We start from the raw sequence: 56,071 nt of genomic DNA on the forward strand, positions 1-56,071 counted from the left end.
GGGGTGCTGCGGGCGGGTTCCGGGATGACCGGGATGAACTGCACGGGGCCTCACTTCTGCTTGGCGTTGGCGTCCTTGACGGCCTGGTCGGCGCCCTTCTGCGGGCTGAGCGCGCCGAGGTAGACCTGGTTGAGGGTCTGGTTCAGGTCGGTCTCGGCGCTGGAGAAGCCGGGCACGATGGGCAGGTTGAAGGTCTTGCCCTTGCGTTCCTCGACGTAGGGCGCGACGTCGATGCCCTGGGCCTTCCAGTAGTCGACGTAGCCCTGGCTGAGGCTGTCGATCGCCGGGAAGACGTAGCCGGCGTCGCCCATGATCTTCTGGGCCGCGGGGCTCGCCAGGTAGCGGGCCAGCGTCTTGGCCTGCGCCAGGTGCCGGGACTTGGCGTAGACCTGTTCGGACAGGCCGTTGACGTTGACCGCGCGCCCTGCCGGTCCCGCCGGCATCGGGGCGACGCCGATCGGGAACTTGACGGCGGGTTTGACGTACGGCAGCAGCGCGTTGTTGGCCGGGAAGATCGCGACCTGGCCGCGTTCGAACATCTCGGTCGCCTGGCCGGTGGGCGGGTTGGTCTCGGTGGCGGGCGGTGAGACGTGGTACTTCCGCGACAGGTCCACGCCCCACTGCAGGGCCGCCACGTCCTGCGGGCTGTTGAAGGCGAACTTGCCGAAGGGCTTGTCGATGAGCTGCCCGCCGTTGGAGACCATCCAGTTCATCCACTGGGTCTGGTAGTGGTTCCAGGAGGCGAAGCCCCAGGTCTTGACCTTCTTGGCGTCGAAGCCCGGGTCGTCGGGGTGGCGTCCGCGGTCGTCGACGGTCAGTTTCCGCAGCAGCGGCAGGAAGGTGCCGGAGCCGTCCGGCGCCCAGGTCAGCTGGTCGGGCATGGTGACCCCGGCCTTGGCGAGCAGGTCCTTGTTGTAGAGCAGCGCCACGTCTCCCATGTCCTTGGGCACCCCGTACAGCTTGCCCTGGTAGGTGTAGGCGTCCACGACGGTCTTGTTGTAGACCGAGGTGTCCTTGATGTCGCCGGTGAGGTCGGCGAGGACGCCCTTGGTGACGTAGTCGGGGAATTCGGTGGTCTGCATCCAGAACACGTCGGGGGCGGTGCCGGCGACGACGTCGGCGGTGAGCTTGGTCCAGTACTGGTCGTAGGGGAGCAGCTCGACGGAGACGTCGATGGTGGGGTTCGCCGCCTCGAAGGCCTTCATGACCTTCTCCAGGCCGACCTTCTGCTGCTCGTCCCAGGTCCGGTAGACCAGGTGGGTCCTGCCGCCGGCGCCGGACGAGCCGCCGCCGCAGGCGGTGGCGGCCGCCAGCAGGGTGGCGGTGGCAGCGGCGGCCAGCAGCTTGCGGCCGGCTCTTCTTCTGACGGAATCGCGCATGAGACACCTCACTTGAGCCCCGTGAGCACCACGGAACGGACGATGAATCTCTGGAAGGAGAGGAAGATGACGACCATGGGGAGCAGCGTCACGAGGCTGCCGGCCATCATGAGGTTGTAGTCGCCGCCGATGCTCTGCCGGAGCGTGGCGATGGCGACGGTGGCCACCTTGTTGTCGTCGCTGCTGGAGATGATCAGCGGCCACAGGAAGTTGTTCCAGCTCTGCACCGTGGTGATGATCGCCAGGGTGCCCAGCGCCGGCCGGGACAGCGGCAGCAGCACCCGCCACAGGATCGTCAGCGGACCCGCGCCGTCGATGCGCGCCGCGTCCTCCAGGTCGGTGGGGATGGTGCGGAAGAACTGCCGCATCAGGAAGATCCCGTACGGCGTGCCGAGGATGTACGGGGCCAGCAGCCCGAACCAGGTGTTGACCATGTGCAGCTGACGCATGATCAGGAACAGCGGGATCATGGTGACGACGTTGGGCACCATCATCGTCGCCAGGTAGCACCAGAAGAGCAGGTCGCGCCCGCGGAACTCCATCCGGGCGAAGGCGTAGGCGGCGAAGGTGGTGAAGACCAGCTGCCCCACCGTGAGCACCGCGGTCATCAGGGCGGTGTGGCCGACGTAGGTGAGGAACCCCGAGTCGGCCAGCCGGTGGAAGCTGTCCGTCGAGGGCGGCACGGCAGGCAGCCACGGCCTGGTGGAGAACAGCTCGCCCCGGTCCTTGAAGGAGGTGAGCACCACCAGCAGGTAGGGGAAGAGGGTGAGAAAGGCGCCGACCGTCAGCGCCGCGTAGATCACGGGCTTCTTCATCGAGCCTCCTCAGCTGATGTCGTAGGTGGTGCGGCGGTTGAAGTAGCGGACCTGGAGCAGCGTGATGAGGAGGATCAGCGCGAACAGCAGCATCGCCATCGCGGAGGCGTAGCCGAAGTCGAACTGCTGGAAGGCGGTCTGGAAGATCCGGAAGTTCAGCACCTCGGTGCTGCCCGCGGGGCCGCCGCCGGTCATGACGTAGAGCGTGTCGAAGACCTGGAAGGAGCCGATGACGTTGGTCACCAGCACGAAGAACATCGTGGGGTTGAGCAGCGGCAGCGTGATGTGCACGAACTGCCGCAGCGGCGAGGCTCCGTCGGTGGCCGCCGCGTCGTACAGCTCAGCGGGGATGCCCTGCAGTCCGGCCAGGAAGAAGAGCATGTTGTAGCCGGTGTACTGCCATATCTGCACCGCTGCGACGGCGGGCAGCGCGAAGGAGGTGTCGTTGAGCCAGGCCGGCCCGTCGACGCCGAAGACCGCGAGGAAGCGGTTCAGTGCGCCGTTGGCGGGGTCGAAGATCCAGCTCCACACCAGGCCCATGGCGATCGGGGTGGCCATCCACGGCACCACGTACAGCGCCCGGAAGAACTTCACCCCGCGCATCCGCTGGTTGAGCAGCAGCGCCAGGACCACGGCGAGCACGGTCTGCACCGGGATGGTCAGCAGCACGTACAGCACGGTCACCCACAGCGAGTGCCGTACGTCGCCGTCGTGGACCAGGCGGCGGTAGTTGGCGAGTCCGGTGAAGTGCGGGGAGTCCAGCAGCTCCCAGTGGAAGAGGCTGACGCCCGCCACGATGGCGACCGGCAGCAGCAGGAAGGCGAAGACGCCGAGGAGGCTGGGCAGCAGGAAGGCGTACGCGGTCAGGCCGCGCCTGCTCTTCACCGGACCGGCTCCGCGGGTACGGTGCCGGCCGGCTGCAGCAGTTCCCTGGTGGCGGCCATGCCCCAGTCGTCGAGGCTGTCCAGCGGGTCGCTCGCGCCGCGCAGGCCGCCGGTGGTCGCCACGAACGCTGCCCAGTGCTCGCGCTCCTCGACCCCGGGCCGCACGATGATGCAGTCCGGGTCGTTGACCCACCAGCGCGCGTGCAGGAACTCCCGTACCTGGCTGGCCAGTCGGGCGCTGAGCTGACCCGGCTGGCTGATGTCGCCCGACTTCGGCTGTACGTAGGGCGCGACGTCGGGGCCGACTCGCATGATGTCCACATGGCCGATGCTCGGGATCAGCGGCGCACCGCAGCCGTGCAGTACGGCGTCCTCCCCCACCGCCTCCCGGATGATCCGCAGGCCCAGCCGGTAGGCGTCCTCGGGGTGGATGTCGGCGTGCCTGCGGCCGGCCAGCGCGCCCGCGTAGCTGTAGTCCAGCTTGAAGTGCGTGAAGCCCTGCCGGCGCAACTCGCGGAAGACGTGCGCCAGATGCTCGGCGGCGGCCGGGTGGGTGACATCCAGCACCCGCAGGTCCTGATTCCACATCCGGCCCGCGTCGGCGCCGCCGACCAGCCAGTCGGGGTGCTCGCGGTGCAGTGTGCTCGCGGTGCCGACCAGGAAGGGTGCGACCCATATGCCGGCCCGCTTGCCCGCTGCGGTGATCCGGTCGGCGGTGGCGGCGGTCGAGCCGTAGCCGGGCCGGTCCGCCAGCCAGTCGCCGATGCCGGCCTCGTAGCCGTCGTCCAGCAGGATCGTGCCGACGTCGAGCGCGTACCGCTCGATCAGGCCGATCTCGCGGGCGATGTCGGCCTCGGTGACCTTGTCCCAGTAGCCGTACCAGCTGCACCACAGCGGGGGCGCCGCCCGTATCGGCCGGGGTGCCCGCTCGGCGGCGACCGCGTCCGCCCAGCCGGTGACGGCTGCCGGGATGCCGCCCTCGCAGGTCGCCGCGGTCACCGGGCCGTTGGCCGTGACCACCAGCCGGCGGCCCTCGGCCCTGACCCGCACCGAGGGTGTACCGCCGGGGCCGGTGCCGGACCACAGCTGGACGGGGCCGCCGTCGCCGGGGTCGACGGCCAGCATGCCCTCGCCCTGGTAGGTCCCCTCGGGCACGGGGGTGTCGGGCCGGTAGCACAGGATCCGGTTCAGCGCGGTGGCCGGCCGCGGCGCGGGGGCGCCGACCCGGTAGGTACCGGTCGGCGTCCAGGACTGCCAGCCCTGCTCGAAGACCCGGGCATGCCGCGGGTCGCAGCTGATCTCACCCACCTCGTCGAACCGCATGGACGCCTCCCCTTTGCCGCCGCACTGGACGCTACTTATGAATGAGTGGACTATTAGTAGCCCCAAGCTGGCGCACCTGGCAATGAAACCTGCAGGATTTTACGAAGGAGCCCTCTGTAAAGATGTCGACACTCGCCTCGCTCGGCGGCGACCTGTCCCGGTTGCGCCACCTCAACTCCCTCGCGGTGATCAGGGCGTTGCGCGGCGCTGAGCCGCTGACACTGACCGCGGTCGCCGAACAGACCGGGCTGTCCAGGCCCTCCACGAAGGACGTCGTGGACCAGCTGGTGGCGCTCGGCTGGGTGGTGGAGGTGCCGCCGTCGGCGGGCGGCCTCGGCCGGCCCGCGCGCCGCTACCGCTTCCGTGCGGACGGCGGGCACGTCGCCGGGGTCGACATCGGGGTGCACACCGTCCGGGCGGCCGTCGCCGACCTCGACGGCAACGTCCTGGCCGAGACCCGCCAGACCGTCTCCCGCGACACCCCGGTCGACGACCGGCTGGCCGCCACCTTCCGTGCCGTCGCCGGCTGCCTGGCCGCGGCCGGGCTCGGCCAGGACGACCTGTGGAGCGTGTCGGCCGGCACCACGGGGGTGGTCGACCGGGAGGGCCGGGTGCAGATCTCCGCGGGGATCAGGGACTGGGCGGGCGTCGATCTCACCGCCCGGCTCGGGGAGCTGTTCTCCTGCACCGTCCACGTGGAGAACGACGCCCGGCTGGCCGCGCTCGCCGAACGGGAGCGCGGCGCCGCGCAGGGCGTCAACGACGCGGTCTTCCTGCACGCGGGCCGCCGCACCGGCGCCGCGCTGATCATCGGCGGCGCCGTCCACCGCGGTTTCGGCGGCGCCGCGGGCGAGGTCGGGCTGCTGCCGGTCACCCACTGGGCGACCGCCGCCGACTACCTGCACGACTGCCCCGTGGTGCCGGCCGACGTCCCCAAGGGCGACGCGGCCCGGCACACCTTCGACGCGGCCAGGGAGGGCCACCCGGTCGCGGTCGCCGCCGTCGAGCGCTACGCCGACGACCTGGCGCTGGGCACCTCGGCGATGGTGATGACCCTCGACCCCGAGCTGGTCGTCCTCGGCGGCGGCTTCTCCCGCGCCGCCGACGTCCTGCTGCCGCTGCTGCGCACCCGGCTGGAGGAGGTCTGCCTGCGGATGCCGGAACTGCGCGGCTCCGCCCTCGGCGAGGAGTGCGTGGCGCTGGGCGCGGTGGGCCGCGCGGTGGCACACCTCGACCAGGAGTTCTTCGGTACGGGCCCGGGCTCGATCGCCCCACCGCGGTGAGGCGGTGGCGCGGCTAGGCCGTGTTGTGGAAGTCCCGCCTGCCCCGCGACGCCTGGCACGCACGCTCGCTGCGTTGTCGGAGTCGTCCGAGTAGGCCCACTACGAGGACGACCCTCCGCCTTGCGATCGCACGCACCGGACGCCGCGGGACCCGCCCTGTGGGCGGACGGCGCTACTTCCAAACCACGGCCTAGGGGGCGCCGAGGAAGGCGCGCACCACGGCCAGGTACTCCGGCAGGCGCGTGTCGTGGACCATGTGGCCCGCTGCGATCGTGGTGAGGCGCGCGTCCGGGATACGCGCCGCCACCTGCGCCAGCTGGTCCTGGCGGAGGTGGCTCTCCGGTCCGCCCGCGATGACCAGGGTCGGCGCGGTGATCTCCGCGAGGCCCTCCCAGTGCCGGGCGGCCGGGGCGTTGCGCTGCCTGGCCACCGCGGCGACGACCCGCCAGTCGTAGCCGACGGGCTCGGGTCCCGGCCCCGCCGGGACCGGGCGGGGCGGGTCCGCGGGGAAGGGCAGCGGACCCTCCTCCAGCACCAGCCGGTCCACCAGGGCCGGGCGGTCCATCGCGACCAGTGACGCCACGACCGTGCCCAGCGAGTGCGCGACCACCGTGACCCGCCGGATGTCCAGGGCGTCCAGCAGGCCGAGGACGTCGTCCCGCATCGCCTCGAAGGCGTAGTCGCCCGGGCGGTCGCTGCCGCCGTGGCCGCGCAGGTCGGGCGCGATCGTGCGACGGCCGTCCGCGGCGAGCGCCGCGGCGACCTGCGACCACGAGCTGCGGTCCTCGCCGAGCGCGTGCAGGAGCAGCAGCGGCGGGCCGTCGGCGGGACCCGCCGTCCCGTAGACCAGCCGCACCCCGTTGACCTGGTGTTCGCCCACGTCGTTCATGACGGCGACACTAGTGCGGGCCCGGCTGCGCGGGCGCGGTTGTAGCGCTCGGCAGAACCGGGCGGTGTCACAGCCGCTGCGGGCCGTTCTGCTGCTGGGCGGCGACCCGGTCGTAGAGGATCTGCGCCTCGGCGCCGCGGCCGAGCTGCTCCAGGCACTGGGCCTCGTCGTTGCGGCTGGTGAGGGTGTCGGGATGGGAGGGTCCGAGGACCTGTTCGCGCGCGTCGGCCACCTCGTGGTAGACGGTCAGGGCACCCGACCAGCGGCCCAGCCAGCCGAGGCCGACGGCGATCTCCCGCTTGCTGACCAGCGTGTCGGGGTGCACGGGGCCGAGGACCCGCTCGCGCACCGCGGCCACGTCGCGGGCCTCGGCCAGTGCGCGCTCCCAGTGGCCGAGCCGCCCGAGGTTGACGCCCAGGGCGTGCCGGGCGCGCAGCGTCTCGGCGTCGGTGGAGCCCGCGGTCCTGGTCCGCGCCTCGACCAGGACCTCGTAGAGGGTCAGGGCCTCGGCGCTGCGGCCCAGTCGCCCCAGGCAGATGCCGATCTCGTAGTCCACCGCGAGCGTGTCGGGGTGGTCGGGGCCGAGGATGCGCGTCCTGGCCGCGGCCACCTCGCGGTAGACCTCCAGCGCCTCCGCCCAGCGGCGGGCGGTGCCGAGAAGGTGGCCGACCTCGAAGCGGGTGACCAGGGTCTGCGGGTGGTCCGCGCCGAGCACCCGGGTGCGGGCCTCCGCGACCTCCACGGCCATGGTGTGCGCCTGCGGGACGCGGCCCAGCCGGCCCAGATTGAAGGCCAGGTTGTGCTTGGACTGGAGGGTGTCCGGGTCGTCGGGGCCCGCGGCCCGCAGCCGGGCGGCGAGCACCTCGGCGTACTCCTGGTGCGCCTCCAGGTGCCGGCCGAGCAGGCCCAGCGCATAGGCGGCCTCGTGGCGGGCGGCCAGCGTGTCGGGGTGGTCGGGGCCGAGCACCCGGGCGCGGGTCTCGCCGACGTAGGAGTACAGCCGCAGCGCCTCCTCGGTGCGGCCCAGCCCGGTCAGGCAGTAGGCGGCCTCGTAGCGGCTGGCCAGGGTGTCGGGGTGCTCGGTGCCCTGCGCCTGGTCGCGGGCCGCGGCGACCGCGGTGTGCAGGTCGTAGGCCTGACGCCAGTTGCCGACGCGGGCCAGGTCGATGCCTTCCGCGTGCCGGTCGGCCAGCTCCGTGAGCACCCCGGGGCGCGGCTGCGCCTGCAGGGTGCGGGTGGACCAGGCGCCGGTCAACTCGTGGCGCGGGGCGTTCGCGGTGTGCCGGGGGCGGGTGGAGGCCGCGGGGGTGCCGGTGCTCAGCTGCCGCGCCCAGCCGGGCAGTTCCCCGGTGGCCGCTCCCTTGCCGCCTGCGCCGGGGTGCGCGCTCGCCGCGCCGGCGAGCATCGCCTTGAGCCGGCCGCCGACGTCCGCGGCGTTCTGCGGGCGGTCGTCCGGGGCCTTGGCCAGCAGGTCGAGGATGAGCCGCTCCAGGTCCTCGGGCAGCTCGGGGCGGGTCGCACGCGGCGGCTCCGGCACGTTGTCGCGGTGGCCGACCAGGATCGCCCAGGTGTCTCCGAGGTCGAACGGCGGTGCCCCGGTGGCGAGTTCGTAGAGCACGCAGCCCAGCGAGTACAGGTCGCTGCGGTGGTCGACCTCGCCGGACGCGCCGATCTGCTCGGGCGACATGTAGTGCGGGGTGCCCATCGCCACCCCGGTGCCGGTCAGCCGGGAGGTGAAGCCGATGTCGTGGCCCAGCCGGGCGATGCCGAAGTCGCAGATCTTCACGGCGCCGTCGCTGAGCCTGATGATGTTGGCCGGTTTCAGGTCACGGTGGACGATGCCCTGGGCGTGGGTGTACGCGAGGGCGGCGGCGACCTGCTCGGCGATGTCGAGGATGTCGGGCACCGGCAGCGGGTGCCGGCGGGCGTCGTCCAGCACCTGGAGCAGGTTGCGGCCGTCGAGCAGCTCCATGACCAGGTAGAGCACCCCGTCGTGCTCGCCGAAGTCGTGGACGACGGTGATGCCGCGGTGCTGGAGCGCGGCCGCGACCCGGGCCTCGCGGCGGAAGCGTTCCTGCAGGATGCGGGTGAATCCGGCGTCCCTGGCCTGCCCTGCGGGCTTGAGACACTTCACGGCGACCTTGCGGCCCAGCGACTCGTCCAGGGCGCGCCAGACCTCGCCCATCCCCCCGCGCCCGATCAGCTCGTGCAGCCGGTAGCGCCCCTGGATGAGGGTGCTGTGCTCCTCCGCTTCCGCGCCGCCCGGTCCGTGCCCTTCCCCGTGATGTCCCGCCGCCATCGCGTGCCGCCCCCGTGGTCATCGGTGCTTCCCCGCCCCCAGTATGGCCGCGCCGGGCGGCGCACGGCACCTCGCATCAGGGCATAACGCCTCCGCTGCTGTGCGCCTGCGGATGCGGCAGCCGGCGTACGGAAGGGCGGCTCTCCGGGCCGAGCCGGGCGACGGCGCCCAGGATGTGCCCGGGCGGCAGCTGCCAGCGCAGCCGGTCGGGTACGGCGCGCAGCAGCCGGCCCGCCGCCAGCAGCCGCCGGTCGGCGCGGGACCGTGCGGGCGCGGGCCATCCGTACAGCTCGTGCGCCCACGTCGGCAGCGCGGCCCTGGCGGTGCCCGCGACCGCGGACCACACCGCGAGGCGGACCGGCAGCAGCGGCCAGGGCACCGGCGGCGCCTTCAGGAAGTCGGTGACCTCGGCGGACTCGGGGGTCGCCGCCAGCTCGGGCCGTACGGCCTCGAAGTAGCGGACCAGCTGCTCCCTGCCGGCGGGGACGTCCGCCGGGTCGAGCCCGACCAGCCGGGCCGCCCGCCGCTGTTCGTCCACGTAGGCGTCGGCCTGCGCGTCGGTCAGCGGGTAGCCGGACCTGCGGGCGACCTGCAGGTACGAGTCGATCTCCGCGCAGTGCACCCACAGCAGCAGGTCGGGGTCGTCGACGCCGTAGCGCCGCCCGGTGCCGGGGTCGGTCGCGCCGAGCCTGCGGTGGATGCCGCGGATCCTGGCGCCGGCCTTCTCGGCCGCCGCCGTGGTGCCGTAGGTGGTCGCGCCGACGAAGGACGCGGTCCGCAGCAGCCGCCCCCAGGCGTCCCGCCGGAAGTCGGAGTTCTGCACGACGCCGCGCACCGCCCGCGGGTGCAGGGCCTGCAGGTACAGCGCCCTGATGCCGGCCACCCACATCACCGGGTCGGCGTGCAGCTGCCAGGTCACCGAGTCGGGTCCGAACAGTCCGGGGTCGGCGTCGCCCATCGCGGCCTCCTTCGTCGGCCCACGGTAACGGCGCGGGAGCGGCCGCGGTACGGCGAGCGGAACAGTGCGCGGGGCGGCGCTCGGGACCGGGCGTTTCCGGCGCCACGTGGTGCCCGCCGGGCGCCGGAAACGTAGGCTGGAGATCTCCAAGGGTCGTGCGGACGGAGTAGCTGATGAAGATGCTGATCAACGTCGCCGAGAACGTGGTCGCCGATGCGCTGCGCGGATTCGCCGCCGCCCATCCCGAGCTGACCGTCGATGTCGAGCGCCGGGTGATCGTGCGCCGCGGCGCCCCCTACGAGGGCAAGGTCGGACTCGTCTCCGGCGGCGGCTCGGGGCACGAGCCGCTGCACGGCGGATTCGTCGGCAAGGGCATGCTCGACGCGGCCTGCCCCGGCGAGGTCTTCACCTCGCCGGTGCCCGACCAGATGGTACGGGCCGCCGCCGCGGTCGACAGCGGCGCCGGGGTGCTCTTCATCGTGAAGAACTACACCGGTGACGTGCTGAACTTCCAGATGGCCGCGGAACTGGCCGAGGACGAGGGCGTGCAGGTCGTCAGCGTCCTGGTGGACGACGACGTCGCCGTGACCGACAGCCTCTACACCGCGGGACGGCGCGGCACCGGCGCGACGCTCTTCGTGGAGAAGATCGCCGGCGCCGCCGCGGAGGAGGGCGCGCCGCTGGACAAGGTCGCGGCGCTGGCCCGGCAGGTCAACTCCGCCTCCCGCACCTTCGGGGTGGCGCTCAGCGCGTGCAGCACCCCCGCCAAGGGCGGCCCCACCTTCGACCTGCCCGACGGCGAACTGGAGCTGGGCGTCGGCATCCACGGCGAGCCCGGCAGGGAGCGGCGGGCCATGATGACCTCGGGCGAGATCGCCGACGTCACCGTCGAGGCGGTGGTCTCCGACCTCAACCCGGACGGCCCGGTGCTGGTCCTGGTCAACGGCATGGGCGCGACCCCGCTGCTCGAACTGTACGGATTCAACGCCGAGGTGCAGCGGGCGCTCGCCGAGCGGCGCATCCCGGTCGCCCGCACCCTGGTCGGCAACTACGTGACGTCGCTGGACATGGCGGGCGCCTCGGTGACGATCTGCCAGGCCGACGAGGAGCTGCTGCGGCTGTACGACGCACCGGTCTCGACCCCCGGCCTGCGCTGGGGCTGCTGAAATCCGCCGCCGGCCGCCCAGCGGGCCTGCGGCGCACCGGAACCCTATGCGTACCACCGGCGAAAGGACCACACGAACCGCGATGAACGCAACCCCCGACCCCGAGGCGCCGGTCGACGCGGCCTTCCTGCGCCGCTGGCTGGAGAGCGCCACCGCCGCGGTGGAGCGCGAGGCGCCCCGGCTCACCGAGCTGGACTCCCCCATCGGCGACGCCGACCACGGTACGAACATGCGGCGCGGCTTCCTCGCCGCGCGCACCGCCGTCGAGCAGGAGCCGCCGCCGACCCCCGGCGGTGTGCTGGTGCTCATCGGCCGCACCCTGATCAGCACGGTGGGCGGCGCCTCGGGGCCGCTGTACGGCACGCTGCTGCGGCGCGCGGGCAAGGAACTCGGCGAGGAGCAGGCGGTGTCCGCGGCCCGGCTGCGCGACGCGCTGCGCGCCGGGGTCGACGGCGTGGCCACGCTGGGCGGCGCCGTGCCCGGCGACAAGACCATGCTGGACGCGCTGCTGCCCGCCGTGGACGCGCTGACCGGCGCGCTGGACGCGGGAGGCGGGGCGGCGGACGCCCTTGCCGCGGCGGCCGCGGCGGCCGACGAGGGTGCGGCGGCGACCGTCCCGATGCGGGCGCGCAAGGGCCGCGCGAGCTATCTGGGTGAGCGCAGCATCGGCCACCAGGACCCCGGAGCGACCTCGTCCGCGCTGCTGGTCACCGCACTGGCCGACACCGCCAGGGGGGACGGATGAGCGCCCCGCTGGTCGGTGTGGTGCTGGTCTCGCACAGCGCCGAGGTGGCCCGCGCGGTCGCCGACCTCGCGGCCGGGCTGACCGGGGGCGGCGGGGACGTGCCGGTCGCCCCGGCGGGCGGCGGCCCGGACGGCGGACTCGGCACCAGCTCCGACCTGATCGCGGCGGCGGCCCGGTCGGTGGACCGCGGAGCGGGGGTGGCGGTGCTGGCGGACCTGGGCAGCGCGGTGCTCACCGTCAAGGCGCTGCTCGCCGACGACGAACTGCCCTCAGGGGCGAAGCTGGTGGACGCGCCCTTCCTGGAGGGTGCCGTCGCCGCGGTGGTCACCGCCTCGACCGGCGCGGACCTGGACGCGGTGGCCGCCGCGGCGGCGGACGCGTACACCTACCGCAAGGCCTGACCCGCAGGTCCCCTCCCCTCGCCGGGGAGGGGACCTGCGGGCACGGCCGCTCAGCGCCCGTAGACCAGCAGGGTGCGCACCATGCGGCAGGTGGTGTCGGACGGCTCGTGGACGCCGATCCGCTCCGCCGTGTCGCGGATCCGCCGGTTGCCGGCCTGCGCCGGCTCGTACACGCCGGCGTCGAGCAGGGCTATGACCAGGCGCATGGTCTTCAGCCGCCGGTTGTGCGCGACATACCAGGCGCGCGGACGGCCGGCGGGCAGTGGCTTCCTGGGGAGTGGGGACTTCGGCGCGGACAGTACGGCAACGGCCATCGGCATCCTCCTGAGGCGTCGTCCGACCCTGACGAACACTGTCCATTTTACCGCCGGGCACTGACAAAGTCCGCTGGCCAGACGGCACTTGCCGAATACGTGTACGAGTACTTCCCTGGGTCTTTCCCGGTCCCTTCCCGGGGCCTCGCGCGCGGTCAGGGCGCCCGGTAGCCGCGGTCGGTGAGTCCGGGGGCCGGGGCGGGGGCGAACCAGGTCGGGTCGTCGCGCAGCGCCAGCTCGATACGGCCGCGCGCGATCGGGCCGAGCGGCGGCAGTTCGTCGAGTGCGAACCAGCCGACCTCAAGCGACTCGTCGTCGTTGACCCGCGCGTGGCCGCCGACCGCGCGGCAGCGCAGCACGATGTCGATGTACTGCGCCTTGTCGCCGTTGCCGTAGACCACGGGCTCGTTGGTGAAGACGCTCAGCACCCGTTCCACGACCGCCGCGACGCCGGTCTCCTCCTCGATCTCCCGCACCGCCGCCTCCGCGGGCTGCTCCCCGGGGTCGGGGATGCCGGCGATCAGCGCCCACCTGCCGGTGTCCGCCCGGCGGTTGAGCAGCACCCGGCCGCGGTCGTCGAACACCACCATCACCACGCCCGGCATGAACAGCAGCGTGTCGCCCGCCTTGGCGCGGATGTCCAGGATGAATTGCGGAGTCGCCATGCCCAGAGCCTACGAGATGCCGGGTGAACGCCACATCTGCACCAGGTTTCCCAAGGGCGACATCGTTGCCGCACAAGTGCCGCACAAGTGTCCACAGCGGCCCGATCAGCGGTTACGGTGGCCCGACAGACAGCGCCCACGCGGGGAACGCGGGTGCGGCGGAACCCCGCCGCTGCCGGGTGGCGTCAGGGGGTAACGGGGGCATGGACACGACGGCCGGCGGCACGCCGGGCGCCACACAGGCGGGCCGCAGCGACGGCCCGCCGCACGACCCTCCCGCCGCACGGCGGGACAGCGGCGGCACCGTCGACGCGGTCGGCGTCGTGGTGCTGGTCTGCTGCGCCGTCTGGGCACTGGTCGCCGCCGCCGGGCGCCCCGCCCGTCCCGAGGGCACACTGCTCGCCCTGCTCGCCGTCACCGCCGGATACGCGCTCGGCCGCATCCTCGGCGCCCTCCTGCCGGTGCTCGCACCGGCAGCAGCCGCAGCCGCCGTCCTGGCCCTCGTCCTCATCCCGCCCACCCGGCTGTCCGCCCACCCCGACGCCCCACCGCTCGGCTACCCCAACGCCGACGCCGCCCTGCTCGTCCTCGCCGTCGGCGCCGCCTGCTGCGCCGCCTGGTCCGCCAAGGGCAGAGCCAGACGGGCCGCACTGCGCTGCGTCGGCGCGGGCGCCGCCGTGGCCGCGCTCGCCCTCGGCTCCGCCGCCGGATTCGCCGCGGGCGTCGCGATCGTCCTGTGCTCACTGACCGCCGCACGCGTGCGGCGGCGCCTCCTGGGCCTCAGCGCCTTCGCGCTGGCCGCAGCGCTCGCCGTCGGCGGAAGCTGCGCCGTCGCCGTGGACGCACTGCCGTCCGGCCTGTCCGAATCCCTCACCGGCCAGCTCACCCAGCCCAGGGTCGAGCTGTGGCACCAGGCGGTCGACCTCGCCGAGCAGCACCCGCTGCGGGGCGTCGGCCCCGAGCGCTTCGCCGACGAGGCCGCGCCGGGCGGCGGCGGCCCCGACCTCGCGCCCAGCGCGTCGTCCCCGCAGTCCGCGCCGCTCCAGCTCGCCGCCGAGCAGGGCATCCCCGGGGTCGCCCTGCTGGCCGCCGCCTTCGCCTGGCTCCTCACCGCCCTGTGGCGCTCCCCCCGCCCCACCCCCGTCGTCCTCACCGCCGCCGCCACGCTCACGGGCCTGGCCATGCTCGCCACCGTCGACCACGTCCTGAGCTATGCCGTCGTGACCGCCGGTGCCGGTTTTCTGGCGGGCAGCTCCACGTCCCGCCCGCTGCCGTGACCCGCCCCCCGAGCGGCCCACCCCCTCCGGGGTAGCGCCTTCTCACCCCCCCGCACCCGGCGTGCGCCCGCTGCTCGCCCCATGCGGCGGGCTCGCACCATTCGGTGCCATGTGGTTGCGCGCGCAGTTCCCCGCGCCCCCAGGTGATTGCCACCTGCGGTGAGCCCGCACCTTCCGGTGCGTGGGTGATTGGGCGCGCAGTTCCCCGCGCCCCTAAAAACGCTCCCCCTCGCAGGCAGAGGCGCCGCCTGCCGGCGCCAGCCCTGCGCACAGAGGGCAACAACCAGGGGCGCGGGGAACTGCGCGACTAGCCACGACGCAGCCGCAGGCAAGCAACGCACCGCAAGGGGCAGTTGTTCAGGGGCGCGTGGGGGTACCCCCTCTGGGGGAGAACGGAGCGCCCCCACCCACCCACGGGCCGAAAGAAGGCAACGCCACAGCAAGTGGCAATCACCCAGGGGCGCGGGGAACTGCGCACGCAACCCACCGCCCAGGGAAAGGCGACCGCCCGCCGCAAGGGGCAGGGCCTCGGCGCGCACCCCCGGGAGGGGGTGGCTAGGAGCCGGCCAGGGTGCGGGCTCGGAGACGGAGCCATTCCCGAATGGCGACGACCGCCCCCTCGGGATCATCCACCGTCACTGTGAACCGATGCCCGGCCCCGAGGTCGATGACGATGCCTGGCCCGCGCCGCACGATGACCCCCGTGCCCTTCTCGGGCCGCCAGCGGTACCCCCAGCCGCCCCAGCTGCGCGGGCTGATGAGCGGCGCCAGCCTGGCACCGCTGACGTCGGCGAGCGGAATGCGCCGCCGCGGAAGCCCGATGTGCCCGCAGCGCACCTCGACGCACTCCCGGTCGACCTGGACCTTGACGTGCGTGAAGGCGAGCGTGCCGAAGATGATCAGCAGCCCGACCGCGAGGCACCCGACGACCGACATCACCAACGGTGCGATGTCGGCGGCGGCGGGCTGGTCGACGGCGAGCTCGATGCCCAGCGCGAGGCAGGCCGCACCCGCAGAGGCGAGGACCCACTGCATGCGGTTGCTGGCGCGGCCCGTCCACACCTGGGGCGCGACGGGCTCCGGTCGGGGAGCGTGCGTCATGCTCCGAAGCGTACTCACACCCCGCGCATCGGGCAGCCCTGCGGCGTCAGGCCGTGGCGGGTGTCACGGCGAGCGCCGCGCCCTCGGGGTAGGCGGTGGCGACGGCCGGCAGCCCGGCGCTGCGGCCGTTGAGCAGCACTTCGAGACCGCCGGCGGCGGCGTCACCGATCGCGGCGGCCGGTTCGGCCACCTGACCGATCCTGCGCAGCGCCTGCACGGCCACGGCGTCGGCGGAGCCGTACATGCGCGCTCCGGGCACGGCCGCCGCGATGCGGTCGGTGACCAGCTCGTAGTGCGTGCAGCCGAGCACGACCGCGCGCACCCCCGCCGGGGTCAGTGCCGCAGCGGCAGCGATCGCGGCGGCCACCGCGGCGCCGTCGCCCGCCTGGACCGCGTCGGCGAGCCCGGGGCACGGCACCTCGGTGACCTCCGCACCGTTGCCGAACTCGGCGATCAGCCCGCGCTGGTAGGCGCTGCCCGTGGTGGCGGGCGTCGCCCAGATGGCGACCGCGCCGCCGCCTGCCGCTGCGGGCTTGATGGCGGGGACGGTGCCGATGACCGGCAGCGCTGGCTCGAGCGTGGCGCGTACCGCCGCCAGGGCGTGCACGGATGCGGTGTTGCAGGCGACGATCAGCGCGTCGGGGCGGCGTTCGGCCGCCGCCAGTGCGCACTGCAGGGCGCGGTCGCTGACGTCCTGCGCGGTTCTGGGACCCCAGGGCATGCCCGCGGGGTCGCAGGAGAGCACGAGGTCGGCGTCCGGCCGCATCCGCCGTACGGCCGCGGCGGCGGCCAGCAGCCCGATACCGGAGTCCACGAGTGCGATCTTCACGCCCTCACCCTATGCGGCGCGGCGACCGCGCCGCCGCGCGGCACCCGGAGTGCGGCAGACTGCCGCGGGTGACGGTGATGACAGTGATCGCAGGGCTGTCCCTGCTGGTGTGGGTGTGGCTGCTGCTGGGGCAGGGCTTCTTCTGGCGCACGGACGTACGGCTGCCGCGGCACACCGCCGAGCCGTCCGTGTGGCCCGCGGTCGCCGTCGTGGTGCCCGCGCGCGACGAGGCCGAGGTGCTCGGGCTGAGCCTGCCCTCGCTGCTGGCGCAGCACTATCCCGGCCGGGCAGAGGTCTTCCTGGTCGACGACGGCAGCACCGACGGCACCGGGGACACCGCCCGCGCCCTGGCCGCGGAGCACGGCGGGCTGCCGCTGACCGTCTCCTCGCCCGGCGAGCCGCCGCCGGGGTGGACCGGCAAGCTGTGGGCCGTACGCCACGGGGTCGCGCTGGCGCGCGAGCGCACCGGGGCGCAGTACCTGCTGCTGACCGACGCGGACATCGCGCACCGTCCGGACAGCCTGCGCGCGCTGGTCACCGCGGCGGAGGGCGCGGACCTCGACATGGTGTCGCAGATGGCCAGGCTGCGGGTCGAGACCGGCTGGGAGCGGCTGATCGTCCCGGCGTTCGTGTACTTCTTCGCGCAGCTCTACCCCTTCCGCTGGATCAACCGCCCGCGACCGCGGACCGCGGCGGCGGCCGGCGGCTGCGTCCTGATCCGCGCGAGCGCCGTGGACGCGGCGGGGGTTCCCGACAGCATCAGGCAGTCGGTCATCGACGACGTGGCCCTCGCGGGGGCGGTACGACGTTCCGGCGGCCGGATCTGGCTCGGCCTCGCCGACCGGGTCGACAGCGTCCGCCCCTACCCGAACCTCGGCGAGCTCTGGCGGATGGTCTCCCGCAGCGCCTACGCCCAGCTCCGGCACAACCCGGCCCTGCTGGCCGGCACGGTCCTCGGCCTCGCGCTGATCTACCTCGTCCCGCCGGTCGCGGCGGTCGGCGGCGCCATTGCCGGGGCGTGGCCCCTGTGCGCCCTGGGGGCGGCCGCGTGGGCGGTCATGACCGCCACGTATCTCCCCATGCTGCGCTACTACGGCCAACGGCGGTGGCTCGCCCCCACGCTCCCGTACACCGCCGCGCTGTACCTCCTCATGACCCTCGACTCCGCCGTCCAGCACTACCGCGGCCGCGGCGCCGCCTGGAAGGGCCGCACCTACTCCCGCCCCAACCCAACTCCCTAACCCCCCTTGCGGTGAGCTTGTCGCGCAGTCCCCCGCGCCCTGAGGGCGCCCTCTCCCCGCAGGGTGAGCGTTTTCAGGGGCGCGGGGAACTGCGCGACAAGCCACGACGCGCCGGAGGCTGCGAGCCCACTGCACGTGGCACCCACCCAGGGGCGCGGGGAACTGCGCGCCCAGCCCGAACGGGCGGAAGGAAGCAACGCACCGCAAGGGGCAATCACCTGCGCACCCCCGCCCGGGGGAAGGCGACCGACCACCGCAAGGGGCAGGCACCCCGCCCCGCGGGGGTGGAGGAGCGCGGACCCCTGAGGGTCAGGACGTGGCTGGGGTCCAGGCCAGACCCCAGCCGTACGCGTAGTCGACGGTGCGCTGCGGACTGACCCCCTCCCGCACCGCGAGGTACCTGGCCTCGCGCCGCACGCGCAGTGCGTCGTCCCCTTCCCGGGTGAGCAGAAGCAGGGCGCAGGCGGTGGAGTCGCAACCGTCGGGCGGTTCGAGCCCGAAGTCCTGTGCGTGCCCGTGCTCGGGCCGCACGGTGACGGTGCCGCGGACGTCCGCGAAGGTGCGGCCCGGGCCGCGCAGGGCGAGGAAGACGAGGATGCGCCGGAAGCGTTCGGCGTGGTCGAGGTTGACGGCGAGCCGGTCGCCGTCGAGCCGGACGTACGGCGGCAGCCGCAGCGCACCGGCGGCGCCGCCGAGCGGCTGCACGACCCCGGTGCGGCCGTCGGCGAGTTCGAAGAGCGCGCACAGGTCGACGCCGGTGCCGCCGTGGTCCTCGGCGGCTTCGAAGGCGATCCGCAGCAGGCCGGGCCCGGCACAGGTGCCGGCGGCCGGCAGCACCACCCGCGGGGGCGGCGGCGCGTGGCGCGGCTTGGCGGGCAGGAGGGGCGCGGCGAGGGCGACGGCCCGCAGCCGCCACCTCTCGCCCGCGGCGTCGCGGTAGCACTCGCCGACGACGAGCATCCGCCCGCCGGTGACTCCGCCGCAGTCCAGGCGTACGGCTTCCTGGTGCGCCCCCGCGGGCAGCGCGTGCAGCCGCAGTCCGGGGATGCGGCCGAGCGGCCCGCCCTCGGCGCGTATGACCACGAGCACCGTGGTGATCGCTCTTTCGAGTGACGCGAGGCCGATGACGAGGGTGTCGACGACCGTGCCGTCCTCCGCGGTGCTGCGCGCGTGGGTGACGGCGCCGGACGCGTGTTCCGGCACGTCCGCGTCGACGAGGTCGCCTGCGCCGCGGGGCGCACCGCCTGCGAGCAGCAGTGCGCACATGTCGGCCCTGGGTATGCCGGGACCGGTGCCCCGCCCGAACTCCAACCGGACTTCGGCGGTCGGCAACCGGACACTCTCCCCTCTGCGCAGCAGCATGACACCCCCTCCGCCGGTGCGTTCCTGATCCCCGGTAACCCCCAGGACGCACGCCTTTTACCTGATCACACCATGACGTGCTGACCGGTTTCCGGGGATTCGCTCATATTGGGGACTTGGCGCCACTCCCCGCCCGTCAAACAACCCTCTAATCGGTCTCCCCAACGACCACATCGTGGGCTTAACTTATGGCTCATGACCACCCCCCGCGGTTCGTACGGTGGCGGCTACAGCAGCTACCACCCCACGTCCTCGTCCTTCCCGGACACCCCGATCTACGACAGCCTCGTGGCCGAGCGCGGCACACCGCAGATCGCCCCGATCCGCGTACCGTCGCCGTACTCCGGCTATGACACGGGACTGGCCAACGGCTACGGCGGCGGGAGCAACCTGCCCGCGCTGCCGGCCCTTCCCGCGCTGCCGTCCGGCCCGTCCTCGCCGTCGTACCAGCAGCCGCAGCCCGCTGCTCCCGGCGGCTACCCGGGCGGCGGCTACCAGCAGCCGCCCGCGCCGTACATCCCGCAGCAGGCGCCGCCGCGCGGCTATGCGGGCAACGGCTACCCGAACCCCGGCATGAACGGCTACCAGGGGATGCCGCAGCAGCCCTCGCCGAGCGGTTACGAGGCCGCCCGGCCGGTGCCGCCGCGGCCGGTTCCGCCGCGCCAGGCGCCCGGCGGGCACCCCGAGGAGCAGTACCCGAGGCGCAACCTCGGCCAGGGCGGCGGGGGCTACTACCAGGGCTGATCCGTCACGGCGGGCTGGCAGGATGGTGGGGTGACCACACCACGCCTCAGCGCGCTGCACATCTACCCGGTCAAGTCGCTGCGTGCTGTCCGCATGCAGGAGGCGGTCGTGGAGCCGTGGGGGCTCGCGGGGGACCGCCGCTGGATGCTGGTCGGGGCCGGCACCGACACCGCGCTGACACAGCGGGAACACCCGCGTCTGACGCTGCTCGCCGCACTGCCCGTGGGGGGTGGCGGCCTGCGGCTGACCGCGCCCGGGCAGCCGCCGCTGACCGTCGTGCCGCCCGCCGCGGGGCCGCTGCGTACGGTGCGGCTCTTCTCCCGCACCCTCGACGTGCTGCCGGCCGGGGCCGAGGCGGACGCCTGGTTCTCGGCCTTCCTGGGCGTGCCGGTGCGGCTGGTGCACCTGGACGACCCGGCGGTACGGCGGCCGATCGACCCGGACTACGCGCTGCCGGGCGAGACGGTGAGCCTCGCCGACGGCTTCCCGCTGCTGGTCACCACGACCGGCTCGCTCGAAGCGCTCAACGAGCTGATCGCGGCGGGCGACCGGGCCGGGGAGGGGCCGCTGCCGATGGACCGCTTCCGGCCGAACGCGGTGATCGACGGCACCGCCCCCTGGGCGGAGGACGGCTGGCGGCGGGTGCGAATCGGCCAAGTCGCCTTCCGGGTGCCCAAGCCCTGCGCGCGGTGCGTGGTCACCACCACCGACCAGGACACCGGCGCCCGCGGCAAGGAGCCGCTGCGCACCCTGGGGCGGCACCGCAGGGTCGGTTCCGGGTTGCTCTTCGGCCAGAATCTGATACCCGAGCATCCCGGAACCCTGCGGGTCGGCGATCCGTTGACCACACTGGAGTAACGCGTCGATGCGTCATGCCCGCGGCCCCAGCGGGATGCGAGACCACACGCATGAGTCGCGCCGTTTGCGGTAGTTGAACGGGTGAAGGGGGTGGTCGGCCATGGCTCGTCCCAAGAGGCTCACCAAGCGCGGGTGGCGGTGGCGGCGCAATCCGCTGCGGCGCCGGTCCGACATCGTCGAGGCGTGGCTCGGCGTGGTGACCGCGCTCGTGCTCTGCACCGTCCCGCTGATCGGCTTGTGGGCGGGCCAGTCGGTGGACCGCGCCCTGCAGAGGGTGGCGCGTACGCAGCGCACCGAGCGGACCCTGGTGCCGGCGACCGTCGTGGAGTCCCCCGCGTCCGCCGGCGCCGCCGAGGCGCCGGGTGCGTCGAAGGCGGCGGCGGCCCTGGCGGCTGCGGGCACCGACGCGGACCCGCGGCGCAGCGACACGCTGCACTGGATCGCACCGGACCGCTCGGCGCACACCGCGAAGGTGCCGATGGGCCTTGAGGTCTGGCACGGCGACCAGTTGCTGCTGTGGACCGACAAGAGCGGCGTGCTCGTACCGCCGCCGCTGGACCGGGCGACGGCGTCGACTCATGCGGTGCTGGCCGGTGTGGCCACCGGTTCCGCGGCGGCCGGAGTGGTGCTGATGTCCCGGCAGTTGCTGGTGTGGCGGCTGATGCGGCGCAGAATGGACTCCTGGGAGCGCGAGTGGGCCAGGGTCGGGCAGGACTGGGGGCGGGCCGGCGCGGGGGGCTGAGACCCGGCACGGCCCTGCGGGGCCGCCGGCGGTGTCCGCCTGACGGGTTGTCGTCAACGACGGGCCGCCGCTCGCGCTACGGTTGACCCCCCGGTCGGCCGACGCAAGGTGGGGAAGAGCAGCCCGATGGCACATGGCGTGGTGCAGGTCACGAACCCGAGCAGTTCGCGGTGGCGCCGCCGCACAGGTGAGTACGACACGCTCGCGGCCGCCCTCGATGCGGCCGGCGACGGCGACGTGCTGACGGTGTCCCCCGGCACCTACCGGGAGAACCTGGTGATCGACCACGCGGTCACCCTGCGCTGCGCGGACGGCGCCGGCACGGTCCGCATCGCCCCGCAGTCCGGGGTGGCGCTGACGGTACGGGCGGCGGCCGGTGTGCACGACGTGCTGGTCGAGGGCCAGGACAGCACGGCGGCGGCCCTGCTGGTGGAGGACTGCGCCCCCGAGCTGACCGGGCTGCGGATCAGCACCCGTTCGGCGGTCGGCCTCGAAGTGCGCGACGGCGCCCGCCCCACGGTGCGGCGCTGCACGGTCGACAACCCCGCCGGGATCGGCATCAGCGTGCTGGACGCGGCCGGCGGCCTGTTCGAGGACTGCGAGGTCGTCTCGGCAGGGCAGAGCGGGGTCGCGGTACGCGGCGGCGGCAGCCCCCGGCTGGAGCGCTGCCGTATCCACCACGCGTCGGGCTCCGGTGTGTCCGTGACCGGTGAGCACAGCTCCGTCGAGGCGCTGGGCTGCGAGATCTACGAGATCCACGGCACGGGGCTGCACCTGTCGCAGCGGGCGTCCGGGCACCTGACCGACTGCCGGCTGCACAGGACCACGGGGGACGGCGTCTCGCTGGACTCCGACGCGGTGCTGGCGATGTCCGACTGCGACATCCACGACATCCCCGAGAACGCCGTCGACCTGCGCGCCCGCTCGGTGCTGACGCTGACCCGCAGCACGGTGCGCCGCTTCGGCCGCAACGGCCTGTCGGTGTGGGACCCGGGGACCCGGGCGGACGCCAACCAGTGCGAGGTCCACGACAGCACGGGCGACTACCCGGCCGTGTGGGTCAGCGACGGCGCCGTCGCCATACTGGACGCCTGCCGGGTGCACGACGTGCCGGACGCGCTGTTCGTGCTGGACCGCGGCTCGCGCGCCGACGTCGTGGACAGCGACTTCTCGCAGATCCGCAACACCGCGGTGTCGGTGAGCGACGGGGCCAACGTCCAGCTGGACGACTGCCGGATCAGGGAGGCCGCCACCGGCGCCTGGTTCCGCGACCACGGCAGCGGCGGCACCCTCGCGCAGGTCACCGTCGACGACACCGCGACCGGTGTGATCGTCACCAAGGGCGCCGACCCGACCCTCGACCGCTGCACGGTCACCAACGCCACCGAGTCGGGCGTGTACGTCTCGGCCGAGGGCCGCGGCACCTTCACCGGCTGCCGGGTCACCGGCAGCAAGGGCTACGGCTTCCACATCATCGACGGCTGCCGGTCCACGCTGACCCGCTGCCGCACCGAGCGCTGCGCACGCGGCGGCTACGAGTTCGCCGAGCCGGGTCCGATCACCGAGGACTGCACCAGCGACCGCGCCGCCGCCCCCGAGCCGGACCCGGTCCCGGTGGCCGCGGCGGTCGACCGGCAGCCGGCGGCCCAGTCGTACGGCCTGCTCGGCGGGGTGCCGCAGCAGCGCCCCGCACAGAGCGCACCGGCGGTGCCTGCGGCGCGGGAGAGCACCGAGGTGCTGGGCGAACTGGACGCGCTGGTCGGCCTGGACAGCGTCAAGCGCGAGGTGCGCACCCTGATCGACATGATCGCCGTGGGGCGCCGCCGCCAGGAGGCCGGGCTCAAGGCGCCCTCGCCGCGCCGCCACCTGGTCTTCACCGGCTCCCCCGGCACCGGCAAGACGACCGTGGCGCGGCTCTACGGCGAGATCCTGGCGTCGCTGGACGTGCTGGAGCGCGGCCACCTGATCGAGGTGGCCAGGGTCGACCTGGTCGGCGAGCACATCGGCTCGACGGCGATCCGCACCCAGGAGGCCTTCGAGCGGGCGCGCGGCGGGGTGCTCTTCATCGACGAGGCCTACGCGCTCGCGCCGGAGGACGCCGGACGGGACTTCGGCCGGGAGGCCATCGACACCCTGGTGAAGCTGATGGAGGACCACCGGGACGCGGTGGTGGTGATCGTGGCCGGGTACACAGCGGAGATGGAGCGCTTCCTGGCCTCCAACCCCGGTGTGGCGTCCCGTTTCTCACGGACCATCACCTTCGGCGACTACACCTCGCAGGAGCTGCTGAGCATCGTGGAGTCGCAGGCCGCGGAGCACGAGTACCGGCTCGGCGACGACGCGGGCGAGGCGCTGCTGAAGTACTTCGCCGCGCTGCCCAAGGGTCCCGCCTTCGGCAACGGCAGGGCCGCGCGGCAGACCTTCGAGGCGATGGTGGAGCGGCACGCCATGCGGATCGCGCACGTGGCCGAGCCGACGCACGACGAACTGCAGCTGCTCTACCCGGAGGACCTGCCGGAGATCCCCTGAGCGGGCAGCGCCTTGCCGCCCGCGGGCAGCAGCCTGGCCAGCAGCGCGGCCCGCTCACGGGCGAAGGCCGGGTCGGCCTGGAAGTCGGAGTGGCCGCGTACGGGCTCGGGCAGCGGGTGGCTCACGCTGCGGCCGTAGGCCGCGGGGTCGAGCAGCGGGCCGCGGTCCACGCCGCCCTCGCCTGCGGTGCCGCGGATGCCGACCGGGCCGCCGATCGGATCGGTGCGCCGCCACAGGTTGCGCCAGGCGTGCATGTCGTGGTGCAGGCCGTCCAGCGGCTGCTGCCCGAAGTAGGCGGGGAACCAGCGGCCGTACAGCCGGGTCAGCGGGCAGCCGTAGGTGAGCAGGGCGACCCGGCCGCGGGTGGCGGGGTCGAGCTGCCAGACCGCGGCGGCGGACAGCACACTGCCCTGCGAGTGGCCGGACAGGATGATCCGCCCGCCGGTCCGCGCGGTCCACGACTCCATCCGCCAGCTGAGGTCGGGCACCGCGCGCTCGGCATAGCAGGGCGGCGCGAAGGGGTGGGCCGCGCGCGGCCAGAACGTGCCGACGTCCCACAGGATGCCGACCGTGCGCCGGGCCGCCGGGTCGCGGTAGGCGCGGCGGCCGAGCGCCACCAGCGCGACGACGCCCGCGCCGACCAGCCACGAGCCCAGCGCCTGCGCGGCCCTGGCCGCCGCCGACACCGCGGCTGGCGCGTCGGCCGCCCGGTCCCCCGGCGTGCCGCCGCCGGTCAGGGCGCCGGTGACCGCGGCCGCCCCGAGCACGAAGGCCGCCGCGCACACCACGGCGACGAGCAGCGGTGCGCTGTCGGTCAGCCGGGCACGCGCCACGGCCGCGGCGATCTGCCGGGTGCGGGCGGGGCGGTGCTGCTCATCGGGATAGGCCGCTTCGACCTCCCCGCACAGCGCACGCTCCCGCCCGTGCAGCCGCCAGGCCACGGCGGCGCCGGCCACCGCGAGCAGCGCGAGCACCAGCGGGATCACCGAGGCCTCCCACGTGAGTACGGCGGGCGGCCCGGCCAGCGGACTGCCCGCCTCCCCCGGGGTGCGCCCCCGGTCCAGCCAGTCCGCGGCGCGCTGCGCCCCCCCGCCGGTGAGCACCCCGCCCAGCCCGCACGCGAGCAGGCCGACGGCCGGCCCCGCGAGCCCGCTCAGCGCCACGGGACGCGGCGGCTCCCCCGGGTCCCCTTGCCCGGCTCCGGTGTCCGTGTCCGCCTGCGCCGGTACGGACTCCGGTGGGGGTGAGCGGTACAGGAGGGCGGCCAGCAGGGCCAGGGCCGCGATCAGGGCGCCCTGGAGGACCGTCAGGACGATGAAGGCCTGGGCGGTGGGGAGGCGGCCCGTCGCGGTCCAGGCGGGGCGGTGCCAGGCCGCGTAGCAGGCAGCGGCGGCCAGCGCCGCGGCGGACGCGGCGAGCAGGGCGCGGCTGGAGCGGTGGTCGGTGGCGTCGTCCAGGCCCGCCTCGCTGCGTGCGGCGCGGCAGGTGACGGCGACCGCGGCGAGGGCGAGGCAGCAGATCAGCCCCGCCAGTGCCCAGCCGAGGGCACGCAGCGGTACGGAGGCGCCGCCGTGGTCGTGGCGAAGCGCGGGCACGGTGACCGCGGCGGCCACGGTCAGGAGGCCCGCCGCGGTGTGGGCGGCGCGCAGCCGGGCGACGGAGCGGCGGCCGTACCAGAAGCCCGGCAGGGCCAGCGACGGTGTGCCGGGGCCGGCGGCGGCCCCGGGTGCGGGGCGCTGGGACTCGTACGCGGACCAGGTCCGGTGCGAGAGCCACCACAGCAGCGCGGTCAGCGCGGCGGGCACCAGCGCGGCCAGTGCGAGCCTGCGGCCCGGTTCGCTCCACCAGCCGCCGCTCCCGGCCGCCGCGAAGCCGAGCCAGGAGCTGCCGCGTACGCACCGGGGGCTGCCCGCGCACTGCCAGCCGACGAGGTCGAGCGCCACCTCGCAGGCGGCGGCGACCAGCAGCACCGTCAGGGTGAGGGCGAGCAGCCGCACGGCGGCCCCATAGCCGCGGGAGAGGGTGCGCCGGTGCGAGGGCGGCCGCATCCAGTGCGCGAGGTTGGCGACCATGAAGGGGAGCAGCAGCAGCCACAGCGCCCTGCTGCCGTTGCCCGAGGTGAGGTTGGACCAGCAGTAGGCCTCGGGCACGGGGGCTTCGCGGTGCTGCTCGGGGTGCTCCTCGGCGTCGGCGTCGCAGGCGCGGCGGTGGACGCCTGCCGTGTCGTCGCCGGCCAGGCACACAGTGCGCGGGTCGTCGAGCATGCGTTCAGGCGTGGTGCCGCCGACGCCGTGCACCAGGAGTTCCAGGGCCAGTGGCGGCCGCGGGGCCGCTTCTGCGTCCGTCCCGACCGTCACGTGTGCCTCCCGCGTCCCGTCCTCCCCGGGTCACTGCCCGTACCGGCCGCGGGTCAGCCCTCGGCGGCGCCGTACGTGCCGCAATCGTGATGCGCGGCGGGTTCCGCGGGCATGCTCAGGGGCGGCAAAGGACTTCCGACCCGTGGCCCGGCATACACCGCGGGGCGCGGTGCGTGGAAGGATGACCGCAGCGCGCCGGTAGACGGCATCGCACACAACGAGACGGACGATACGAGGTCACGGGTGAGCGACAACCAGAACCTCCTTGCGGAGCAGCGCCGGGCACTGATCCTGGACGAGGTACGCCGACGCGGCGGAGTGCGCGTCAACGAACTGACCCGCAGGCTCAACGTGTCGGACATGACGGTGCGCCGCGACCTGGACGCACTGGCACGGCAGGGCGTCGTGGAGAAGGTCCACGGCGGCGCGGTGCCGGTGGTCGAGGCGAGCAGCCACGAGCCGGGCTTCGAGGCGAAGTCGGGCCTGGAGCTGGGTGCGAAGGAGGCCATCGCGACGGCCGCGGCGGCACTGGTTCCGCCGGGCAGCGCGATCGCCCTGGCGGGCGGTACGACCGCCTACGCGCTGGCGCACCACCTGCTGGACGTGCCGGACCTGACCGTGGTGACCAACTCGGTGCGGGTGGCGGACGTCTTCCAGTCCGGCCAGCGGCGGCCCGGTGCGAACCACGCGGAGGCCACGGCCACCGTGGTGATCACCGGCGGGGTGCGCACCCCGTCCGAGACGCTGGTCGGCCCGGTGGCCGACCGTGCCATCCAGGCACTGCACTTCGACCTGCTCTTCCTGGGCGTGCACGGCATCTCGGTGGAGGCGGGCCTGTCCACGCCGAACCTGGCGGAGGCCGAGACGAACCGCCACTTCGTGCGCTCGGCGCGCCGGGTCGTGGTGATCGCGGACCACACCAAGTGGGGCACGGTGGGCCTGAGTTCCTTCGCCGCACTGGAGGACGTGGACACCCTGGTGACGGACGCGGGCATCCCCGAGGTGCTGCGGGCGGAGATCTCGGAGCATCTGGCGGACCTGATCGTGGCGGGCGAGCCGACAGAGAGCTAGGGACGGCGCAAGAGAAGGGGGCGTGGCGCAGGCGCCACGCCCCTCGTGCCGGCCGCAGGGCTCAGCCGGTGATCCAGGACCAGGCGCGGCCGGGGGCCAGCAGGACCAGGACGACCGCGACGACCAGGACGATGCCGGCCAGCGCGCGCAGCCTGCGGGTGGAGTCGGTCATCGGCGGCTTGGGCGGGCGGTTGTCGGGCCGCCAGGCAGCGGCGGCCTGGGAGGGGGTGTGCGGCGGCTGCGGGCGGCGGCGCACCCAGCGGCGCGGTTCGGCCTCGGCGGCGCGCTCGTCCTCCTCGCGCAGCCGGCGGGCGACGATCCTGGCCCTGGCCGACGGCTCCTTGGGCGCGCTGGCCCGTATCGCACGCTCCGAGTCGTTGGCGAACTGCTCCCATACGTCGTCGGGCAGCGACGGCTCCTCGGCCGCGGGTGATGGTTCGGTGGTCACTCTGTGCTCTCGTCTCGTCCAGGCATGGCCGGGGCGGGCGAGCTGCACGCGGTCCCCCAACCGGCGAATCGATACTTCCTGTCACTTCTACCCGCCCGGCACCGGAAGTGACAAGTACGGTCCCGGCCGCCCCCGCGGGCAGCGGCCTCAGCGGTATTCGGCGAGCCGCGGCCGTACGCCGACGAGCACGAGGGCCGCGGCCAGGCCGAGCCCTCCCGCGGGCACCACCGGCCAGCCGTCCAGCGAGCTGCGGGCGTCGCCGGCGTGGGCGGAGAAGTCGTCCAGCTGCCGGGCCGCGAGCTTGTCGAGGGTGGTCGCGAAGTCCCAGAAGTCGAAGGCCACGTCTCCGCGGCCGACCTCGGTGAGGACCGCCGCGGCCTGCTCGGTGTCGCCGGACCGCTTCAGGGCGCGCAGCCTGGTGTCGTCCGCCCGGAAGTGGCCGTAGCGGGCCAGCACGTCCTGGTAGGCGGGGCGCTCGGCCCCGGTGGCGTAGCCGGCCGGTGCGAGCAGGGTGTCGAGGCGTTTGACGAGGCCGTCGAACTGCTTCTGGTCGGCGGCGCCGAAGGCCGTGTCGTGGACGAACCAGCGGCTCTCGGACGCCGCCGCCTGCGCGGCGACCGCGCGGGCCTCGGCCAGCCGGGTCCAGGGCCGCAGCCCCTGCCCGTCGGCGGCGTTCACCGCGTCGGCGGTGGCGGACAGCGCGAGACCGCCGGCGAGGGTCACGGCGACCGCCGCGGCGGTCGCGGCCAGCAGCGCCGGGTTGAAGCGCCTGCGGTATTCGCGCGCCATGTCCCACTGCCACCACAGCAGCACCGCGATCGCGGCCAGGCCCACTCCCCAGACGACCAGGGTCCAGCGGGCGGCGGCGTCGTGGGCCGCGGCGCGCTGGTCGTCGGCCTGCCGCTGGTAGGCCGCGGACAGCGCGTCGGCGGCGGGCAGCAGCTGGTCGTGCATGACGTTGCCCGCCTGAACGTTCATGGCGACGGCGAAGCGCGGCGGGTGGCCCGCGACCGGGTCGGGGTCCTGCTCGGCGACGTAGGCGGCCCGGCCGCTGAGGTCGTCGTAGCGGCCGAGGCCGTTGAGCAGGTCGGCGACCGCCTGCCCCTGGTCGCGGTCGGCGCCGAGCTGCCGCAGCAGGTCGCTGACCTGGCCGCGGCGCTGCTGTGCGGTGATCAGGGCGTTGAGCTGGTTGCCGACGATGACGTCAGGGTCGTTCGCGGAGTGGCCGGGTGCGAGGGTGTCGGCGCGCTGCGCGTCGAGGTCGGCGAGCGCGAAGCGCAGCTGGACGGCGACCGCGGCCCGTTCCGTGACGGTGGTGCGCAGCCGGGCGGTGTCGTGCCGCACGCCGGCCGCGCCGACCACGGCGACCGTGCACAGCGCGCCGAGCACGGCCAGGGACGCGACGGTGCGGACGCCGAGCCGGCGCGGGCCGGCGCCCAGCAGCCGCAGCCGCCGGCGCGGCCGGTACGACTCCGGCCTGACCGCGGGAGCGGGGGCGGTGGCGGTGGCCGCCGGGGCCGTGGCCTCCGCCGGCGCCGTTGCCGTTGCCGTCTGAGACGTCGTCATACCGCGAAGCTAGGCGCGGGCCGCGAAAGCCCGGTGTCCCCGGGGCGACCGCCGGGTGTCCTGGCCGTAACAGAACCGCAGCGAAGCCGTGGGGACCGCCGCCCGTGCCGGGCGCGGGCCGACGCGGTGTCAGGGGCCTTCCGCGGGCGGGTCCTGCGGCGCCTCCGCACGCCACAGCGGGTGCTCCTCGCGTGCCCACCAGCGCGGCACGTAGCCGGTGCGCAGTCCGCGCCGCGCCTCCGGGTCGATGCCGGCGAACCACACGTGCCCGGTGATGCCCGCGGCGAAGGCCAGCGCGAGCCAGTCGTGCACGAAGGTCGAGCCGGTGCGCCACACCAGCGGGGACAGCCGGGGGAACCACATGAGCACCCCGGTGCCCGCCATGATCAGCAGCGCGCCGGTGGCGAAGGCGGCATAGAGCTTCTGGCCTGCGTTGAACTTGCCCGCAAGGCTGGGCTCCCGGCGCCGGCGGCGCAGGGCGGTGCCCAGCCAGCGCCAGTCGTGCGGGAAGAAGCGGCCGAGGCGGCCCAGGTCGCTGCGGAAGGCCCGGGAGAGCAGGCCGAGCAACACCGGCGCGGGCACCGCGATCCCGGAGTACTCATGCAGGGTGACCAGGGTCCTGCGGCGGCCGACGATCTCGGCGAGCGGCGGGAAGTACAGGCAGGCGCCGGTCAGCACGCACACGCCGAGCAGCCAGCTCACCGAGCGGTGCACCCACTTCTCGGCGGGGGTGAAGCGGCGCAGCCTGGTGGTCAGGGTGTCACGAGGTGGGGTCATCACCGCGACCGTTCGACTTGCCGACCCAGGCGTCCACGTCGTAGCCGTAGCGCTCCCAGTAGCCGGTCTCGACGTCCTTGGTGACGGTGATGCCGGACAGCCATTTCGCGGACTTGTAGAAGTACATGGGCGCCGCGTAGAGCCGGACGGGGCCGCCGTGGGCGGCGGTGACCGGCTTGTCGTTCATGGTGAGCGCGACGAGGATGTCGGCGCGGCGGGCCTGGTCGAGGGTCAGGCTCTCGGTGTAGACGCCGTCGAAGCAGGTGAAGTGGACGGCGGTGCCGCCCGAGCGCACCCCCGCGGCGTCCAGCAGCGTGGACAGCCGCACCCCGGAGAAGGCGGTCTTCGGCACCCGCCAGCCGGTGACGCACTGGACGTCGCGCACCAGTCGGGTCTGCGGCAGGGCGCGCAGGTCGGCGAGCCGGTAGCCGGCGGGCCTGTCGACCAGGCCGCCGACGGTCAGCTTGTAGTCGCTCTCGCCGCGGTGCGGGATGGAGTTGGACACGGAGTAGAAGCGGAATCCGCCGCCGCCCGGCAGCAGTCCGGTGACCCCGGTGGGGTCCTTCGCGCTGACCGAGGCGAGGACGCTGTCCAACTTGTCCTGGACGGTGCCGCCGACGCCCACGCCGACCGCGCCGAGCCCGAGCATGCCCAGGACGACGCGCCGCCCCACGGGGGTGCCGCGGCCCTCTTCCGAGGGCTTCTGCTGTGCTGCGGGCGGTTCTTCCGGTGCCCTCACCGGCGGCGTGCGGTCGTCCATGCCTCGATTCGAGCACGCGAGGCGCCGTCTGGCCAGGGCTGCTTCCGCGGCGTCAGAATTCCGTCACATCCGCGGTGTCCGCGCGGGCCTCTTCCACGGCGGCGAGCAGTCCCGCCAGGGCCTCGCCGAAGGCGGCGGGGCGCTCCAGGTTGGGCAGGTGCCCCGCGCCGTCGATGACGGCGAGCCGCGCGCCGGGGATGCGCCGGTGCAGGTACTCGGCGTCGGCGACGGGCGTGAAGACGTCGTCGCTGCCGACGACGACCAGGGTGGGGACGGCGATGCCCGGCAGCGTCGGGGTGTAGTCGGGGCGCTCCGCCCGGCCGCGCAGCGCGGCTGCGGCGCCCTCGGGCGAGGCGGCCAGCATCATGCCGAGCACGTGCGCTGCCACGTCGGGCAGGTCCGCGACCGTCGCGGGCGACACCATCGAGTCCAGCACCTCGTGGGCGTAGTCGGACATGCCGTCGCGCAGCAACTGGTCGGCCCGCTCGTTGCGTTCCTTTTTGCCGTGCTCGGTCTCGCCCTGCGCGAAGGTGTCGGCAAGGACGAGGCCTGCGACCCGCTCGGGGAAGAGCCGGTGGAATTCCAGCACGATCTGACCGCCCATCGACAGCCCGCACAGCACGGCCCGCCGCTCGCCGAGGTGGTCGAGCAGCCCCGCGAGGTCCTCGGCGAAGGTGCTCAGCGGTGTCACGCCGGGGACGACCTGGGTGCCGCCGTAGCCGCGCAGGTCGGGGGTGACGACCCGGTGGCCGGGTGCCGCGTCCTGCTGGGGGCGCCACATGGTGCGGTCGAAGGGGTGGCCGTGGACCAGCAGCAGGGCGGTGCCGCCGCTCCCCGTGTCGTCGTAGGCCATGCTGATGCCGTTGATGAATGCGCTGCTCACCTGGGTTTTTCCCCTCTCCGGGCCGATGGTTCGATGCTAGGCACGGGGTATTTGCGAGGGCAATGATCTGATTTGATCTCGGTGTAATACGGTGGCGCGGGACGGGTCTGACATGGGCCTCGGAGCGGGGGTGCGGGCATGGTGCGGGACTTCCGTCGGGCGGCGGACGCGGTGGCGGCGCAGATCGCCGCGGGACGGCTGCGGCCGGGCGACCGGCTGCCGACGCAGCGGGCGTTCGCACGGCGGCACGGCATCGCCGAGTCGACGGCGAGCCGGGTCTACGCCGAACTCGCCCGCCGCGGCCTGGTCACCGGCGAGGTGGGCCGCGGCACGTTCGTACGCGCGGCGGGGCCGGCCGCGGACCCCGCACTGGCGGAACCCGCGGCGGCCCGGGTGGACCTGGAGCTGAACTACCCCGTCTCCGCGGGCCAGTCGGAGCTGCTGGCGGCGGGACTGGCCCGGCTGGCGCGGCCCGACGTGCTGGCCGCCGCCCTGCGTCCGTCGGGCGCCGCGGGCACACCTGCCGCGCGTGCTGCGGTCGCCGGGCTGCTGGCACGGCCGGGCTGGTCGCCCGACCCCGACGCGGTGCTTTTCGCGGGGAACGGCAGGCAGGCCATCGCCGCCGCGCTGGCCGCGCTGGTCAGGCCCGGCGGCCGGGTCGGTGTGGAGGCGCTGACCTATCCGGTGGTGAAGGCGGTCGCGGCACGGCTCGGCATCACGCTGGTGCCGCTGGAGTGCGACGGTGAGGGCCTGCTGCCCGGCGCGCTGGCCGCGGCCCACCGGGCCTCGCCGCTGGGCGCGGTCTACGTCCAGCCGACGCTGCACAACCCGCTGGGCACCACGATGCAGGACCGGCGCAGGGCCGAACTGGCCGCGGCATTGCGGGAGACGCGGCTGACCGCCGTCGAGGACGCGGTCTGGTCCTTCCTGCGCGAGGACGCGCCGCCGCCGCTCGCGGCCTACGCACCGGAGCGGGTGGTCCTGGCGGACAGCACCTCCAAGCGGCTCGCGCCCGGTCTGACGGTGGGCTTCGCCGTCGCCCCGCCAGGGCTGCGCGCCCCGGTGAGCGCGGCGCTGCGCTCGGGCGGCTGGGCCGCGGCCGGTTACGCCCTCGCCGCGGTGACCGGCTGGCTGTCCGACGGGTCCGCGACGACGATCGCCGCCGCCCGGCGGTCCGACGCGCGCCACAGGCAGCAGATCGCGGCGGACGCCCTGGCGGGCCTTGCGACGGGGTCCGGACCTGGTTCGTACTTCTGCTGGTGGGAGCTGCCGGCCCCGTGGCGCGCCGACACCTTCGTCGCCGCGGCGGCCCGGCACGGCATCGCGGTCACCCCGGCGGCGTCCTTCGTCGTGGGGCCGCACCGCACGCCGGCGGCGGTGCGGCTGGGGCTCGCCTCTCCCCCGCCGGAGGTGCTGCGCCGGGCGCTGACGACGCTGGCGGACCTGGCGCGGACCGGCCCCGACGATGTCGCGCCGGAGTAAGGATCCCGCCGGTCGGCGGTGCGGCCGGCCGCCCGCCGGATTCCGGATCGGCCAGGAGCTGAGCGGAAAGCGCTGGTCAAAGCCACCTGTCGCGACGAGTTGCGGGATTCCCCACATCGGGTGACGCTGATATCGCATCACGGAGTGCTGTAGCAGTCACTCTACGCAGTTTCGCTCAGGTGTTCCCATCGGAGCGGCGAAAGACCGGACCCCGCGAAGCGGAGCACGGCCCAGCCGCGGAGGGAGTCGCAGCCGTGATCATGCAAGCCGACCAGACCGACAGGACCGACCCGACCCACCGAACCGAACGCGAGTGCACCCTGGAACTGGAGGCGCACCCGTACCGGATCCAGCAGATCCGCCGCATCGTGTCCGCGCAGCTGCGCTACTGGCGGCTCGATCCGCTGATCGAGCCCGCGTCGAGTGCCACCAGCGAACTGCTGGCGAACGTGCACCGGCACGCCAAGCCCGACAAGAAGTGCGGTGTACGGCTGACCCTCGCCGACGACCGCCTCACCGTGGCCGTCTCCGACCACGACCCGCGGCTGCCGCAGCTGCGGCCGGTCGAGCCGATGGCCACCACAGGACGCGGCCTGACGATGGTCGAGGCGATGAGCGACAGCTGGGGCACGGACCTGCTCCCCGAGGACGCGGGCAAGGTCGTGTGGTTCGTCCTGCGCACCCCGCTCGCCGTGCCGACCCTGGTGCCGCTGAAGACCTCCGTGCCGTTCGAGCGCGCACTGCCAGAGCCCGAGCCGCTGCCCGAGGCGGTCGCCGTCGCCGCCGCGGCCTGACCGCCGGCGCCCGGTGCACCCGGTGAACGCGCCGACGCATCCGCAGGCACCCTGCCGGCCGGGCGCCGCCTCCCCACCAGGAGGCGGCGCCCGGCCCACGTGTGCGGCGGCACGTCACTCGGTGGCGATGGCCCGCAGGATGTCCAGCCGCGCCGCCCGCCGGGCCGGGCGCCAGCCCGCGAGCATCCCGGCGGCCACACCCACCAGCAGCACCACGGCCAGCGGCAGCGGCGGGACCGCGAAGGCGCCGGTGCCCGACCCGTCGGTGGCCTTGACCAGCGCCCAGCCCAGGAAGGTGCCCAGGCCCAGCCCGCCCGCGGTGCCGAAGGCGGCCACCACGACCGACTCCCAGCGCACCATCGCCCGCAGCTGGCCGCGGGTCTGCCCGACCGCGCGCAACAGGCCCAGCTCCCGGGTGCGTTCGTGCACCGCGAGGGTGAGGGTGTTGGCGATGCCCAGCAAGGCGATCAGCACGGCGAGCGCCAGCAGCGCGTAGATCAGGGTCAGGAAGGTGTCGATGCCCGCGGCGGACGACGTGGCGTACTCGCTCTTGGTCTGCACGTCCGGCGACCCGAAGGCGGTGACCGCCTCGGTGACCGCCGCCTTGCCCTGTGCCGTGGAGACCCCGTCGCGGAAGTCGATGGCGACGAGCGTGTCCTTGTCCTGGACCCGGTGCGGCTCCCATGCCGCGCGGCTGATCAGGTAGTTGCCGGCAAGGCCCGCCTGGTCGTAGACCGCGCCGACGGTGAAATCGACGCGCGTGCCGTCGGCGAAGGTCAGCGGGACCCTGCTGCCCGCGGCCAGGCCGCGCTTGTCGGCCTCGTCCTTGGCCACCGCGATCTGCGTGGTGCCCAGGTGCGCGAGCGAGCCCTGCACCTTGCCCAGGTCCAGCAGCCTGGACAGCGCCGCCGGGTCGGTCACCGTGAGCCTGCGGCCCGCCCCGTCCACCTCGGCGACGCCGACACCGAGGCCGACCGAGTCCTGGACCTCGGGCAGCTCGGCCACCGTGGTGGCCAGCTGCGGGCTCAGGCCCGCGCCGCCCGCCCCGTAGACCTGGGCGCTGATGGCGACGTCGCCGGCGAAGGAGCGGTCCACCGTCTGGTTCAGCGTCGCCTTCATCGACGCGCCGAGTACGGTGAAGACCGACACGACGGCCACGCCGATCATCAGCGCGGTCGCGGTGGCCGCGGTCCGCTTGGGGCTGCGCAGCGCGTTACGGCGGGCCAGCGACCCGGTCACCCCGCGCAGCCGGCCGACCGGCGCGCCCAGCACCCGTACCGCCACCGACGACGCGACCGGGCCGAGCACCACGAAGGCGGCCAGCGTCAGGACTGCGCCGAGCGCGGTGAGCGGCAGGTTGGGGCCTGCCGCGGCCCCGCCGACGGTCATGGCGACGCCCGCGACGGCGGTGCACAGGCCGATGGCGGCGCGGCGCCGGGAGCCGCCCGAGGTGTCGGTGGCGCTCTCCCGCAGCGCGGCGACCGGCGCGGTCCGCCCGGCGCGCACGGCCGGCGAGGCCGCGGACCCGAGGCAGACCAGCAGGCCCACGGCCAGCGGAACCGCCAGGGCCAGGACGTGGATCTGCAGCGCGCCCTTGGGGAAGGGGAAGCCGACCGCGGGGAAGAGCGCCTGCAGGCCTGCCGCGATGCCGATGCCGCCGAGCAGCCCTGCGGCGGTGGCGAGCACCGCGACCGCGGCGGCCTCGGCCATGGTCGAGCCGAGCACCTGGCGGCGGGTCGCGCCGAGAGCCCGCAGCAGGGCGTTCTCCCTGGTGCGCTGGGCCACGACGATCGCGAAGGTGTTGTGGATGCTGAAGGTGGCCACCAGCAGGGCGATGCCCGCGAAGACGGTCAGCAGGGTGGTGAAGATGTCGAGGAAGGCGCCGGAGGTGCTCTCCTGCGTCTCGTCGCTCGCCTGGGTTCCGGTGATGGCCTCGTAGTGCGCGGGCAGCACCTTGGCGACCCGCTCGGTGAGCTGCTGCTGGCTGATCCCGGGACCCGCCCTGACCTTGATGGTGGTGGCCTCGCCCGGCTTGGGCATCAGGTAGCGCTCGGCGTCCGCCCTGGTCATGCCCGCGTAGGTGGTCTGGCCCTCGCCGTCCTCGTTGCCGAAGGTGGCCACGCCGACGACGGTGACGTGCACCGGGTCGGGGGTGCGCAGCAGGGTGCGGTCGCCGATCTCCAGGCCGCCGCGCCTGGCCGCGTCCCGGTTGACCACGATCTCCCCCGGGGCCTTCGGCGCGTGGCCCTCGACGAGCTTGTACGGGTTCAGGCCCGGCTCGTCGATCCAGTTGCCCGCGACCGTGGGACCCCTGGTGTCCAGGGACTTGCCGTCCGCCTTGACCAGTTCGCCCGCGCCCTCGATGACGGGGGCGACCGCGGCGACGCCCGGCACCTTGCGGATCGCGTCGACCAGGCCGGTCGGCACAGGTTCGCGGGTCCCCTGGCCGGGGCCGGGTCCCGGGCCGGATGCCGTGACCTCGTCGGCACCGCGCACGACGGTGTCCGTACCGCTGTTGGCGTCGGCGAAGAGCTTGCCGAAGCTGGCCCGCAGCGTGTCGCCCATCACCATGGTGCCCGCCAGGAAGGCGACACCGAGGAAGACGGCGACGAAGGTGCCGGCGAAGCGCCGCTTGTGGGCGCGCAGTCCTGCCAGGCCGATACGCAGCGAGGCCCGGCCGGCGCCGGTGGACGCGCTGCGCGAACCCGCGGGGGTGCCGCCTGCGCGCGTGGGGCTGTTCATGAGGACGTGCCTCCCCCGCCGGCCGGGCGGCCGTCGAAGGCCTTCGTGTCGAAGGCCTTCATCCGGTCGAGGACGCGGCCCGCGGTGGGCGCGGTCATCATGTCGACAAGTCGCCCGTCTGCGAGGAAGACCACCTCGTCGGCGTGGGCGGCCGCGACCGGGTCGTGGGTGACCATGACGACGGTGCGGCCCATGTCGTGCACCGCCCGGCCGAGCAGGGCGAGGACCTCGCCGCCCGAGCGCGAGTCGAGGTTGCCGGTCGGCTCGTCGGCGAAGACCACCTCGGGGCGGCCGGCCAGCGCCCTGGCCACCGCGACCCGCTGCTGCTGGCCGCCGGACAGCTCGCTCGGGCGGTGCCGCAGCCGGTCGCGCAGCCCGACGACGTCGATCAGCGCGTCGATCCACTCGGCGTCCGGGCGCCGCCCCGCGAGGTCCAGCGGCAGCGTGACGTTCTCCGCGACGGTCAGCGTCGGGACCAGGTTGAAGGCCTGGAAGACGAAGCCGATCCGCTCCCTGCGCAGCAAGGTCAGCTGCCGGTCGCCCAGCGTGCCCAGCTCGGTGCCGCCGATCCAGGCCGACCCCGAACTGAGCGAGTCCAGTCCCGCGGCGCAGTGCATCAGCGTGGACTTGCCGGACCCGGACGGGCCCATGATCGCGGTGAAGCGCCCGGCGGGGAAGCCGACGGTCACCCCGTCCAGCGCCCGTACGGCAGCGTCGCCCGTGCCGTAGACCTTGGCCGCGTCCACGACCCGGGCCGCGGTGCCGTCCTCGGCGCCCGCGGCCGGGCCGGGACCGGTGTGGCGTGCCGTCAGCCCGCTCACTGCGCACCGCCCTTGGGGCCGCGGGAGCCGCGCGGGTCACGCGCGAAGTGCTCTTCGAGCACCGACATCCGCCGCCAGTACTCCTCCTCGTCGATCTCGCCGGAGGCGAACCGCCGTCCGAGCACCGCCATCGGGCTGTGCTCGGCGGTCGCCGCCGGCCTGGACTGCTGCCACGGTGCGCCGCGCCCGCGCCACACCGTGCGGCGCAGCACGGTGATCACGGCGGCCACCGCGAACACCCAGATCAGCGGGAAGAGCAGGATCCACGGGCCGGGGCCGCCCCCGTCGTGCCAGGCCAGGGTGTTCATGGTCGTCATCTCCTCGGTCGTGCCGGCTTCTCCCGACACCACCGAGCCTGGCTTTTCCCGCCGCTGAAATCGTCGTACGGCCAGCGGCACCGCGGCTGCTCCCGGCGGAGTACGCACGGGCCGCCCGCAAGTGCGCGGCGCTCCCCCGCTGCCCGCAGGACCGCGGAGCAGCCGCCGCTTCCCGCGGGCTCAACCGCCGCTTCCCGCGGGCTCAGCCGCCGAGGGCCGCGAGCGGGTCGTCGAGCACCGGCTGCCAGGCCAGTTCTGCCGCACCGACCAGGCTGTTGTGATCGAGTGCGCAGGCCAGCACCGGTACGCCGCCGCTGCGGCCCCACAGGCTGTGGTCGGCCACCACCGCGCGCAGCGCCTCGGGGTCGGCGTCGAGCAGGTGGCGGTGCAGGCCGCCGAGCAGGATGCGGTCGGGGTTGAGGACGTTGACCATGCCCGCGAGGCCGCGGCCCAGCCGGTCGATCAGGACGTGCGCCGCAGACTTGACGGCCGGGTCGGCGTACTCCGTGCGGAGCAGGTCGCGGCACTGTTCGAGCAGCGACACCTCGGGGCCCGGGTCGCGGCCTGCCGCTTCGAGGAAGGCCAGCGGGTCCGCCTCGACGTCCAGGCAGCCGCGGCTGCCGCAGTGGCAGGGGCGCCCGTCGGGCTGCACGGTGAGGTGGCCGACCTCCAGCGCCAGGCCGGAACTGCCGGTGTGCAGGCGGCCGTCGAGGACCAGGGCGCCGCCGACGCCGCGGTGCCCCGAGGCGACGACCAGCAGGTGCTGGGCGCCGCGCCCCGCGCCGTGCCGGTGTTCGGCGAGCGCGGCCACGTTGACGTCGTTGCCGACGAAGGAGGCGACCGGTTCGCCGCCGGGGCCGAGGATGCCCACCCGGGCGATCTGGCCGGCGAAGACCTCGCGCACCGGGGCGCCCGCGGGCCAGGCCAGGTGCAGCGGGTTGAGCGCGGTGCCCTCGGGCTCGGCGACCGCGGACGGCACCGCGAGGCCCGCGCCGACGCAGACCCGCCCCGACCCGTGGAGCAGCCCCGCGCCCGCCTCGACGACCGCGCCCAGCACGTGCGCCGGGTCGGCCGGCACGGTCATGGAGCCGGGTGCGGTGGCCACGATCTCCCCGCCGAGGCTCACCAGCGCGGCCCTGAAGCCGTCCGCGTGGACCTGCGCGGCCAGCACGACCGGCCCCTGCGGTGCCACGTCGAGCCGGTGCGAGGGGCGGCCCTGCGCGCCGGAGGGGCCGCTGGGCCGGGTGTCCACCCGGATGAGCCCCAGTGCCTCCAGCTCGGCGGCGACCGCGCCCGCGGTGGCGCGGGTCACTCCGAGTTCCGCGGTGAGCAGTGCGCGGGTCGCCGCGCGGCCGGTGTGCACGAGGGAGAGCGCGGGACCGAGTGCACCGCGGCCCCGCTCAAGCCTTGTCCGAATCTGTGTCACCCCCCTATTCTGACTTTGTGCCGACGGTAAACAAAATAGGGACGACCCGGGGCCGATCCCGCCGAACTCCCGCAACCGACCCTGTCCTGCGCCGCCTGCGCATCGCCCTGACCGTCTTCTTCGCCGTCGACGGCTTCCTCTTCGCCGGCTGGGTGGTGCGCATCCCGGCCATCAAGGCCCAGGTCGGCGCCTCCGCCGGCCAGCTGGGCCTGGCGCTGCTCGGCGTGTCCGCGGGCGCGGTCGCCACGATGGTGCTCACCGGGCGGCTCTGCCGCCGGTTCGGCAGCGACCGGGTCACCGTGGCCACCGGCATCGTGATGTCGCTGAGCATCGCCCTGCCGCCCCGAACGCACTCGGCACTCGCACTCGGCCTGGTCCTGCTGGTGTTCGGCGTATCGTACGGCGGTCTCAACGTCGCCATGAACAGCGCCGCCGTCGAACTCGTCGCGGCACTGCGCCGCCCGGTGATGTCCAGCTTCCACGCCGCCTACAGCTGCGGCAGCCTCGTCGGCGCAGGTCTGGGCGGACTTCTGGCGCCGCACCTGTCGCCCGCCGACCACCTGCTGCTGCTCACCGCCCTCGGGCTGCTCACCGTCGGCTTCGCCGGGCGCGTCCTGCTGGCCCACCCGATCGGGGGACAGCCCGAAGGCGTCGACACCGTGGCCGCGGCGCCAGGCGCCGGACCGCGCGGCACCCGCAGCGCCACCCTGCTGGTCGTCGTCTTCGGCCTGATCGCGACCTGCTCGTCCTACGGGGAGGGCGCACTTGCCGAGTGGGGGCCGCTGCACATCCAGCAGGACCTGCACGGCGGCCCGGGCATCGCGGCGGCCGGATACGCGGCGGTCGCGGCGGCCATGACGCTGGGCCGGCTGTCCGGCACCGCGCTGCTGGAACGCCTCGGCCAGACCCGGGTCCTGGTCCTCGGCGGGCTCACGGCGGCCGGCGGCATGCTGCTCGGCGCGCTGGCGCCGGTGATCCCGCTGGTGATCCTGGGCTTCGCGCTCACGGGCATCGGCCTGGCCAACAGCTTCCCGACCGCCATGGCCAGGGCAGGCGCGCTGACCGGACCCAGCGGTGTGGCCGCCGCGTCCACCTTCGGCTACGGGGGCATGCTGCTCGGCCCGCCCTCGATCGGCTTCCTCACCGACGCCGCCGGGCTGCCGATCGCGCTGACCACGGTGGCGGCGCTCGCCGCGGTCGCGGCGGGGATCGCGTATGCGGTACGCAACAGCGGGCGCCCGGCGTAAGGGTGCATGCTGGGGGCCTGCCGCGGGAGACCGCCGCCCGCGGCAGGCCCGAGGAGGAGGAGGAGCGATGCGCATACCGACCTGGCTGACCGACGCCACCCGCCCGGTGCACCGGGAGCGGGTGTCCCGGATCTACCTGCTGATGGTCGGCGTCGCGACGGCGCTGCTGCTTCTGGACACGGCACTGGTCTCGCACCGGCACGCTTCGCCGGTGGCCTTCCTGCTGCTGGTGGTGACCCTGCCGTGGACGCCGCTGCTGTGGTCGCTCGCCGCCTCGGTGGGCGGGCTGGACGTCCAGACGACGGCCTTCGGCTGGACGGGCTGGACCCTCGCGGTGGCCTCCGCCCTGGTCTCGGCCGTCGTCAACGCCCTGCTGCTCGGCTACGCGGCCCGGATCGCCCGCCGCCGGAAGGTCACACCTGGGCGGGCTTGACCAGCATCCGCTCCAGCACGGCGCGGTGGCCCGGCTTGGCCTGCTCGTAGCGGCGCCGGCCGCTGTCGGTGATGCCCACGGAGACGCCGCGCCGGTCCTCGCTGCAGATGCCGCGGTCGACGAGGCCCTCCTTCTCCAGCCTGGCGACCAGCCGCGACAGCGCGCTCTGGCTCAGATGCACCCGGTCGGCCAGCTCCTGCACACGGAAGGTGCAGCCGCCGTCGGCAGGGTCGCCGGCGAGGACGTCGAGCACCTCGAAGTCACTCGCGCAGAGCCCGTACTGATGCAGCTCACGGTCGAGTTCGCACGCGGTGCGCGCGTGGATGGCGAGGATCTCCCGCCACTCGCGCTCCAGCGCCCGCTCACCCTTGTCCATGGTCATGCCCGCAGGGTAGCAGAAAACGGACCCCGATGCACGAACATTAAGTGCACTTGCATCTGATGCGTATGCATGTAATGTACGCCCCATGACCTCTCCGTCTACTCCGTCCACTACCGTCCCCCGGACCGAAGAGCGATGGAGCGCCCTGCAGTGGGGCACACTCTTCGTGCTCTGCGGCGCGCTGTTCCTCGACGCACTCGACGTCTCGATGGTCGGCGTGGCGCTCCCCTCGATCGGCGACGACCTCAACCTGTCCACCAACTCCCTGCAGTGGGTCGTCAGCGGCTACATCCTCGGTTACGGCGGGCTCCTGCTCCTCGGCGGCCGGGCGGCCGACCTGCTCGGCAGGCGGCGCGTCTTCCTCGTCGCGCTCGGCGTCTTCGCCGTGGCCTCGCTGCTCGGCGGTCTCGTCGACTCGGGCTCGCTGCTGATCGCCACCCGCTTCGTCAAGGGCCTGAGCGCGGCCTTCACCGCGCCCGCGGGCCTGTCCATCATCACCACCACCTTCGCCGAGGGTCCGGTGCGCAACCGCGCCCTGACCATCTACTCCAGCTGCGGCGCCACCGGCTTCTCCATGGGCCTGGTGCTCTCCGGCTTCCTGACCGAGGCGGGCTGGCGCTGGACCATGCTGCTGCCCGCGCCGGTCGCGCTGATCGCCCTGATCGCCGGCCTGAAGCTCATCCCGAAGTCCCCTCGGGAGAGCACGAAGGGCAGAGGCTACGACCTTCCCGGCGCCGTCACCGGCACCGCGTCGATGCTGCTGCTGGTCTTCACCGTGGTCTCCGCGCAGAGCGCCGGGTGGGCCTCGGCCCGCACGCTCGGCTCCTTCGCCGGGGTCGCGGCGCTGCTCGCCGCGTTCGTCGTCACCGAGCAGCGGTCCGCGCACCCGCTGATCAGGCTCGGCGTGCTCCGCTCGTCCAACCAGGTCCGGGCCAACCTCGGAGCCGCGACCTTCTTCGGCTCCTACGTCGCCTTCCAGTTCCTGGTCACGCAGTACCTGCAGAACGTGCTCGGCTACAGCGCCATGCAGACCGCGCTCGCCTTCCTGCCCGCCGGCTCGCTGGTCGCGATCCTGTCCACCCGGATGGGTCCGATCGTCGACCGGTTCGGCACCCCGAGGGTGATCGCCGCCGGCTTCGTCGCGCTCGTCACCGGATACGCGCTCTTCCTGCGGATCGACCTGCACCCGAACTACGCGGCGGTGATCCTGCCGTCGATGCTGCTGCTGGGTGCCGCCTTCGCACTGGCCTTCCCCTCGCTCAACATCCAGGCCACCAACGGGGTCAAGAACGAGGAGCAGGGCATGGTCTCCGGCCTGCTCAACACCTCCTTCCAGGTCGGCGGGGCGATCTTCCTGGCCGTCGTCACGGCGGTGGTCACCGCCCACGCCGGCGGACCTGCGGGCGGCAAGCAGGCCATCCTGGACAGCTACCGGCCCGCCCTGTGGGTGGTCGCCGGGATCGGCGTGGCCGGCCTGCTGCTCACCCTCACCGGCCTGCGCAGGCGGCGGCCGTCGTACGGCATCCTCGTCGCGTCCTCGGCCGAGGACGAGGCGCGGCGGGCCGCGCGCGGTGAGGGCTCGGTGTCTGACTCCGGGTCCGGCTCCGGCTCCGTGGAGGTTGCGTCTTCCACCTCGGCGTCGGCCGCCCCTGGCTCCGCTTCCGGCTCGGGGAGGGCGGGGCGCGACTGACCCGGGGCGTGTCCGCGGACACGCGGCGGGCACGCAATGGGTACTCGCTGGGTACGCCTTCCGCCGCCGGCCCGGTCCCGCACGCTCTGTGCGGGGCCGGGCCGGCGGCGGCGGTGCGGACGCGTGACCGCGGACGTGGGGTGAGGGGGTCGGCGGTACGGGGCCGCGCCGATGGTACGAGGGCGCGGCGGTGGTACGGGGCGGGCTCCGTCCGGCGTCAGCCGAGCCAGCCCGGGCGTACGAGACCGGACTCGTAGGCCAGGACGACCAGTTGGGCGCGGTCCCGGGCTCCCAGTTTGACCATGGCCCGGCTCACATGGGTCTTCGCGGTGAGCGGGCTGACCACCAGGCGGCGGGCGATCTCCTCGTTGGACAGGCCGATGCCGGCCAGGGCCATCACCTCGCGTTCCCGCTCGGTGAGCTGGTCGAGGGCGCCGGCCGCCGCCGGCTCCTTGGAGCGGGCGGCGAATTCGGCAATGAGCCGCCGCGTGACGCCGGGCGAGAGCAGCGCGTCGCCGTCCACCACGGCACGGACCGCCCGCAGCAGCTCGGCCGGCTCGGTGTCCTTGACCAGGAATCCCGAGGCCCCGGCGCGGATGGCCTCGAAGACGTACTCGTCCAGCTCGAAGGTGGTCAGCACGACCACCTTCACCTCCGCCAGGGCGGCGTCCCCGGTGATGTGGCGCGTCGCGGCCAGACCGTCCATCACCGGCATGCGGATGTCCATCAGCACCGCGTCCGGGCGCGCCTCGCGTACTGTGCGCAGCGCCTCCTGCCCGTCGGCCGCCTCCCCGACGACCTCGATGTCGCTCTGCGCGTCCAGCAGCGCCCGGAAGCCGGCCCGCACCAGCACCTGGTCGTCGGCCAGCACCACTCGGATCATGGACGCTCGTCCCCCGCTCTCATCCCGGCTGCGCCGTCCGTGCCTGCACCGCCGACGGCTCCCTGCTGCTGTTGTCCTTGCTGCTGTTGCTGTTGCTGTTGCTGCTTTTGCTCCCGCTCCCGGCTCTGCCCTGACCGGGAGCTGCCTTGCTGCGGCTCGGCCGGTGCGGTCCGCGCGGGGGCGGCCCGGACGCGGGCCGGGTCGGCGGGCGCCGGTTCTGCGGGGGGCTCGGGGGCGCCGAGGGGGAGGCGGGCCAGGACGCGGAAGCCGCCGTCCGGGCGCAGCCCGGTCTCGACGGTGCCGCCCAGCGCGGCCGCACGCTCGCGCATGCCGACCAGGCCGTTGCCGCCGCCGCTCTCGCCGCCGGCCACCGCCGGCCCCTCGTCGTCCACCTGTACCTGCACACAGCCCGGCAGGTAGCCCAGGGCGATGCGGGCGATGCGCGATCCGGAGTGCCGCACGACGTTGGTCAGCGCCTCCTGGACGATACGGAAGGCGGCCAGGTCGGCGCCGGGGGGCAGCGGCACCGGCTCGCCCTCGACGCTCACCTCGGTGCGCAGCCCGGCCGACGCCGCCTGCTCCAGCAGTTCGGGCAGCCGGTCGAGCCCGGGGGCCGGCGCCCGCGGTGCCTCGCCGGGTGCGCGCAGCGTGCTGAGCACCTGCCGCACCTCTCCCAGCGCTTCCTTGCTGGCCGCCTTGATGGTGGTCAGGGCGGTGCGGGCCTGTTCCGGCCGCTCGTCCATCAACGCCAGGGCCACCCCGGCCTGCACGTTGATCAGCGAGATGCTGTGCGCCAGGACGTCGTGCAGTTCCCGGGCGATCCGCATCCGCTCCTCGTCCACCTGGCGCCGCTCGGCCTCGGCCCGCTCCCGCCGCTCCCTGGCGATGCGCTCGCGCCGCACCCGGAAGAGCTCGGCCCCCGCGAGCACGGCGAGCAGCCAGGCTGCCGCGCCCGACAGCTCCTGCCAGGACGTGCGGCTGTCGCCGGACGGCGGCAGCCAGCGGTAGAGCCACTCGCCGACCAGGGTGTGGGCGGCGAAGGCGCTGCCGGCGATGACCAGTACGGCTCTGCGGTGCCCGGCGGCCACCGCGCTGAAGAAGGACACGACCAGGCTGGCGAAGACCGGTCCGTAGGGGTAGCCGAGGACGGTGTAGAGGAGGGTCACCACGGCGACGGCCGCGGCCACCTCGACCGGTTTGCGGCGGCGGAGCAGCAGAAGTGCGGGGCCGGCGAGCAGCAGCAGGTAGCCGAGCCAGTCGAGGTCGACGCGCAGCGTCTGGTGCCGCCCGGCCACGCCGGAGCCGGCGACCTGGACGAAGGCCAGCGCCAGCGCGGGCACCCAGAGCGAGGGCAGGCCCCGGCGGCCCCGGCCCGCGGGGAAGCGCCCGCGCTGCGGCGGCCCCGGCTGCACCTCGTACGTCATGCGTCCACGCTAGACCGCGGCCCGCGGGACCGGCGTCCGCTGCGCGGGGGCACTGCGGCTACTTCGCCGGGAGTACACCGCCCGCGACGACCGGTCCGGCCGCCTCCTCCGCCGCGGCGCCTTCGGGTATGGGGGTACCCCGGGAGTCCTCGCCGCCGGTCGGCAGCCCCACCTGTGCGGCGAGCGCGACCGCGGCCTGGTCGAAGAACTCGCCGCGCGCCTCCACAACCCGGTTGAACTGCCCGAAGACCTCGAAGCTGACGATGCCGAAGACCTGCGCCCAGGCGGCGACGAGTGCGGCGATCACCCGTATCGGCAGCTCGGGGGCCAGCTCGGCGGCGAGCCGTCCCGCGTCGGCGCGTACCGGCCCTGCGAGCGGCCGGCCGGTCGGCTCGCCGAGCACGCCCGCGGTGTGGGCGTCGCGGGCGACCGACACCAGCGCGAGGCCGACCCGGGAGGCGGGTGCCACGGTGTCCTGGGGCGCGGAGTAGCCGGGCACCGGCGAGCCGTAGATCAGGGCGTACTCATGGGGGTGGCCGACCGCCCAGTCGCGGGCGGCCCGGCAGACGGCGACCCAGCGGTCGACGGGTTCGGCGGCGGGCTGCCTGCGGTCGACCGCGGCCAGCGCCTCCTCGGCCGCCGCGCCGACCGCGTCGTAGGCGTCGATGATCAGCGCGGTGAGCAGGTCGTCGCGGCTGGGGAAGTAGCGGTAGAGGGCGGAGGACGCCATGCCCAGCTCGCGGGCGACCGCACGCAGCGACAGCCCCGCGGGGCCGTGCGCGCCCAGCTGCCGCGAGGCCTCTTCCTTGATGGCCGCGGTGATCTCCACCCGCGCCCGCTCCCTGGCTCCTCTGATCGCACTCATGGAGCCAGTGTGCCATCTCAGAGAGCGATGACCAAGAACGAGATCCCTGAAAAAATTGGAGAGCGGTGCTCTTGCTTTTGGCCGGGTGATCCGGGCACACTGTTCTCAAGCGAGAGCACCGCTCACAGAATCGGGAGAGTCCATCATGTCCGAGCAGGTCCAGCACGTTCAGAAGCCCGGCTGGTTCACCGTCAACGTCTTCAACCGCGCCGTCGCCTTCCTCACCCGCCGCGGTTTCAGCGTCTGGGGTTCGCGGGTGCTGGCGGTCCGCGGCCGCAAGAGCGGGGAGTGGCGGACGACCCCGGTCAACGTGCTCACCCTGGACGGCGAGCGCTACCTGGTCGCCCCGCGCGGCCACGTCCAGTGGACGCACAACATGCGGGCGGCCGGCGGCGGGCGGCTGTATCTGGGGAAGAAGACCGAGGAGTTCACCGCGGTGGAGGTCACCGACGACGACAAGACGCCGGTCCTGCGCGGATACCTCAAGCGCTGGAAGGCGGAGGTGGGCGTCTTCTTCGGCGGTGTCGGCGCGGATTCGACCGACGAGGAGCTGCGGGCCATAGCGCCCCGGCACCCGGTCTTCCGGATACGGCAGGCAGGCGAGGCCGAGGTCGGCAGCGCGGAGGGGAGCCGGAGCGCGGGCCGGTGACGGCGCCGGGGAGCGCGGACCCGTGCCCGCCGCCCCGGCCGCCGCCGGGCGCAGGCCGTCAGGCCCGGTTCACACTGTCCAGTGCCCGGCGGGCCATCGGGTGGGTGCGGACGAGTTCGGCCAGCGACCGCTTGCCGCGGGTGATGCCGGCGAAGGCGCGCCAAGCCGGCGGGAAGGTGGTGAGGGCCGCGTGCAGCAGTCCCGGGCGGCGTTCGAAGAGGGTGAGCATCCGGCGGCCGACGCCCATCTCGACGCCGAGGCCGGCTTTGACGGCGAAGGCGTAGTTGAGCGCCTGGCGGCGGGCGTCCACCGCGTCGTGCGACTCGGCGATGCGCACGGCCCACTCGCCCGCGAGCCGGCCCGAGCGCAGCGCGTAGGAGATGCCCTCGCGGGTCCAGGGCTCCAGCAGGCCGGCCGCGTCGCCGCAGACCAGCACCCGGCCGCGGGACAGCGGCGAGTCGTCGGCGCGGCAGCGGGTCAGGTGCCCGCTGGAGACGCTGGGCTCGAAGCCGGCCAGGCCGAGGCGGGCGATGAAGTCGTCCAGGTAGCGCTTGGTGGCGCCGCCGTCGCCGCGGGCCGAGATGACGCCGACGGTGAGGGAGTCGCCCTTGGGGAAGACCCAGCCGTAACTGCCGGGCAGCGGACCCCAGTCGATGAGGACCCGGCCGCTCCAGTCCTCCGCCACGGAGGCCGGGACGGGGATCTCCGCTTCGAGGCCGAGGTCGACCTGGTCGAGCTTGACCCCGACGTGGGCTCCTATCCGGCTGGCGCTTCCGTCGGCGCCGACCACGGAGCGGGCGTAGACGATCTCCTCGTCGCGCTTGCCCGCCGCTCCCCCGCTGCCGTTCACTATCACCGCAACCGTGCGCCGGTCGGGGACTCCTGGACCGTGCTGCTCCACCCGGGAGACGGTCACACCGGTGCGCACCTCGGCGCCGGCCTCGCGGGCCGCGTCGACCAGAGCTGCGTCGAATTCGGGGCGGTTGATCAGCCCGAAGAGCATCTGCCGGGAGCGCTTGGTCCTGGACAGCCGCCCGTTGAGGCTGAAGGTGACGGCGTGCACCCGCTCGCGCAGCGGCAGTTCGAAACCGGGCGGCAGCGCGTCCCGCGAGGGGCCGATGATGCCGCCGCCGCAGGTCTTGTACCTGGGGAGTTCCGCCTTCTCCAGCAGCAGGACCCGGCGGCCGGTGACAGCTGCCGCATGGGCTGCCGACGCTCCCGCGGGGCCTGCGCCGATCACGACGACGTCCCAGACCGTCGGCGTCCCGCCGTCCCCCGCACCACTGTCCTGCGCCGCCTGCTCACCGCTCACGTCTGATTCCGCTCCCGCTCGCCCGTACGGCTGTCGTCGCCCCTGCTCAGGGCATCCTATTGCGCCCGTCGGGGTCGGCTCGCTGTGGCACCATCGGCAGCGACCCATCGAGTGCACCAACGACCACAGAAGTCCCCCGATTCCTGCAAGGAGCAGCCCATGCCGTCCGTTCCGCTGTCCGAGACCGTGGCCGCACTGATGCCACGTGCACGCACCGAGCTGGCAGAGCTGGTGTCGTACGCGTCGGTGGCCGACTGGCGGCAGTTCCCGCGCAGCGAGAGCGAGAAGGCCGCGGGCTGGGTGGCGGACGCGCTGCGGGCCGAGGGCTTCCAGGAGGTGGCCCTGCTCGACACGCCGGACGGCACCCAGTCGGTCTACGGCGTGCTGCCAGGACCCGCGGGTGCGCCGACGGTGCTGCTGTACGCGCACTACGACGTGCAGCCGCCGCTGGACGAGTCGGCATGGCTGTCCCCGCCCTTCGAACTGACGGAACGTGACGGCCGGTGGTACGGCCGGGGTGCCGCGGACTGCAAGGGCGGGGTGCTGATGCACCTGACGGCGCTGCGGGCGCTGCGGGAGCAGGGCGGTGTCCCGGTGACGGTCAAGGTGGTCGTGGAGGGCTCGGAGGAGCAGGGCACCGGCGGGCTGGAAAGGTACGCGGAGGAGCACCCCGACCTGCTCACCGCCGACGCGATCGTGATCGGTGACGCGGGCAACTTCCGGGTGGGGCTGCCGACGGTGACGTCGTCGCTGCGCGGCATGGTGAAGCTGGACGTGCGGGTCGCCACCCTTGAGGGCAATCTGCACTCCGGGCAGTTCGGCGGCGCGGCGCCCGACGCGCTGGCGGCGCTGATCAGGATGCTCGACTCGCTGCGGGACGCCTCGGGGGCGACCACCATCGACGGCCTCGACGGCTCCGGCAGCTGGACCGGACTGACGTATCCCGAGGAGGACTTCCGCCGGGATGCGAAGGTGCTCGACGGGGTGGAGCTGGTCGGCACCGGCAGTGTCGCGGACCGCATCTGGGCGCGTCCGTCGGTGACGGTGCTGGGCATCGACGCCCCGCCGGTCGTCGGCGCCACACCGTCGGTGCAGGCCGCGGCGGGCGCGCAGGTGAGCGTGCGGGTGCCGCCCGGTATGACGGCGGATCACGCGGCGCAGGCGCTGACCGCGCACCTGCTCAAGGCGGCGCCCTGGGGCGCCCGGGTCGAGGTGACCCAGTCCGGCATCGGCCAGCCCTTCCAGGCCGACACCACAAGTCCCGCCTACTCCGCGATGGCCGACGCGATGCGTGAGGCATACGGGCAGGACCTGGCGATCGCCGGGCAGGGCGGTTCCATCCCGCTGTGCAACACGCTGGGCACGCTGTATCCGCAGGCGGAGATCCTGCTGATCGGGCTGAGCGAGCCGGAGGCGCAGATCCACGCGGTCAACGAGAGCGTGTCGCCGCAGGAGTTGGAGCGGCTGGCGCTGGCGGAGGCGGTCTTCCTGCAGCGCTATGCCGCGTCGAAGGCGCCCGCGGCCGGCTGACCAGGCAGGCGGCGAAGTCGGCGGGTCCCGCCCCGCGCTCGGGGCGGGGCGGGACCGGCCTGCGGGTCACTCGGCGGGGTGGCCTGCTTCGAGGTTGAGCGGGCGGCCCTGCTCACGGGCGCGCAGCGCCCAGCGCAGCCGGTCGAGCCGGACCGGCGGCAGCAGGTCGGCGGCCTCGTCCTCGGTGACGAAGCGCCAGCCGCGCAGTTCCGCGGGCGGCAGCAGCAGCCGGCCGATGTCGGCGGTCGGCACCCGCCCGCCGTCGAAGAGCAGCCGCAGTCCGCCGTGGGCCGGCGGCTGCGGGGGTTCCCAGTCGACCACGAGCAGTTCGAGCCCGCGGGTCAGTTCGAGGCCCAGTTCCTCGGCGACTTCACGGCGGCCGGCGCGTGCCGGCGACTCGCCGCGCTCGACGACGCCGCCGGGGAATTCCCAGCCGGGCTTGTAGGTGGGGTCGACGAGCAGCACCCGGTCGGCGTCGTCGAAGAGCAGCACTCCGGCGGCCACCGTCTCGGCCCGCGGCTCGGGGGTCTGCACGATGCCGCAGGCCCCGGCTCCCCGGCCGACGGCCTCAGTGAGCCGCAGCGCCGTCTCCCGCGGAGTGAGTCCCGCGGTGTGCAGGACATGGGCGTCGAGCGCCAGCCAGGGCAGCGCGTCGAGGTAGTCGGGGATGCGGTCCAGTGCCCAGCGGCGGGCGGCGTCGCCCACCGGGGTGTGGTCAGGGTGGTGTGTCGTTGCGGCGATACGGCTGCGCAGGATCGTTTCTCCCGGGTCGAGCAGCAGATGCCGGACCTCGATCCCGCGGGAGGCCAGCCCGCCGAAGATCTCGTCGCGGTGCTCCTGCCGCAGCAGCGTCATCGGGACCACGAGGACCCCTCCGACCTCGGCCAGCAGCGCGGCGGCGGTCTCGATCACCAGCCGCCGCCAGATGGGGAGTTCCTGGTAGTCGGTGACCTCCTGGAGCCGCTTTTCCGGCAGCAGTTGCCGCACACAGCTCCCGAGCACGTCGGGGTCGTACAGGGTGCTCTCCGGTACGAGGTCGAGCATCTCCCGTGCGGCGCTGGTCTTGCCCGCACCGAACGCCCCGTTCACCCAGATGATCACGGTGCCCCCTTCTCCGTAGACCCCTACGAATTGCCCGGATCATCGCCCCCGGCAAACGCACCGGACCCGGCAGCGGCGCGCACCGGCCGCAGCAGCGGGGAGGTGGTCGCCAGCGCGGCGGCCACCTGGTCCGCGCGGCCGGGCCGGTCGGCGTCGGGCAGCCAGCGCATCTCGACGTCGGCAGGCGCCACCTGTGCGATCCCGCAGGCCGGGCAGCCGCCGGTCATGTCCAGCCGCGCGCCGCAGTCGGTGTGGTGGAAGGTCCTGGTCGGCTCGTCCTGCGAGGCGTACCTGCCGCCCCATCGCATCAGGGCGTGCAGCGGCGGCCACAGGGCCAGGCCCGCGTCGGTGAGGACGTAGTCGTAGCGCGGCGGCGACTGCTGGTAGGCCTCCTTGCGCAGCACCCCGGCCTCGGTGAGCGCGGCCAGCCGGGCGGTGAGCACGGCCCGCGGGATGTCCAGGTGGACCAGGAAGTCATTGAACCTGCGCACGCCGTAGAAGGCGTCCCGCACGATCAGCAGGCTCCAGCGCTCGCCGACCACCTCCAGGGCGCGGGCGAGGGTGCAGTCCTGCTGGGCGTAGTCCGTGCCGAGTGCCATGGCACCCACCCTACCGCCGGGTTCGGTGAACAGACTGACATGCTAGGCTCGGCCCTCCACTGAGTTCGTTGACCAGACTCACTTTGCTTCCCGGCCCGACCGCCTCGCGGAGGAACCTGATGGACGCCCAGGCCATACCGAGCACCGCGGCACCCGACACTGCCGTACCCGACCACCCGGGAGACCGCAGCGCGGGGGCCGGGGCCGCCCTGCTGGCCGTCGGACTCGGCACCCTGCTGACCCTGATGGCCTTCACCGCGCCCGCCACCACGCTCGCCGCCACCGCGCACGGGCTGCACTCGGGCGCCGTCGCCCAGACCTGGATGCTGACCGGCACACCGGTCGGCCTCGCCGCGCTGCTGCTGACCATGGGCAGCGTCGCCGACGCGCGCGGGCGGCGCCGCACCTTCGCCGCGGGCGCCGTCCTGCTGCTGTTCGCGACCGCGCTGTCGGCCGCCGCCCCCGGCACCGCGCTCTTCCTCGCGGGACGTATCGCGCAGGGTGTGGCGAGCGCCGCCGTGCTCGCGGCCGGCCTCGGGCTCATCGCGGACACCCACCCGGCCGGCCGCCACCGGGTGCGCGCCCTCGGCGTCTGGGGCGCGACCGTCGGCGGCGGCATCGCCGTCGGACCGGTCTACGCGGCCGTCATGGCCCAGCTGTGGGGCTGGCGTTCGCTGTACTGGGGCCTGGCGCTGCTCGCCGTGCCGGTCGCCGCGCTCAGCGCCGCCGTCCCCGAGTCGCGCGCCGCCCACCCGCGCCGGCTCGACCTCGCAGGAGCGCTCACCCTCGGCGCGGGCACGGCGGCCCTGGTCGCCGGATTCGGCGAGAGCCGCAGCGGCTGGCTGCGCCCCGCCGTGCTGGTCCCGCTGGCCGCGGCCGCCCTGGTGCTCGCCCTCTTCGCCGCGGTGGAGCGGCGGGTGGCGGAACCCATGCTCGACCCGGCCCTGTGGCGCAACCCGACCTTCCTCGCCGGCGGCGTCGGCGCCCTGACCACGGGCCTGGCCGTGGTCGGCCTCTTCAGCTACCTGCCGACCATGGTGCAGGGCGTGCTCGGCACCGGCGCCATTGCCACCAGCCTGCTCTTCGTGGTCTGGTCGGGCGTCTCCGCGGTCTTCGCGCTGCTCTCCCGCCGGCTGGCCCCGCACATGGGCGCCGACACCCAGGCCGCCCTCGGCCTGGGCATATCAGCCGTCGGGCAGGCAGCGATGTACGGCATGCACGTCGGCGGCTCCTACGGGCGGCTCTTCCCGGGCCTTGCCGTCGCCGGCGTCGGTAGTGGCATCCTGAACGCGGCGCTGGCCCGGCTGGCCGTCGCCGGCGTCCCCACCGAACGCAGCGCCATGGGTTCGGGGGCCAACAACACCGCCCGCTACGTCGGTTCGGCGCTCGGCGTCGCCCTGACCGTCTCCGTCGTGACCGCCGCCCACGGCCCCTCCCCCGCGACCGCCCTCGCCGCGGGCGCCAACCACGCCTTCCTCCTCAGCGCCGCCACCTGCCTCGCCGGCACCACCGCCATCCTCCTCCTCCCCCGCCTGACTCCACGCCGCTAGGCCGTGTTTTGGAAGTCCCGCCTGCCCCGCGACGCCTGGCACGCACGCTCGCTGCGTCGTCGGAGTCGTCCGAGTAGGCCCACTACGAGGACGACCCTCCGCCTTGCGATCGCACGCACCAGACGCCGCGCGGCCCGCCCTGTGGGGGCGGACGGCGCTACTTCCAAAACACGGCCTAGGCCCCCGCGCCCTGAAAGACGGTCGCCCTCCTGTGCAGAGGGCGCCGCCTGAAAGCGCCGACTCCGCGAGAGAGGGTCGCCACCAGGGGCGCGGGGAAGTGCGCGACCAGCCGGAGGAGCGGGAAAGAAGCAACGCCACAGCAAGTGGCACCACCAGGGCCGCGGGGCCGGGTCGGGTCAGCCCGCGACGAAACCGGCCAGGCCGAGAACTTGCGCGGCGGCAGCCGCGGCCCCGACAAGCCCGGCGTCAGTACCGAGCTTGGCCGGGACCACGTCGACCCCCGCCGCGAAGGACAGCGTCGCGTAACGGCTGAGGTGGTCGCGGAGGGGGTCGAAGAGGACGGGGCCGGCCCCGGCCACACCCCCGCCGACAACGGCGACGTTGATCTCGACCAGCGTCGCCGTCGCCGCGATCCCCGCCGCAAGTGCCTGGGCGGCACGGTCGAAGGAGGCGATCGCGAGCGGGTCGCCGGCCCTGGCGGACTCGGCGACGGCGGCAGCCGTCGGCTCGGCGCCGGCCGACGGGAGCCAGCCGGACTCCAGCGCGCGGCGCGCGATGTTGGGACCGCTGGCGATGCGCTCGACGCAGCCGCGCGACCCGCACGGGCACAGGTCGCCGTCGAGGTCGACGCTGATGTGCCCGATGTGGCCGGCGTTCCCGGTCGGCCCGGGAAGCAGCGCGCCGCCGAGCACGAGACCGCCGCCGACCCCGGTGGACACCACCATGCACAGCGCGTTGTCGTAGCCGCGTGCGGCACCCTGCCAGTGCTCGGCCGCGGTCATGGCGACACCGTCGCCGGTCAGCACGACGGGCAGCCCGCCCGCGGCCTCGCCGACCCGCGGGGCCAGCGGGAAGTCGCGCCAGCCCGGCACGTTGACCGGGCTGACGGTGCCGTGCAGGGCGTCGACGGGACCCGCGCTGCCGATGCCCACGGCGACCGCGGCCGGCCACTGCGGTGCGGTGCGCAGCTCCGCGACGACCTCGGCGACGGCCCGCATCACCGTCTCGCCGTCGCGGCCTGCGGGCGTCGGCCGCAGGGAGCGCGCCACCGGGCGGCCCTCCGTGTCGATGAGCGCCCCGGCGATCTTCGTTCCGCCGATGTCCAGTGCGGCCACGAGTGGACCGGTCGCGCCGTGGGGGTGCATCGTTCGGGGGTCTCCTTCATCGTTGTGTCGCCCGGGTTCCGCGACGGCGGCCCCAGGGGTAGTCTCGCCTGATCGTGACAACGTTGTCCATCTCTTGCCGCAGGGAATACTACGACCGTGACCCATACTCCTGGACGTGTCCCCCGGCCCACCATGAAGGATGTCGCCGCCCGGGCGGGCGTCGGACTCAAGACGGTCTCCCGGGTGGTGAACGAGGAACCGGGCGTGACGCCCGACACGGTGGCGCGTGTGCAGTCCGCCATCGACGCCCTCGGATTCCGGCGCAATGACAGCGCCCGCCTGCTGCGCACCCGGCGGACCGCCAGCGTCGGCCTGGTGCTCGAAGACCTCGCCGACCCCTTCTACGGTGCGCTCAGCCGCGCCGTCGAGGACGTCGCCCGCGCGCACGGCGCGCTGCTCTTCACCGGTTCGAGCGCGGAGAACCCGCGCCGCGAGCAGGAACTGGTGCTGGCCTTCTGCGCCCGCAGGGTGGACGGCCTGGTCGTGGTTCCCGCGGGCGACGACCACCGCTACCTCACCCCGGAGATCGACGCGGGCGTCGCCACGGTGTTCGTGGACCGCCCGGCCGGCCGCATCGACGCCGACGTCGTGCTCACCGACAACGCGGGCGGCACCCGCACAGGTGTGGCCCACCTGATCGCGCACGGCCACCGCAGGATCGGCTTCATCGGCGACCAGCCGGGCATCCACACCGCGGGCGAGCGGCTGCGCGGCTACCGCGAGGCGATGGCCGACGCGGGGCTGCCGGTGCGCCCCGACTGGTACGCGATGGGTCCCACGACGCCCGAGCGGGTCAGGGCGGCGCTGGCCACCATGCTCTCCGGGCCCGAGCCGGTCACCGCGCTCTTCGCGGGCAACAACCGCGTCACCGTCACCGCGGTACGCGTCCTGTCCGGCCGCCCGCAGCCGGTCGCCCTGGTCGGCTTCGACGACTTCGAGCTGGCCGACCTGCTCGACCCGCCGGTCACCGTCGTCGCCCAGGATCCCGCGGGCCTGGGCCGCAACGCGGCCCAGCTGCTCTTCCGCCGCCTGGACGGCGCCACCTCGGAGGAGCCCAGCCGGGTGGAGCTGCCGGCCCGGCTGATCGCCCGCGGCTCGGGCGAGATCCCGCCCGCGTACTGACGCGGCGCCCGGCCGGTGCGCCAGGTCCCCGTACCGACTCAGCGCCCGGCCAGGGCGTCCAGGTCCGGGCGGGCCAGGCCGGTGCGGCCCGCCACCTCCGCCTGGTCCAGGGCGCCGCAGTCCAGGCCCCGGAGCAGGTAGCCGCTGAGCGCGCGTGCCGTCGCCGGTTCGTCGAGCACCGCGCCCGCGGTTTTGGCCACGTAGGCGGCGAGCCGGCCGGCCGCCGCGTCCAGGCCTTCCCGGCAGAAGGCGTAGACGGCGGCGTAACGCGTCGGGAGCTGCGCCGGGTGCATGTCCCAGCCCTGGTAGTAGCCGCGGGCCAGGGAGCGCCGTACGAGGCCGTAGTGCAGCCGCCAGGCGTCGTGCACGGCCTGCGCCGGGCCGACCGGCAGCACGTTCGTGGAGCCGTCGGACAACCGTACCCCGGTGCCTGCCGCGGCGACCTGCATCACGGCCTTGGCGTGGTCGGCGGCCGGGTGGTCGGGGGCCTGGTGTGCGGCGCTGATCCCGCAGGCGGCGCTGTAGTCGAAGGTGCCGTAGTGCAGCGCACTGGCGCGGCCCGCGGCCGCGTCGATGAGCCGGGGCACGGTGGCGGTGCCGTCGGGGCCGAGGATGGACTGGGTGGTCTCGATCTGGATCTCGAAGCGGATCCTGCCCTCGGGCAGTCCCGCGGCCTGCTCGAACTGCCCG

At 74.3% G+C, this 56,071-nt stretch carries 52 protein-coding genes (2 of these 52 cut by a window edge); 20 read left to right on the plus strand and 32 right to left on the minus strand.

What is annotated here, in order from left to right; genetic code table 11:
* The 5 genes in view from JT723_RS25905 to JT723_RS25925 are tightly spaced (at most 9 nt apart) and all read right to left on the minus strand, a layout consistent with a single transcriptional unit that may run on beyond the window.
* Window positions 1–44, minus strand: partial view of a beta-N-acetylhexosaminidase gene (locus tag JT723_RS25905; protein ID WP_251512651.1) — the start only. 1,570 nt of this gene lie to the left of the window's left edge; the window shows 44 of its 1,614 coding nt (coding positions 1–44); its start codon is at window positions 42–44; its stop codon lies beyond the left edge, outside the window.
* 6 nt (window positions 45–50) lie between these two features.
* Window positions 51–1,379, minus strand: a complete 1,329-nt coding sequence (locus JT723_RS25910) for an ABC transporter substrate-binding protein (RefSeq protein ID WP_205047200.1) — start codon at window positions 1,377–1,379, stop codon at window positions 51–53.
* 8 nt (window positions 1,380–1,387) lie between these two features.
* Complete coding sequence (locus tag JT723_RS25915) at window positions 1,388–2,194, minus strand: carbohydrate ABC transporter permease (RefSeq protein ID WP_205047201.1); 807 nt, start codon at window positions 2,192–2,194, stop codon at window positions 1,388–1,390.
* Window positions 2,195–2,203: 9 nt separating this feature from the next.
* Window positions 2,204–3,079 carry a carbohydrate ABC transporter permease gene (locus JT723_RS35935; protein WP_205047202.1) on the minus strand — a complete coding sequence of 292 codons (876 nt, stop codon included), beginning with the start codon at window positions 3,077–3,079 and terminating at the stop codon, window positions 2,204–2,206.
* Entirely contained in the window at window positions 3,076–4,401 is a 1,326-nt protein-coding gene (locus JT723_RS25925) for a glycoside hydrolase family 36 protein (RefSeq protein WP_205047203.1), read from the minus strand. The genes JT723_RS35935 and JT723_RS25925 overlap by 4 nt, the downstream gene beginning before the upstream one ends.
* A gap of 122 nt (window positions 4,402–4,523) precedes the next feature.
* On the opposite strand from JT723_RS25925, the gene JT723_RS25930 reads away from it, so the two are divergent.
* On the plus strand, window positions 4,524–5,684 hold the full coding sequence (locus tag JT723_RS25930) for an ROK family transcriptional regulator (protein ID WP_205047204.1): 1,161 nt from the start codon (window positions 4,524–4,526) through the stop codon (window positions 5,682–5,684).
* Window positions 5,685–5,874: 190 nt separating this feature from the next.
* On the opposite strand, the gene JT723_RS25935 is transcribed toward JT723_RS25930, so the two are convergent.
* The 3 genes from JT723_RS25935 to JT723_RS25945 all read right to left on the minus strand — a co-directional run bounded on the left by JT723_RS25935 (window position 5,875) and on the right by JT723_RS25945 (window position 9,830).
* Entirely contained in the window at window positions 5,875–6,573 is a 699-nt protein-coding gene (locus JT723_RS25935; RefSeq protein WP_205047205.1) for an alpha/beta fold hydrolase, read from the minus strand.
* Between the two features lie 67 nt (window positions 6,574–6,640).
* Window positions 6,641–8,872: a serine/threonine-protein kinase gene (locus JT723_RS25940; RefSeq protein WP_205047206.1), complete on the minus strand. Its 2,232-nt coding sequence runs from the start codon at window positions 8,870–8,872 to the stop codon at window positions 6,641–6,643.
* Between the two features lie 76 nt (window positions 8,873–8,948).
* Window positions 8,949–9,830, minus strand: coding sequence for an oxygenase MpaB family protein (locus JT723_RS25945; protein ID WP_205047207.1), 882 nt, complete (start codon window positions 9,828–9,830; stop codon window positions 8,949–8,951).
* 173 nt (window positions 9,831–10,003) lie between these two features.
* On the opposite strand from JT723_RS25945, the gene dhaK reads away from it, so the two are divergent.
* From dhaK to JT723_RS25960, 3 genes are all read left to right on the plus strand, one after another.
* Entirely contained in the window at window positions 10,004–10,996 is a 993-nt protein-coding gene (gene dhaK, locus JT723_RS25950; RefSeq protein ID WP_205047208.1) for a dihydroxyacetone kinase subunit DhaK, read from the plus strand.
* 82 nt (window positions 10,997–11,078) lie between these two features.
* Window positions 11,079–11,741 carry a dihydroxyacetone kinase subunit DhaL gene (gene dhaL, locus JT723_RS25955; protein ID WP_205047209.1) on the plus strand — a complete coding sequence of 221 codons (663 nt, stop codon included), beginning with the start codon at window positions 11,079–11,081 and terminating at the stop codon, window positions 11,739–11,741.
* The gene (locus JT723_RS25960; protein WP_205047210.1) at window positions 11,738–12,142 is read left to right on the plus strand and encodes a PTS-dependent dihydroxyacetone kinase phosphotransferase subunit DhaM; all 405 of its coding nucleotides are present in this window, start codon (window positions 11,738–11,740) and stop codon (window positions 12,140–12,142) included. The genes dhaL and JT723_RS25960 overlap by 4 nt, the downstream gene beginning before the upstream one ends.
* A 50-nt stretch (window positions 12,143–12,192) precedes the next feature.
* On the opposite strand, the gene JT723_RS25965 is transcribed toward JT723_RS25960, so the two are convergent.
* Window positions 12,193–12,456 (minus strand): hypothetical protein, encoded by a 264-nt coding sequence (locus tag JT723_RS25965; protein ID WP_205047211.1) that lies wholly within the window; start codon window positions 12,454–12,456, stop codon window positions 12,193–12,195.
* Window positions 12,457–12,611: 155 nt separating this feature from the next.
* Window positions 12,612–13,121, minus strand: a complete 510-nt coding sequence (locus JT723_RS25970) for an NUDIX hydrolase (protein WP_205047212.1) — start codon at window positions 13,119–13,121, stop codon at window positions 12,612–12,614.
* A 203-nt stretch (window positions 13,122–13,324) separates the two neighbouring features.
* Here JT723_RS25970 and JT723_RS25975 point away from each other — a divergent pair, with 203 nt between their 5' ends.
* Window positions 13,325–14,398, plus strand: coding sequence for an O-antigen ligase family protein (locus JT723_RS25975; protein ID WP_205047213.1), 1,074 nt, complete (start codon window positions 13,325–13,327; stop codon window positions 14,396–14,398).
* Window positions 14,399–14,953: 555 nt separating this feature from the next.
* On the opposite strand, the gene JT723_RS25980 is transcribed toward JT723_RS25975, so the two are convergent.
* Window positions 14,954–15,499, minus strand: a complete 546-nt coding sequence (locus JT723_RS25980; RefSeq protein ID WP_205047214.1) for a hypothetical protein — start codon at window positions 15,497–15,499, stop codon at window positions 14,954–14,956.
* Window positions 15,500–15,545: 46 nt separating this feature from the next.
* Entirely contained in the window at window positions 15,546–16,328 is a 783-nt protein-coding gene (locus tag JT723_RS25985; RefSeq protein ID WP_205047215.1) for a glutamate racemase, read from the minus strand.
* Window positions 16,329–16,405: 77 nt separating this feature from the next.
* Between JT723_RS25985 and JT723_RS25990 the strand changes: the two genes are divergently transcribed.
* Window positions 16,406–17,569, plus strand: coding sequence for a glycosyltransferase (locus tag JT723_RS25990; RefSeq protein ID WP_205047284.1), 1,164 nt, complete (start codon window positions 16,406–16,408; stop codon window positions 17,567–17,569).
* 309 nt (window positions 17,570–17,878) lie between these two features.
* Here the strand turns inward: JT723_RS25990 and JT723_RS25995 are convergent, their stop codons facing one another.
* Window positions 17,879–18,901, minus strand: coding sequence for a Tellurium resistance (locus tag JT723_RS25995; RefSeq protein ID WP_205047216.1), 1,023 nt, complete (start codon window positions 18,899–18,901; stop codon window positions 17,879–17,881).
* Window positions 18,902–19,126: 225 nt separating this feature from the next.
* Between JT723_RS25995 and JT723_RS26000 the strand changes: the two genes are divergently transcribed.
* From JT723_RS26000 to JT723_RS26015, 4 genes are all read left to right on the plus strand, one after another.
* The gene (locus JT723_RS26000) at window positions 19,127–19,675 is read left to right on the plus strand and encodes a DUF6643 family protein (RefSeq protein WP_205047217.1); all 549 of its coding nucleotides are present in this window, start codon (window positions 19,127–19,129) and stop codon (window positions 19,673–19,675) included.
* 30 nt (window positions 19,676–19,705) lie between these two features.
* Window positions 19,706–20,533, plus strand: coding sequence for an MOSC domain-containing protein (locus JT723_RS26005; protein ID WP_205047218.1), 828 nt, complete (start codon window positions 19,706–19,708; stop codon window positions 20,531–20,533).
* 100 nt (window positions 20,534–20,633) lie between these two features.
* Window positions 20,634–21,275, plus strand: coding sequence for an Rv1733c family protein (locus JT723_RS26010; RefSeq protein WP_205047219.1), 642 nt, complete (start codon window positions 20,634–20,636; stop codon window positions 21,273–21,275).
* A gap of 126 nt (window positions 21,276–21,401) precedes the next feature.
* Window positions 21,402–23,804: a right-handed parallel beta-helix repeat-containing protein gene (locus JT723_RS26015; RefSeq protein ID WP_205047220.1), complete on the plus strand. Its 2,403-nt coding sequence runs from the start codon at window positions 21,402–21,404 to the stop codon at window positions 23,802–23,804.
* Here the strand turns inward: JT723_RS26015 and JT723_RS26020 are convergent.
* Entirely contained in the window at window positions 23,774–26,161 is a 2,388-nt protein-coding gene (locus JT723_RS26020) for a hypothetical protein (RefSeq protein WP_205047221.1), read from the minus strand. The genes JT723_RS26015 and JT723_RS26020 overlap by 31 nt on opposite strands.
* 243 nt (window positions 26,162–26,404) lie before the next feature.
* Here JT723_RS26020 and JT723_RS26025 point away from each other — a divergent pair, with 243 nt between their 5' ends.
* A complete protein-coding gene (locus JT723_RS26025) occupies window positions 26,405–27,232 on the plus strand; it encodes a DeoR/GlpR family DNA-binding transcription regulator (RefSeq protein WP_205047222.1) in 828 nt (275 codons plus the stop codon).
* 61 nt (window positions 27,233–27,293) lie between these two features.
* Here JT723_RS26025 and JT723_RS26030 read toward each other — a convergent pair whose 3' ends face one another.
* The 5 genes from JT723_RS26030 to JT723_RS26050 all read right to left on the minus strand — a co-directional run bounded on the left by JT723_RS26030 (window position 27,294) and on the right by JT723_RS26050 (window position 31,636).
* On the minus strand, window positions 27,294–27,680 hold the full coding sequence (locus tag JT723_RS26030) for a hypothetical protein (protein WP_205047292.1): 387 nt from the start codon (window positions 27,678–27,680) through the stop codon (window positions 27,294–27,296).
* A gap of 147 nt (window positions 27,681–27,827) precedes the next feature.
* On the minus strand, window positions 27,828–29,246 hold the full coding sequence (locus JT723_RS26035) for a hypothetical protein (protein WP_205047223.1): 1,419 nt from the start codon (window positions 29,244–29,246) through the stop codon (window positions 27,828–27,830).
* A gap of 129 nt (window positions 29,247–29,375) precedes the next feature.
* Window positions 29,376–30,023 carry a cytochrome b/b6 domain-containing protein gene (locus JT723_RS26040; protein ID WP_205047224.1) on the minus strand — a complete coding sequence of 216 codons (648 nt, stop codon included), beginning with the start codon at window positions 30,021–30,023 and terminating at the stop codon, window positions 29,376–29,378.
* On the minus strand, window positions 30,007–30,783 hold the full coding sequence (locus JT723_RS26045; RefSeq protein ID WP_205047225.1) for a molybdopterin-dependent oxidoreductase: 777 nt from the start codon (window positions 30,781–30,783) through the stop codon (window positions 30,007–30,009). The genes JT723_RS26040 and JT723_RS26045 overlap by 17 nt, the downstream gene beginning before the upstream one ends.
* 52 nt (window positions 30,784–30,835) lie before the next feature.
* Window positions 30,836–31,636, minus strand: a complete 801-nt coding sequence (locus tag JT723_RS26050; protein ID WP_205047285.1) for an alpha/beta fold hydrolase — start codon at window positions 31,634–31,636, stop codon at window positions 30,836–30,838.
* Window positions 31,637–31,807: 171 nt separating this feature from the next.
* Between JT723_RS26050 and JT723_RS26055 the strand changes: the two genes are divergently transcribed.
* A complete protein-coding gene (locus JT723_RS26055) occupies window positions 31,808–33,148 on the plus strand; it encodes an aminotransferase-like domain-containing protein (RefSeq protein WP_491697040.1) in 1,341 nt (446 codons plus the stop codon).
* 260 nt (window positions 33,149–33,408) lie between these two features.
* On the plus strand, window positions 33,409–33,942 hold the full coding sequence (locus JT723_RS26060; protein WP_205047286.1) for an ATP-binding protein: 534 nt from the start codon (window positions 33,409–33,411) through the stop codon (window positions 33,940–33,942).
* A 114-nt stretch (window positions 33,943–34,056) separates the two neighbouring features.
* Here the strand turns inward: JT723_RS26060 and JT723_RS26065 are convergent, their stop codons facing one another.
* The 4 genes from JT723_RS26065 to JT723_RS26080 all read right to left on the minus strand — a co-directional run bounded on the left by JT723_RS26065 (window position 34,057) and on the right by JT723_RS26080 (window position 39,248).
* Window positions 34,057–36,684: an ABC transporter permease gene (locus tag JT723_RS26065; RefSeq protein ID WP_205047227.1), complete on the minus strand. Its 2,628-nt coding sequence runs from the start codon at window positions 36,682–36,684 to the stop codon at window positions 34,057–34,059.
* Entirely contained in the window at window positions 36,681–37,496 is an 816-nt protein-coding gene (locus JT723_RS26070; RefSeq protein ID WP_240166212.1) for an ABC transporter ATP-binding protein, read from the minus strand. Before JT723_RS26070 ends, JT723_RS26065 begins: the two co-directional genes overlap by 4 nt.
* Before the next feature lie 5 nt (window positions 37,497–37,501).
* Window positions 37,502–37,813, minus strand: a complete 312-nt coding sequence (locus JT723_RS26075) for an SHOCT domain-containing protein (protein WP_205047287.1) — start codon at window positions 37,811–37,813, stop codon at window positions 37,502–37,504.
* Window positions 37,814–38,024: 211 nt separating this feature from the next.
* On the minus strand, window positions 38,025–39,248 hold the full coding sequence (locus tag JT723_RS26080) for an ROK family protein (protein ID WP_205047229.1): 1,224 nt from the start codon (window positions 39,246–39,248) through the stop codon (window positions 38,025–38,027).
* A gap of 17 nt (window positions 39,249–39,265) precedes the next feature.
* Between JT723_RS26080 and JT723_RS26085 the strand changes: the two genes are divergently transcribed.
* Together JT723_RS26085 and JT723_RS26090 are read left to right on the plus strand one after the other, a co-directional pair.
* The gene (locus JT723_RS26085) at window positions 39,266–40,495 is read left to right on the plus strand and encodes an MFS transporter (RefSeq protein ID WP_205047230.1); all 1,230 of its coding nucleotides are present in this window, start codon (window positions 39,266–39,268) and stop codon (window positions 40,493–40,495) included.
* A gap of 67 nt (window positions 40,496–40,562) precedes the next feature.
* Entirely contained in the window at window positions 40,563–40,928 is a 366-nt protein-coding gene (locus JT723_RS26090; RefSeq protein ID WP_205047231.1) for an SCO4225 family membrane protein, read from the plus strand.
* Here JT723_RS26090 and JT723_RS26095 read toward each other — a convergent pair.
* On the minus strand, window positions 40,909–41,310 hold the full coding sequence (locus JT723_RS26095) for a MarR family winged helix-turn-helix transcriptional regulator (protein WP_205047232.1): 402 nt from the start codon (window positions 41,308–41,310) through the stop codon (window positions 40,909–40,911). The genes JT723_RS26090 and JT723_RS26095 overlap by 20 nt on opposite strands.
* Before the next feature lie 85 nt (window positions 41,311–41,395).
* On the opposite strand from JT723_RS26095, the gene JT723_RS26100 reads away from it, so the two are divergent.
* A complete protein-coding gene (locus JT723_RS26100) occupies window positions 41,396–43,000 on the plus strand; it encodes an MFS transporter (protein ID WP_205047233.1) in 1,605 nt (534 codons plus the stop codon).
* A gap of 217 nt (window positions 43,001–43,217) precedes the next feature.
* On the opposite strand, the gene JT723_RS26105 is transcribed toward JT723_RS26100, so the two are convergent.
* Genes JT723_RS26105 through JT723_RS26115 form a run of 3 tightly spaced genes read right to left on the minus strand, consistent with a single transcriptional unit; the run spans window position 43,218 to window position 46,172 of the window.
* Window positions 43,218–43,883 carry a response regulator transcription factor gene (locus JT723_RS26105; RefSeq protein ID WP_205047234.1) on the minus strand — a complete coding sequence of 222 codons (666 nt, stop codon included), beginning with the start codon at window positions 43,881–43,883 and terminating at the stop codon, window positions 43,218–43,220.
* Window positions 43,880–45,307 carry a sensor histidine kinase gene (locus tag JT723_RS26110; RefSeq protein WP_240166195.1) on the minus strand — a complete coding sequence of 476 codons (1,428 nt, stop codon included), beginning with the start codon at window positions 45,305–45,307 and terminating at the stop codon, window positions 43,880–43,882. Before JT723_RS26110 ends, JT723_RS26105 begins: the two co-directional genes overlap by 4 nt.
* A 58-nt stretch (window positions 45,308–45,365) precedes the next feature.
* Window positions 45,366–46,172: a TetR/AcrR family transcriptional regulator gene (locus JT723_RS26115; protein WP_205047235.1), complete on the minus strand. Its 807-nt coding sequence runs from the start codon at window positions 46,170–46,172 to the stop codon at window positions 45,366–45,368.
* 145 nt (window positions 46,173–46,317) lie between these two features.
* Between JT723_RS26115 and JT723_RS26120 the strand changes: the two genes are divergently transcribed.
* A complete protein-coding gene (locus tag JT723_RS26120) occupies window positions 46,318–46,821 on the plus strand; it encodes a nitroreductase family deazaflavin-dependent oxidoreductase (protein ID WP_205047236.1) in 504 nt (167 codons plus the stop codon).
* A 58-nt stretch (window positions 46,822–46,879) separates the two neighbouring features.
* On the opposite strand, the gene JT723_RS26125 is transcribed toward JT723_RS26120, so the two are convergent.
* Entirely contained in the window at window positions 46,880–48,133 is a 1,254-nt protein-coding gene (locus JT723_RS26125) for a geranylgeranyl reductase family protein (protein ID WP_251512649.1), read from the minus strand.
* 159 nt (window positions 48,134–48,292) lie between these two features.
* On the opposite strand from JT723_RS26125, the gene JT723_RS26130 reads away from it, so the two are divergent.
* A complete protein-coding gene (locus JT723_RS26130; protein WP_205047238.1) occupies window positions 48,293–49,663 on the plus strand; it encodes a dipeptidase in 1,371 nt (456 codons plus the stop codon).
* A gap of 66 nt (window positions 49,664–49,729) precedes the next feature.
* Here JT723_RS26130 and JT723_RS26135 read toward each other — a convergent pair whose 3' ends face one another.
* A complete protein-coding gene (locus JT723_RS26135) occupies window positions 49,730–50,764 on the minus strand; it encodes an NUDIX hydrolase (protein WP_205047239.1) in 1,035 nt (344 codons plus the stop codon).
* A gap of 23 nt (window positions 50,765–50,787) precedes the next feature.
* Entirely contained in the window at window positions 50,788–51,363 is a 576-nt protein-coding gene (locus JT723_RS26140) for a winged helix-turn-helix transcriptional regulator (RefSeq protein WP_205047240.1), read from the minus strand.
* Between the two features lie 119 nt (window positions 51,364–51,482).
* Here JT723_RS26140 and JT723_RS26145 point away from each other — a divergent pair, with 119 nt between their 5' ends.
* The gene (locus JT723_RS26145) at window positions 51,483–52,913 is read left to right on the plus strand and encodes an MFS transporter (RefSeq protein WP_205047241.1); all 1,431 of its coding nucleotides are present in this window, start codon (window positions 51,483–51,485) and stop codon (window positions 52,911–52,913) included.
* Window positions 52,914–53,269: 356 nt separating this feature from the next.
* On the opposite strand, the gene JT723_RS26150 is transcribed toward JT723_RS26145, so the two are convergent.
* Window positions 53,270–54,238: an ROK family protein gene (locus tag JT723_RS26150; RefSeq protein ID WP_205047242.1), complete on the minus strand. Its 969-nt coding sequence runs from the start codon at window positions 54,236–54,238 to the stop codon at window positions 53,270–53,272.
* 153 nt (window positions 54,239–54,391) lie between these two features.
* Between JT723_RS26150 and JT723_RS26155 the strand changes: the two genes are divergently transcribed.
* On the plus strand, window positions 54,392–55,381 hold the full coding sequence (locus tag JT723_RS26155) for a LacI family DNA-binding transcriptional regulator (RefSeq protein WP_205047288.1): 990 nt from the start codon (window positions 54,392–54,394) through the stop codon (window positions 55,379–55,381).
* A 38-nt stretch (window positions 55,382–55,419) separates the two neighbouring features.
* Here the strand turns inward: JT723_RS26155 and JT723_RS26160 are convergent, their stop codons facing one another.
* Window positions 55,420–56,071 carry the 3' portion of a DUF6986 family protein gene (locus JT723_RS26160; RefSeq protein WP_205047243.1) on the minus strand. It continues 611 nt past the right edge of the window, so 652 of the gene's 1,263 nt are visible here — the last part of the coding sequence; the start codon falls outside the window, past its right edge; the stop codon is at window positions 55,420–55,422.

The organism is Actinacidiphila bryophytorum, assembly GCF_016916835.1.
In the GTDB taxonomy this organism is placed as follows: domain Bacteria; phylum Actinomycetota; class Actinomycetes; order Streptomycetales; family Streptomycetaceae; genus Actinacidiphila; species Actinacidiphila bryophytorum.

Coding starts and splice junctions, on each gene's coding strand:
- JT723_RS25910 (WP_205047200.1), bottom strand. CDS start 1,379: ATGCGCGATTCCGTCAGAAGAAGAGCCGGCCGCAAGCTGCTGGCCGCC.
- JT723_RS25915 (WP_205047201.1), bottom strand. CDS start 2,194: ATGAAGAAGCCCGTGATCTACGCGGCGCTGACGGTCGGCGCCTTTCTC.
- JT723_RS25925 (WP_205047203.1), bottom strand. CDS start 4,401: ATGCGGTTCGACGAGGTGGGTGAGATCAGCTGCGACCCGCGGCATGCC.
- JT723_RS25930 (WP_205047204.1), top strand. CDS start 4,524: ATGTCGACACTCGCCTCGCTCGGCGGCGACCTGTCCCGGTTGCGCCAC.
- JT723_RS25935 (WP_205047205.1), bottom strand. CDS start 6,573: ATGAACGACGTGGGCGAACACCAGGTCAACGGGGTGCGGCTGGTCTAC.
- JT723_RS25940 (WP_205047206.1), bottom strand. CDS start 8,872: ATGGCGGCGGGACATCACGGGGAAGGGCACGGACCGGGCGGCGCGGAA.
- JT723_RS25945 (WP_205047207.1), bottom strand. CDS start 9,830: ATGGGCGACGCCGACCCCGGACTGTTCGGACCCGACTCGGTGACCTGG.
- dhaK (WP_205047208.1), top strand. CDS start 10,004: ATGAAGATGCTGATCAACGTCGCCGAGAACGTGGTCGCCGATGCGCTG.
- dhaL (WP_205047209.1), top strand. CDS start 11,079: ATGAACGCAACCCCCGACCCCGAGGCGCCGGTCGACGCGGCCTTCCTG.
- JT723_RS25960 (WP_205047210.1), top strand. CDS start 11,738: ATGAGCGCCCCGCTGGTCGGTGTGGTGCTGGTCTCGCACAGCGCCGAG.
- JT723_RS25965 (WP_205047211.1), bottom strand. CDS start 12,456: ATGGCCGTTGCCGTACTGTCCGCGCCGAAGTCCCCACTCCCCAGGAAG.
- JT723_RS25970 (WP_205047212.1), bottom strand. CDS start 13,121: ATGGCGACTCCGCAATTCATCCTGGACATCCGCGCCAAGGCGGGCGAC.
- JT723_RS25975 (WP_205047213.1), top strand. CDS start 13,325: ATGGACACGACGGCCGGCGGCACGCCGGGCGCCACACAGGCGGGCCGC.
- JT723_RS25980 (WP_205047214.1), bottom strand. CDS start 15,499: ATGACGCACGCTCCCCGACCGGAGCCCGTCGCGCCCCAGGTGTGGACG.
- JT723_RS25990 (WP_205047284.1), top strand. CDS start 16,406: ATGACAGTGATCGCAGGGCTGTCCCTGCTGGTGTGGGTGTGGCTGCTG.
- JT723_RS26000 (WP_205047217.1), top strand. CDS start 19,127: ATGACCACCCCCCGCGGTTCGTACGGTGGCGGCTACAGCAGCTACCAC.
- JT723_RS26010 (WP_205047219.1), top strand. CDS start 20,634: ATGGCTCGTCCCAAGAGGCTCACCAAGCGCGGGTGGCGGTGGCGGCGC.
- JT723_RS26015 (WP_205047220.1), top strand. CDS start 21,402: ATGGCACATGGCGTGGTGCAGGTCACGAACCCGAGCAGTTCGCGGTGG.
- JT723_RS26035 (WP_205047223.1), bottom strand. CDS start 29,246: ATGACGACGTCTCAGACGGCAACGGCAACGGCGCCGGCGGAGGCCACG.
- JT723_RS26040 (WP_205047224.1), bottom strand. CDS start 30,023: ATGACCCCACCTCGTGACACCCTGACCACCAGGCTGCGCCGCTTCACC.
- JT723_RS26045 (WP_205047225.1), bottom strand. CDS start 30,783: ATGGACGACCGCACGCCGCCGGTGAGGGCACCGGAAGAACCGCCCGCA.
- JT723_RS26050 (WP_205047285.1), bottom strand. CDS start 31,636: ATGGCCTACGACGACACGGGGAGCGGCGGCACCGCCCTGCTGCTGGTC.
- JT723_RS26060 (WP_205047286.1), top strand. CDS start 33,409: ATGCAAGCCGACCAGACCGACAGGACCGACCCGACCCACCGAACCGAA.
- JT723_RS26065 (WP_205047227.1), bottom strand. CDS start 36,684: ATGAACAGCCCCACGCGCGCAGGCGGCACCCCCGCGGGTTCGCGCAGC.
- JT723_RS26075 (WP_205047287.1), bottom strand. CDS start 37,813: ATGAACACCCTGGCCTGGCACGACGGGGGCGGCCCCGGCCCGTGGATC.
- JT723_RS26090 (WP_205047231.1), top strand. CDS start 40,563: ATGCGCATACCGACCTGGCTGACCGACGCCACCCGCCCGGTGCACCGG.
- JT723_RS26095 (WP_205047232.1), bottom strand. CDS start 41,310: ATGACCATGGACAAGGGTGAGCGGGCGCTGGAGCGCGAGTGGCGGGAG.
- JT723_RS26100 (WP_205047233.1), top strand. CDS start 41,396: ATGACCTCTCCGTCTACTCCGTCCACTACCGTCCCCCGGACCGAAGAG.
- JT723_RS26105 (WP_205047234.1), bottom strand. CDS start 43,883: ATGATCCGAGTGGTGCTGGCCGACGACCAGGTGCTGGTGCGGGCCGGC.
- JT723_RS26110 (WP_240166195.1), bottom strand. CDS start 45,307: ATGACGTACGAGGTGCAGCCGGGGCCGCCGCAGCGCGGGCGCTTCCCC.
- JT723_RS26115 (WP_205047235.1), bottom strand. CDS start 46,172: ATGAGTGCGATCAGAGGAGCCAGGGAGCGGGCGCGGGTGGAGATCACC.
- JT723_RS26120 (WP_205047236.1), top strand. CDS start 46,318: ATGTCCGAGCAGGTCCAGCACGTTCAGAAGCCCGGCTGGTTCACCGTC.
- JT723_RS26130 (WP_205047238.1), top strand. CDS start 48,293: ATGCCGTCCGTTCCGCTGTCCGAGACCGTGGCCGCACTGATGCCACGT.
- JT723_RS26140 (WP_205047240.1), bottom strand. CDS start 51,363: ATGGCACTCGGCACGGACTACGCCCAGCAGGACTGCACCCTCGCCCGC.
- JT723_RS26145 (WP_205047241.1), top strand. CDS start 51,483: ATGGACGCCCAGGCCATACCGAGCACCGCGGCACCCGACACTGCCGTA.
- JT723_RS26150 (WP_205047242.1), bottom strand. CDS start 54,238: ATGCACCCCCACGGCGCGACCGGTCCACTCGTGGCCGCACTGGACATC.
- JT723_RS26155 (WP_205047288.1), top strand. CDS start 54,392: ATGAAGGATGTCGCCGCCCGGGCGGGCGTCGGACTCAAGACGGTCTCC.